At 69.1% G+C, this 57446-nt stretch carries 45 protein-coding genes, 3 tRNA genes and 1 riboswitch (2 of these 49 cut by a window edge); of the genes, 26 read left to right on the top strand and 22 right to left on the bottom strand.

Going from position 1 to position 57446, the window contains the following annotated elements:
* The 3 genes from B5X90_RS08740 to B5X90_RS08730 form a co-directional block, all read right to left on the bottom strand.
* Positions 1-275, bottom strand: the 5' end (the start) of a protein-coding gene (locus B5X90_RS08740; protein ID WP_079552021.1) for a carbon starvation CstA family protein. 2077 nt of this gene lie to the left of the window's left edge; only the first 275 of its 2352 coding nucleotides appear in the window; the start codon lies at positions 273-275; the stop codon falls past the left edge of the window.
* 134 nt (positions 276-409) lie between these two features.
* Positions 410-946 (bottom strand): PadR family transcriptional regulator, encoded by a 537-nt coding sequence (locus B5X90_RS08735; protein WP_079552019.1) that lies wholly within the window; start codon positions 944-946, stop codon positions 410-412.
* Between the two features lie 176 nt (positions 947-1122).
* Complete coding sequence (locus B5X90_RS08730) at positions 1123-2106, bottom strand: NAD(P)H-quinone oxidoreductase (protein WP_079552017.1); 984 nt, start codon at positions 2104-2106, stop codon at positions 1123-1125.
* A gap of 163 nt (positions 2107-2269) precedes the next feature.
* Here B5X90_RS08730 and B5X90_RS08725 point away from each other — a divergent pair.
* Positions 2270-2357 (top strand) — tRNA-Ser (locus B5X90_RS08725).
* Positions 2358-2995: 638 nt separating this feature from the next.
* Complete coding sequence (locus B5X90_RS08715) at positions 2996-3442, top strand: hypothetical protein (protein ID WP_179129087.1); 447 nt, start codon at positions 2996-2998, stop codon at positions 3440-3442.
* A 55-nt stretch (positions 3443-3497) separates the two neighbouring features.
* Here B5X90_RS08715 and B5X90_RS08710 read toward each other — a convergent pair whose 3' ends face one another.
* Positions 3498-4385, bottom strand: coding sequence for a helix-turn-helix transcriptional regulator (locus B5X90_RS08710; protein ID WP_079552010.1), 888 nt, complete (start codon positions 4383-4385; stop codon positions 3498-3500).
* A gap of 160 nt (positions 4386-4545) precedes the next feature.
* Here B5X90_RS08710 and B5X90_RS08705 point away from each other — a divergent pair, with 160 nt between their 5' ends.
* The 3 genes from B5X90_RS08705 (at position 4546) to B5X90_RS08695 (ending at position 11675) form a co-directional block, all read left to right on the top strand.
* Positions 4546-5790 carry an MFS transporter gene (locus B5X90_RS08705; protein ID WP_256860133.1) on the top strand — a complete coding sequence of 415 codons (1245 nt, stop codon included), beginning with the start codon at positions 4546-4548 and terminating at the stop codon, positions 5788-5790.
* A 125-nt stretch (positions 5791-5915) separates the two neighbouring features.
* Positions 5916-6719, top strand: a complete 804-nt coding sequence (locus B5X90_RS08700) for a VOC family protein (RefSeq protein ID WP_079552005.1) — start codon at positions 5916-5918, stop codon at positions 6717-6719.
* Between the two features lie 390 nt (positions 6720-7109).
* Positions 7110-11675, top strand: coding sequence for an ExeM/NucH family extracellular endonuclease (locus tag B5X90_RS08695; RefSeq protein WP_079552003.1), 4566 nt, complete (start codon positions 7110-7112; stop codon positions 11673-11675).
* A gap of 180 nt (positions 11676-11855) precedes the next feature.
* Here the strand turns inward: B5X90_RS08695 and B5X90_RS08690 are convergent, their stop codons facing one another.
* Complete coding sequence (locus tag B5X90_RS08690; protein WP_079552000.1) at positions 11856-14054, bottom strand: FAD/NAD(P)-binding protein; 2199 nt, start codon at positions 14052-14054, stop codon at positions 11856-11858.
* Between the two features lie 83 nt (positions 14055-14137).
* Between B5X90_RS08690 and B5X90_RS08685 the strand changes: the two genes are divergently transcribed.
* From B5X90_RS08685 to B5X90_RS08670, 4 genes are all read left to right on the top strand, one after another.
* Positions 14138-16417 (top strand): prolyl oligopeptidase family serine peptidase, encoded by a 2280-nt coding sequence (locus B5X90_RS08685; RefSeq protein ID WP_079551998.1) that lies wholly within the window; start codon positions 14138-14140, stop codon positions 16415-16417.
* 155 nt (positions 16418-16572) lie between these two features.
* Positions 16573-16660: transfer RNA gene (locus B5X90_RS08680), tRNA-Ser, on the top strand.
* A 176-nt stretch (positions 16661-16836) separates the two neighbouring features.
* Positions 16837-18468 (top strand): phytoene desaturase family protein, encoded by a 1632-nt coding sequence (locus B5X90_RS08675; protein ID WP_079551996.1) that lies wholly within the window; start codon positions 16837-16839, stop codon positions 18466-18468.
* Positions 18469-18490: 22 nt separating this feature from the next.
* On the top strand, positions 18491-19960 hold the full coding sequence (locus B5X90_RS08670) for an MFS transporter (RefSeq protein ID WP_079551993.1): 1470 nt from the start codon (positions 18491-18493) through the stop codon (positions 19958-19960).
* Here B5X90_RS08670 and B5X90_RS08665 read toward each other — a convergent pair.
* Positions 19905-22085, bottom strand: a complete 2181-nt coding sequence (locus B5X90_RS08665) for a RecQ family ATP-dependent DNA helicase (RefSeq protein ID WP_079551991.1) — start codon at positions 22083-22085, stop codon at positions 19905-19907. The genes B5X90_RS08670 and B5X90_RS08665 overlap by 56 nt on opposite strands.
* 112 nt (positions 22086-22197) lie before the next feature.
* Here B5X90_RS08665 and B5X90_RS08660 point away from each other — a divergent pair, with 112 nt between their 5' ends.
* The 4 genes from B5X90_RS08660 to B5X90_RS08645 all read left to right on the top strand — a co-directional run bounded on the left by B5X90_RS08660 (position 22198) and on the right by B5X90_RS08645 (position 26068).
* Complete coding sequence (locus B5X90_RS08660) at positions 22198-23616, top strand: phosphomannomutase/phosphoglucomutase (RefSeq protein ID WP_079551989.1); 1419 nt, start codon at positions 22198-22200, stop codon at positions 23614-23616.
* 2 nt (positions 23617-23618) lie between these two features.
* A complete protein-coding gene (locus tag B5X90_RS08655) occupies positions 23619-24104 on the top strand; it encodes a hypothetical protein (RefSeq protein ID WP_079551987.1) in 486 nt (161 codons plus the stop codon).
* Positions 24105-24124: 20 nt separating this feature from the next.
* Positions 24125-24574 carry an RrF2 family transcriptional regulator gene (locus B5X90_RS08650; RefSeq protein WP_079551985.1) on the top strand — a complete coding sequence of 150 codons (450 nt, stop codon included), beginning with the start codon at positions 24125-24127 and terminating at the stop codon, positions 24572-24574.
* A 333-nt stretch (positions 24575-24907) separates the two neighbouring features.
* Complete coding sequence (locus B5X90_RS08645; RefSeq protein ID WP_079551983.1) at positions 24908-26068, top strand: globin domain-containing protein; 1161 nt, start codon at positions 24908-24910, stop codon at positions 26066-26068.
* 95 nt (positions 26069-26163) lie between these two features.
* On the opposite strand, the gene B5X90_RS08640 is transcribed toward B5X90_RS08645, so the two are convergent.
* On the bottom strand, positions 26164-27561 hold the full coding sequence (locus tag B5X90_RS08640; RefSeq protein WP_079551981.1) for an FAD-binding oxidoreductase: 1398 nt from the start codon (positions 27559-27561) through the stop codon (positions 26164-26166).
* Between the two features lie 258 nt (positions 27562-27819).
* Complete coding sequence (locus tag B5X90_RS08635) at positions 27820-29655, bottom strand: phosphoenolpyruvate carboxykinase (GTP) (RefSeq protein ID WP_079551979.1); 1836 nt, start codon at positions 29653-29655, stop codon at positions 27820-27822.
* Between the two features lie 277 nt (positions 29656-29932).
* Here B5X90_RS08635 and B5X90_RS08630 point away from each other — a divergent pair.
* Positions 29933-30006 (top strand) — tRNA-Arg (locus B5X90_RS08630).
* Between the two features lie 126 nt (positions 30007-30132).
* Here B5X90_RS08630 and B5X90_RS08625 read toward each other — a convergent pair.
* Positions 30133-30861 (bottom strand): FadR/GntR family transcriptional regulator, encoded by a 729-nt coding sequence (locus B5X90_RS08625; protein WP_079552101.1) that lies wholly within the window; start codon positions 30859-30861, stop codon positions 30133-30135.
* A gap of 166 nt (positions 30862-31027) precedes the next feature.
* On the opposite strand from B5X90_RS08625, the gene B5X90_RS08620 reads away from it, so the two are divergent.
* The 5 genes from B5X90_RS08620 to B5X90_RS08600 all read left to right on the top strand — a co-directional run bounded on the left by B5X90_RS08620 (position 31028) and on the right by B5X90_RS08600 (position 36825).
* On the top strand, positions 31028-32551 hold the full coding sequence (locus tag B5X90_RS08620; RefSeq protein ID WP_079551976.1) for a dihydrolipoyl dehydrogenase family protein: 1524 nt from the start codon (positions 31028-31030) through the stop codon (positions 32549-32551).
* 194 nt (positions 32552-32745) lie between these two features.
* Positions 32746-33423 carry an ABC transporter ATP-binding protein gene (locus B5X90_RS08615; protein WP_079552099.1) on the top strand — a complete coding sequence of 226 codons (678 nt, stop codon included), beginning with the start codon at positions 32746-32748 and terminating at the stop codon, positions 33421-33423.
* Positions 33420-35516, top strand: a complete 2097-nt coding sequence (locus B5X90_RS08610) for a YhgE/Pip family protein (RefSeq protein ID WP_079551974.1) — start codon at positions 33420-33422, stop codon at positions 35514-35516. Before B5X90_RS08615 ends, B5X90_RS08610 begins: the two co-directional genes overlap by 4 nt.
* Positions 35513-36175 (top strand): TetR/AcrR family transcriptional regulator, encoded by a 663-nt coding sequence (locus B5X90_RS08605; RefSeq protein ID WP_079551972.1) that lies wholly within the window; start codon positions 35513-35515, stop codon positions 36173-36175. Before B5X90_RS08610 ends, B5X90_RS08605 begins: the two co-directional genes overlap by 4 nt.
* Positions 36176-36192: 17 nt before the next feature.
* Positions 36193-36825 carry a hypothetical protein gene (locus B5X90_RS08600; RefSeq protein ID WP_079551969.1) on the top strand — a complete coding sequence of 211 codons (633 nt, stop codon included), beginning with the start codon at positions 36193-36195 and terminating at the stop codon, positions 36823-36825.
* Between the two features lie 84 nt (positions 36826-36909).
* On the opposite strand, the gene B5X90_RS08595 is transcribed toward B5X90_RS08600, so the two are convergent.
* The 5 genes from B5X90_RS08595 to B5X90_RS08575 all read right to left on the bottom strand — a co-directional run bounded on the left by B5X90_RS08595 (position 36910) and on the right by B5X90_RS08575 (position 41015).
* Complete coding sequence (locus B5X90_RS08595) at positions 36910-37494, bottom strand: hypothetical protein (RefSeq protein ID WP_143264689.1); 585 nt, start codon at positions 37492-37494, stop codon at positions 36910-36912.
* Positions 37495-37631: 137 nt separating this feature from the next.
* Positions 37632-38159 carry a SixA phosphatase family protein gene (locus B5X90_RS08590; RefSeq protein ID WP_079551965.1) on the bottom strand — a complete coding sequence of 176 codons (528 nt, stop codon included), beginning with the start codon at positions 38157-38159 and terminating at the stop codon, positions 37632-37634.
* A 55-nt stretch (positions 38160-38214) separates the two neighbouring features.
* Positions 38215-38418: a dodecin family protein gene (locus B5X90_RS08585; protein ID WP_018774263.1), complete on the bottom strand. Its 204-nt coding sequence runs from the start codon at positions 38416-38418 to the stop codon at positions 38215-38217.
* Between the two features lie 230 nt (positions 38419-38648).
* On the bottom strand, positions 38649-39512 hold the full coding sequence (locus B5X90_RS08580) for a winged helix-turn-helix domain-containing protein (protein ID WP_018774264.1): 864 nt from the start codon (positions 39510-39512) through the stop codon (positions 38649-38651).
* A gap of 561 nt (positions 39513-40073) precedes the next feature.
* Positions 40074-41015 (bottom strand): hypothetical protein, encoded by a 942-nt coding sequence (locus tag B5X90_RS08575; RefSeq protein ID WP_256860132.1) that lies wholly within the window; start codon positions 41013-41015, stop codon positions 40074-40076.
* A 245-nt stretch (positions 41016-41260) separates the two neighbouring features.
* Here B5X90_RS08575 and B5X90_RS08570 point away from each other — a divergent pair, with 245 nt between their 5' ends.
* The 6 genes from B5X90_RS08570 to B5X90_RS08545 all read left to right on the top strand — a co-directional run bounded on the left by B5X90_RS08570 (position 41261) and on the right by B5X90_RS08545 (position 50607).
* Positions 41261-42001 (top strand): response regulator transcription factor, encoded by a 741-nt coding sequence (locus tag B5X90_RS08570; RefSeq protein ID WP_079551963.1) that lies wholly within the window; start codon positions 41261-41263, stop codon positions 41999-42001.
* Between the two features lie 21 nt (positions 42002-42022).
* On the top strand, positions 42023-43633 hold the full coding sequence (locus tag B5X90_RS08565) for a sensor histidine kinase (RefSeq protein ID WP_079551960.1): 1611 nt from the start codon (positions 42023-42025) through the stop codon (positions 43631-43633).
* Positions 43634-43817: 184 nt separating this feature from the next.
* A riboswitch (cyclic di-AMP (ydaO/yuaA leader) is annotated at positions 43818-43975 on the top strand.
* 1 nt (position 43976) lies between these two features.
* Complete coding sequence (locus tag B5X90_RS08560; RefSeq protein WP_079551958.1) at positions 43977-44822, top strand: aggregation-promoting factor C-terminal-like domain-containing protein; 846 nt, start codon at positions 43977-43979, stop codon at positions 44820-44822.
* Between the two features lie 157 nt (positions 44823-44979).
* Positions 44980-46413: a bifunctional glycosyltransferase family 2/GtrA family protein gene (locus tag B5X90_RS08555; RefSeq protein ID WP_079551956.1), complete on the top strand. Its 1434-nt coding sequence runs from the start codon at positions 44980-44982 to the stop codon at positions 46411-46413.
* Positions 46414-48468 (top strand): glycosyltransferase family 39 protein, encoded by a 2055-nt coding sequence (locus B5X90_RS08550; RefSeq protein WP_079551953.1) that lies wholly within the window; start codon positions 46414-46416, stop codon positions 48466-48468.
* A gap of 6 nt (positions 48469-48474) precedes the next feature.
* Positions 48475-50607 (top strand): ArnT family glycosyltransferase, encoded by a 2133-nt coding sequence (locus B5X90_RS08545; RefSeq protein WP_256860130.1) that lies wholly within the window; start codon positions 48475-48477, stop codon positions 50605-50607.
* A gap of 71 nt (positions 50608-50678) precedes the next feature.
* On the opposite strand, the gene B5X90_RS08540 is transcribed toward B5X90_RS08545, so the two are convergent.
* The 4 genes from B5X90_RS08540 to B5X90_RS08525 all read right to left on the bottom strand — a co-directional run bounded on the left by B5X90_RS08540 (position 50679) and on the right by B5X90_RS08525 (position 53380).
* Entirely contained in the window at positions 50679-51359 is a 681-nt protein-coding gene (locus B5X90_RS08540; protein WP_079551951.1) for an HAD-IA family hydrolase, read from the bottom strand.
* Positions 51360-51428: 69 nt separating this feature from the next.
* Positions 51429-51806: a glyoxalase superfamily protein gene (locus B5X90_RS08535; protein WP_079551949.1), complete on the bottom strand. Its 378-nt coding sequence runs from the start codon at positions 51804-51806 to the stop codon at positions 51429-51431.
* A 71-nt stretch (positions 51807-51877) separates the two neighbouring features.
* Complete coding sequence (gene upp, locus B5X90_RS08530; RefSeq protein WP_018774274.1) at positions 51878-52513, bottom strand: uracil phosphoribosyltransferase; 636 nt, start codon at positions 52511-52513, stop codon at positions 51878-51880.
* A gap of 12 nt (positions 52514-52525) precedes the next feature.
* On the bottom strand, positions 52526-53380 hold the full coding sequence (locus tag B5X90_RS08525; protein ID WP_079551946.1) for a phosphatase PAP2 family protein: 855 nt from the start codon (positions 53378-53380) through the stop codon (positions 52526-52528).
* 90 nt (positions 53381-53470) lie between these two features.
* Here B5X90_RS08525 and B5X90_RS08520 point away from each other — a divergent pair, with 90 nt between their 5' ends.
* A complete protein-coding gene (locus tag B5X90_RS08520; RefSeq protein ID WP_028277768.1) occupies positions 53471-53971 on the top strand; it encodes a nucleoside deaminase in 501 nt (166 codons plus the stop codon).
* A gap of 10 nt (positions 53972-53981) precedes the next feature.
* Here B5X90_RS08520 and B5X90_RS08515 read toward each other — a convergent pair whose 3' ends face one another.
* The 4 genes in view from B5X90_RS08515 to B5X90_RS08500 are tightly spaced (at most 39 nt apart) and all read right to left on the bottom strand, a layout consistent with a single transcriptional unit that may run on beyond the window.
* The gene (locus B5X90_RS08515) at positions 53982-55316 is read right to left on the bottom strand and encodes a DNA glycosylase AlkZ-like family protein (RefSeq protein WP_079551945.1); all 1335 of its coding nucleotides are present in this window, start codon (positions 55314-55316) and stop codon (positions 53982-53984) included.
* A 35-nt stretch (positions 55317-55351) separates the two neighbouring features.
* Complete coding sequence (locus tag B5X90_RS08510) at positions 55352-56542, bottom strand: glycosyltransferase family 4 protein (RefSeq protein WP_372702881.1); 1191 nt, start codon at positions 56540-56542, stop codon at positions 55352-55354.
* Between the two features lie 39 nt (positions 56543-56581).
* On the bottom strand, positions 56582-56980 hold the full coding sequence (locus B5X90_RS08505; RefSeq protein ID WP_028277767.1) for a 6-pyruvoyl trahydropterin synthase family protein: 399 nt from the start codon (positions 56978-56980) through the stop codon (positions 56582-56584).
* Positions 56981-56983: 3 nt separating this feature from the next.
* Positions 56984-57446, bottom strand: the 3' portion of a protein-coding gene (locus B5X90_RS08500; protein WP_079551943.1) for a dehydrogenase. Its footprint extends 599 nt past the window's final position; the window shows 463 of its 1062 coding nt (coding positions 600-1062); the start codon falls outside the window, past its right edge — the gene reads right to left on this strand; its stop codon occupies positions 56984-56986.

The raw sequence follows: 57446 nt of genomic DNA, 5'->3' as shown, positions 1-57446 counted from the left end.
CAGATGGCGTTGACGGTCTCGCCGCGGATGATGGCGAGCATGAACCAGGCGATCCCGCCCAGCAGCGCGATGGCTGCCCACAGCGCGATCTTGGCGGGCGTCCAGGTGCGGTCCGCGGCGTCGCGGACGGACTCATCCACCGACGTCGGCGGGAGGGACGGGTCCGGAACGACCCCGTCGTCGAGCTGCGCGGTGCCGCGTGCGCTGCCGTGCGTGAGGTTGTTTGTGCTGTCGTTAGTACTGTCGCGTTGTGTGCCATCTGGCATTGTGCCCATGTCTCCTCCTTGAGAAACCCAGCTGGGCAGTCCACCGGTACAGAACTGCCCTCCGGCACCCTACCAATGCGGGCGGCCCACGGCCGCGGCCCTGCGCCCGGCGGTGTGGATGGCGCGACGAGCGGTCAGCCCGGCTATGCCCGGAGGTTGCTGAGCTGCATGAGGCGGGCCTCGCAGAGGTCCAGCCAGCGCACCTCGGCTTCGGTTTGGAAGATGAGGGAATCCAGCACCAGGAGCCTGGCGGTGTCGGCCGGGCGCTGAAGCGCGGCCGTGTCGCGGCGGGACTTGGTGTAGTCCTGCAGCGCGCGAATGGAGACCGTCCGCTGGGCCTGGATGATGGCGCCGACGTCTGTCCCGGGAATCGTGAGGCCCAGGGCGAGCTTGATGGCCAGTTCATTCCGGGGCGGATTCGCGCGGGATACCGGGGCCTTGAACCACTCGCCGACTTCAGTCCGGCCGGCCGGGGTGATGCTGTAGATGACGTGCCCGTCGCCGTCGCCGCCGTCTTTGCGGACCAGCCCGTCGCGTTCCAGCCGGTCCAGGGTGGTGTAGACCTGTCCGATGTTCAGCGGCCAGGAGGACCCGGTGCGGTCCTCGAATTCGGTCCGGAGCTGGTACCCGTAGCGCGGGCGGTCCTGCAAGAGCGCGAGGAGACTGTGACGGATAGACATGGCGCCCCCGGAATCGCTAAGTCACGAAATCACACAGCATACACGCGCCCCAAGACGCGTGTATACCGCGTATGGCACCACGCTATCGTCTTTGGTGCCCCTGCCGCAAACAGCGCATGCCCCGCACGGAATAAGTCGGCTCCGACCTGCGGTTTTAGGCCGGATCCGGCGCCCCGCTACATGACCAGCAGGACCTTGCCCACGTGGTCGCCGGAGTCCAAGTAGGTGTGTGCGGCGGCGACCTGGTCCAAAGGAAAGCTCTTGGCCACGAGGGGACGGATCCTGCCGTCGGTCAGCATCGGCCACACGGCGTCGCGGACGGCGTTCATGATCACGGTCTTTTCCTCCACCGGGCGGGGACGCAGCGCGGTGGCGATGATGGCTGCCCGCTTCTGCAGCAGCTGGCCAAGGTCCAGTTCCGCCCTCGCGCCGCCCTGCAGCCCGATTACCACGAGGCGTCCGTAGTCGGCGAGCGCATCGATGTTCTGCTCGAGGTACTTGGCCCCGACGACGTCGAGGATGACATCCGCGCCTTTGCCGGCGTTTTGCGCGCGCAGGCTCGCCGGGAAGTTTTCCTCCGCGTAGTTGATGGCGATGTCCGCCCCGAGGAAGGCCTTGGCGGTGCCGACTTTTTCCGCGTTCCCGGCCGTCGTGGCCACGCGGGCGCCCATGGCCTTGGCCAGCTGGATGGCCATGGTGCCGATGCCGCCTGTGGCTCCGTGGATGAGGACAGTTTCGCCCGGCTGCAGCTGCGCCGTCATGATCAGGTTGGAATAGACCGTCGCCGCGACCTCAGGCAGCGAGGCCGCCGTGACCAGATCGACGCCGTCGGGGATTCTCAGGACCTGCCCCGCGGGTACGGCCACCTGCTGGGCGTAGCCGCCGCCGGCGAGCAGTGCCACCACCTTGTCCCCCACGGAAAACGCCTTGGTCACGCCCGGGCCGAACCCCGCGATCCGTCCGGAGACCTCCAGCCCGGGGACCTCGGAGGCGCCCGGGGGCGGCGGGTAGAAGCCCTTGCGCTGCTGGACATCGGCACGGTTAAGGCCCGCGGCCACGACGTCGATCAGCACCTCGCCGGGGCCGGCCACCGGGGCCTGAACCTCACGGACTTCCAGGACCTCGGGTCCGCCGGGCTCTGAGATATAGACAGCCTTCATGGAGCACTCCCGATTCCTAACTGGCTCCGCGCACGTTCGCCGCGATCGCCAGGTCCGATCAACATCACTCCCCAGAATATGGCGGGGAGCTGCACGCGTCCGCAAGCGCACCGTGTTTTTGGTTTTTGTGGCAGCCGACTGCCTATGAAAGACTACTCGTTAGGGAAGGTTGTCCGAGCGGCCGATGGAGCTGGTCTTGAAAACCAGTGTGCGGTGACCCCGTACCAAGAGTTCGAATCTCTTACCTTCCGCGGGAGCGCAGATTTTGCGCGGTTCAGGGGCCGGCCCGGGGCGATCGAAAGATCGTTCCGGCCGGCCTCACTCGTCTCCGCGCCCGAGTGAAACTCCTGACCGGCCCAAGAATCTTCTGCTGTGAATGTTGCCGGTGCTGGCGGCCAACTGGCAGCCCAACGTAACGGTTCTGCACCGTCTTTCAGACCCGAGAATAATTTCCGGCCGCGTACCTGATACTTACGCTCGAGCGGGATATTCACCCCGCGGTCGCAAATATTGGGGGAACAAAAAAGTGGGTCTCAACCGCACTGGGTTTTACACGCATGTCACAATGGCGGGCATTGCTCTCAGCCTCGTCCTTGCCGGATGTGCATCACAGCCAGGAGCTGATCCTGCCGCTGCCGCTTCGCGCTCGACCACCGGGTCCACGGCTGGGGCCGCGCCGGCCGTGACGGCCACACCAACCGCCACTCCGGCACCGGTGGCACCGACCGCCAGCGCGGCACCGGCGGCTCCGGCCGCCAGCGCGGCACCCCCGGTAGCGCCGTCTAAACCGTCAGCGCCGTCAGCGCCGTCAGCGAAGCCTGCAGCTGCTGCGCGGAAGACGTTCACTTTCCCCGATGGCCACATTTCCTTCACGTATCCGTCGACCTGGATGGTGCGCACGGTGCTCCCGCCTGCCGGAACCGTCCCCGGCGTTGAAGCGATCGTTTCCGACGGCGCCGGCAACGATCTGCTCTCACTACAAAATGGCTTTACAACTGGTTGCGCGGCTGCGCCTACCTCGCGCGAAGTGTTCGATAAGGTGCAGGCTCCCGGGATGACCGCACCGGACGGCACTAAACCCGTTTTTGGATTCGCTGTGGAATCCTCTTCGACCCGCGATTTTTACGGTATGGGTCTCCGCGATCCTCGATACCTGCAGCAGGGCAAAGGCGTCACATCGGGCTGCGGACTCCTGGCAACGGGGAACGGCGGGCTAACCACGAGTGTTCTTTTCAACGACCCCGCGTTCCCGACCCGGGGCGCCGCTAAGGCATGGATGGCAACCGACCAATACGCCCAGCTTAAGGCGCTGCTCATCAGCCTGAAGTACGCCTAAGGCAACCCTGGCGCCGGGTAACACGCTGTGGCGGGCACGGAACTTGCCCTCCCCGTCAGCTGGTTGCCCGGCGCCGTTCGATCGTGGCGTCTTCGCTTGCACTCCAGCTGGCGAGGAGGTGCAGCCGTTCCGCTGAGGGCGAGCCCGGCTCGGCGGTGTAGACCAGGAGGACCAGGCCCGGCTCCGCGGTGATCGCAAGTTCCTCGTAGGCCAGGGTGAGTTCGCCGGCCACGGGGTGGCGAAAGCGTTTCGTCCCGGACCCGTGGGTGCGAACATTATGGGCACCCCACAGTGTCCGAAACGTCTCACTGCGGGTCGACAGTTCGCCGACAAGGTCCTGCATGGTGCGGTCGTGGGGGTCGCGGCCGGCTTCAGCGCGCATGATGCCGACGCACATCTCAGCGAATAAGTCCCAGTCGGGGTAGAAGTCGCGCGAGGCCGGGTCGAGGAACTGGAACCGCGCCAAGTTCGGGGTTCGGCCGCCGTCCCCGATCACCGGGGAGTAGAACGCCCGGCCCAACGCGTTCGTCGCGAGCAGGTTCTGGTACGGGTCGCGAACGAATGCGACGCCCTCGGTGATCGCTTCCAGCGCCCACTGCAGGCTCAGACGCGCCCCGGACTGGGCGGTCGGGCGCTTGCGCGACCGTCCCGAGGTCGGGATGCCGTCTGCGGCGCGGGCCAGGTCGAACAAGTGGGCACGCTCGGTGTCGTCCAGCCGGAGGGCACTGGAGATGGATTCGAGCACGGACGAGGACGCACCGGCGATGGAACCGCGTTCCAGCTTGGCGTAATACTCCACGCTGACGTCGGCGAGGACCGCAACCTCGCTGCGCCTCAATCCGGCCACCCGTCGGTTCGAGCCTGCCGCGAGGCCCGCATCTTCCGGCGTAAGTCGTGCACGGCGCGACATCAGGAACTCACGCACTTCACCCCGGTTATCCATGCCTCAAGGGTAAATCGCTGCGGCCGAACAAGGGGTTCCCTCCCGGTACACGTCTCACCGGGGACTCCCCCGCCCGCGGAAATCGGGCTTGACTGGCTACGCAGCCACGCTTGGCCAACCCCAACGCTGAGGCATTACCGCCACGCACGAAAGGAACCGCATGACGACCGCCACCACGCGAACACCGGCACAGGCAGACAGTGCATTAGGCGACGGCACACCAGAGAACAGCGCACAGGCAGACAATGCACAGCAAAGACTGCCCCTGACCGCACTTGTGGTCCTGGCCGCCATGGGATTTATCCTCGTCGCCACCGAGACGATGCCCGCCGGCCTGCTTCCTGTCATTGCCGCCGGACTCCACACCGGCGAAGGTACGGTGGGTCTGCTGGTCAGCGCGTACGCCCTTGGAACGGTCGTCGTCACCATCCCCGCGATCATGCTGACGCGTGGCATGCGACGAAAGCCGCTGCTGCTCGGCGGTATCGCCGGTCTCGTGCTTGCCACCACGGTCACCGCAGTCTCACCCGATGTGACGTTGTCCCTCGTGTCACGATTCTTTGCGGGCGCGTTCTCGGGAATCATCTGGGGAATGCTCGCCGCTTACGGGCGCCGCATCAGCCCGCCCAGGTACGCAGGGTTGTCCTTGGCCATCGTGTCCACCGGGGCGCCCCTCGGATTCGCGTTCGGCACCCCACTCGGCGCCTGGATCGGAACAGCTGTCGATTGGCGCTGGTCATTCGGTGCCCTGTCCGTCCTCGGGGTCATCGTGGCTGCGCTGATCCTCGGATGCGTCCCCGACGCCGCCGGCCAGCCGCGAGCGTCACGGCTCCCCCTGGGCCGGGTGTTCAGAATCCCCGGCGTCGCCGTCATCCTGGCCGTCATCGTCGCCTGGATGCTCGCCCACAGCACCATCTACACCTACATCGCCCCCTACCTCCGGGCCACCGGCACCGGCCTCTCCGCCAGCCTCGTCCTGTTGGTCTACGGCATCGCGTCCGTCGCCGGGGTCGCCGTCACCGGCGCGCTGCTGGACCGCCACCCGAGGCCCCTCCTTCACCTGAGTGTCACCGTGTTCGTCGCTTCCGGACTCATTCTGCTGATCGGACATGCATCGGTTATGGCCGTCCTGATCGCCGCCGCGCTCTGGGGCCTTACCTTCGGCGGCGCATCAGCCCAAGTCCAGGGGCCACTCACCACCGCCGGAGGCGACAACGCCGACGTCGCCAATGCATTCCTCCCGGTCGCCTTCAACCTGGCTATCTTCGGCGCGGGCATTCTCGGCGCCCTCCTCCTGACGCCATTCGACGGGCTGGTGCTCCCGGTCGCCATGACCGCCCTCGGCATCGCCGCCCTGCTGCTCACCGTGTACGGCCGACGCTCGGCATTCCCGCGCCGGCTCTGACCGGCTATGCATTGAAACTGTCCGTGCCCCGTCATAGTCTCTCTGTGTCTCCACCACCCCATCTCCACACAAACCAGAGTCCGGCCGCCGCACGTCACCGGCCGGCACAGAGAGCAGGAGCTTCCATGCCCACACCCGAGCACTCCAACGGCGCACCATGTTGGATCGACCTCATGACATCCGATGCCGAGAAGGCCAAGTCGTTCTACGGTGCGCTGTTCGGTTGGACGTACCAGACCGGCGACGAAGCAAAATACGGCGGCTACATCACTGCCTGGAAGGACGGCAAGTCCGTCGCCGGCCTGATGCAGAAGCAGGAGGATCAGGCCGCGTGGCCGGACATGTGGTCCACGTACCTGCGCTCGGGGGACGCCGCCGCCACCGTCAAGGCTGCAACGGAACACGGCGGCCAGGTCTACATGCCGCCCATGGACGTCCCCGAACAGGGCAGCATGGCGATGATCGCCGACGCCACGGGCGCCTCGGTCGGCGTGTGGCAGCCGGCTGAGATGAAGGGCTATGAACTGGCGGCCGAGCCCGGTGCCCCGGCGTGGCACGAGCTCCACGCCAAGGACTACGCTGCCGCCGTCAAGTTCTACCAGGACGTGTTCGGCTGGGACACCGACGTCATGAGCGACACCCCGGAGTTCCGCTACACCACCCTGGGCGCAGGCCCGGCGGCCAAGGCCGGGATCATGGACGCGTCTGCCTACCTCCCCGCCGAGGTCCCGTCCAACTGGCAGGTCTACTTCGCCGTGGAAGACGCCGACGCCTCCATCGAGACGGCCGTGTCCCTCGGCGCCAAGGTCATCGACGGGCCGGACGATACCCCGTTCGGCAGGCTCGCCACACTGACCGACCCCACGGGCGCGATGTTCAAGATCGTGGCTGACACCGGACAGGGCGGGCAGTCCGCCACGGACGCCTAATCGGCAAGGACAGCAGAGCTCTTCTCACCTAATTACAAAAATTGTTGTAGGAAATACCGGCCAGACCCTTCCCCGAGGGCTACTGGCCGGTATTCTGCTGTGGAGCGTCCGGTGGAGGCACCCGGACACCGCTCACCCGAATCACCAGTCACCAGTGCCCGGGGCTCTCGAGCCGCTCCGGGAACGCTGCGGCGCGTCCCGCTGGGGGACGTCCCGCCGAATGCACGTTTAGTCCATACGTTGTTCATTCACCCCTGTTTGGATGGGCCCGGCACGACTTGACCAAAAGTTCTGGCCGGCCACTGTCCGCTGCACCAAGCGGACGCACTGCACCCTGCCTATTAACTGCACCGCCCTTTACCCGGGGCACCCTAATGAGAGTCAGAGCGGATGAAACAAACACCCTGGAAAACAGCGCTGGGCACAGCACTGTCGGCGGCGCTGATAGCAGCTCCACTGGCGGCGGCCATGCCGGCTGATGCCACCGAACCCTTGCCGGCAGCAACCGGAGCCTCGCCGGTGGTCATCAACGAGGCCTATCTCAGCGGCGGCAGCTCCGGCGCGGCCTTCAAGAACAAGTTTGTCGAGCTGTACAACGGCTCCGACGCGCCGGTCCCACTGGAGGGCTGGAGCCTCCAGTACCGCTCAGCCCCGGGCACCGGTGCGCCGAGCTCGGTGGCAGCCCTGGCCGGCAGCATTCCCGCCAAGGGCTACTACCTGCTCAAGGGCGGCAGCAACGGCACGGCCGGCGCCGACCTGCCGGCCGCCGACGCCACCGCCACCGGCTTCAACCCGGCCGGTGGGGGCGGGACGATCGTGCTGGCCAAACAGGCCACAGCACTCAACCCGCTGCCGACAGGCTCGGTCATCGAACCGGCCAACGTCGCGGACCTCCTCGGCTACGGCACTTCCAACACCTTCGAGGCCCAGGCGGCCGCGGCGCCGTCGGGAAACAGTGACGTCAAGAGCATGAACCGCAGCAACGGCGGCGCTGACACCAACAACAACGGCGCCGACTTCGCGCTGAACGCCGCCATCACGCCCGAGGCCGCCAACGGCACGGCTCCCGGCCCCGTGGAACCGCCCGTGGACCCGGGCCCCGGCACTCCCCCGGTCAGCAAGACCATCGCCGAAATCCAGGGCCCCGGCGCCGCGAGCCCGCTGGCAGGATCCTCGGTCACCACGCGCGGCCGCGTCACCGCGACGTTCCCCACCGGCGGCTTCGCCGGGTACTACGTCCAGACCCCCGGAACGGGCGGCGATCTCACCCCTGCCAACCACGCGGCGTCGGACGCGGTGTTCGTCTACTCCCCGTCCACGGTCGACTCCGTCAGGATCGGCGACTATGTCGAACTCACCGGCGCCGTCAGCGAATTCTTCGGCATGACCCAGCTGACCGTTGCCGCGGGAGCCGATCTGAAGAAGCTCACCGAGGCCGCCCCCGAGGTCAAGGCCACCGGGTTCGCGCTGCCCGCCGATGAGGCGTTCCGGGAATCCCTCGAAGGCATGCTGCTCGCCCCTCAGGGCCCCGTCACCGTGGCGGACAACTTCTCGCTGAACCAGTACGGCGAGATCGGTCTGGCCGGCGGCACCACCGCGCTGGAGCAGCCCACCGCCGTCGCACCCTTCGGCTCCGCGGAGTACACCGCCACGGTCGCGGCGAATGCCGCCCGGGGCATCAAGCTCGACGACGGCGCCACCACGAACTTCCTCAAGGACGCCGCCACCAAGGCCCAGGTGCTCACGTACCTGACCACGGCCGATCCCGTCCGGGTCGGCGCGCCGGTGACGTTCAAAACCAACGTGGTGCTCAGCTACGCGAACAGCGCCTGGAAGTTCCAGCCCCTGACCCAGCTGACGGCGGCCAACGCGGACACCGTGCAGCCGGCCAGCTTCGGCGCCACCCGGGCCGGGACCCCGGCCGCCGTGGGCGGCAATCTCAAGCTTGCCTCCTTCAACGTGCTGAACTACTTCCCCACCACCGGCGACCAGGTGGCCGGCTGCACCTTCTACCCGGACCGGGACGGCAACCCCATCACCGTCAAGGGCGGCTGCGATGTCCGCGGCGCCGCGAACGCGGAGAACTTCAAGCGGCAGCAGGACAAGATTGTCGCCGCCATTTCCAAGTCCGGAGCCGACGTCGTCACCCTCATGGAGGTCGAAAACTCGGCCCAGTTCGGCAAGACCCGGGATGACGCGCTCGCCAAACTGGTGGATGCGCTGAACATCGCCACGCCGGGGATCTGGGACTATGTCCGCACGCCGGCCAACGCACCCCCGCTGGCCGACGAGGACATGATTCGCACCGCGTTTATCTACAAGACGGCCGCCGCCGAACCGATCGGCGAGTCCATCATCCACAACGACACGGTTGCTTTCGCGAGCGCCCGCAAGCCGATGGCCCAGGTCTTCAAGCCCGTCGGCGCCGCCGATGACAAGAAGTTCATCGCGATCGCCAACCACTTCAAGTCCAAGGGTTCCGCTGCGACGCCGGACGACACCGACAAGGGCCAGGGCGCCTCGAACCTCGCCCGCACCGCCCAGGCCAAGTCGCTGCTGGCGTTCTCCGACGAGCTGCAGAAGGCCAAGGGCACCGACAAGGTCTTCCTGATTGGCGACTTCAACTCCTACGCCAAGGAGGACCCGATCAACGTCCTCACCGGCGCCGGGTACATCAACCAGGACGAGAAGGCGAAGAACGCCGACGGCTCCGCCAAGCATTCCTACCTGTTCGGCGGCCTCGTGGGCTCGTTGGACCACATCCTCGCCTCGCCGGCGGCCAACGCCGCGGTCACCGGCGCGGACATCTGGAACATCAACTCCGTGGAGTCCGTGGCGCTGGAGTACAGCCGCTACAACAACAACGTCACCGATTACTACGCTCCGGACCAGTTCCGCGCCAGCGACCACGATCCCGTGGTGGTGGGGCTGAACTTGCCCGTCACGCCGGCCAGCGTGGAGCTGAACTTCCTGGGCATCAACGACTTCCACGGCCGCATCGATTCGAACACCGTGTTCTTCGCGGGGACCATCGAGAAGCTTCGCGCCGCTGCCGCCCCCGGCGCCACGGCGTTCATCTCGGCCGGCGACAACATCGGCGCGTCGCTGTTCGCCTCGGCCATCGCCAAGGACCAGCCGACCATCGACGTGCTGAACGCCCTGGAGCTGCGCACCTCTGCGGTGGGCAACCACGAGTTCGACGGCGGCTGGGCTGACCTGCGCGACCGCGTCACCGCCGGCGGGACCAACGCCAAGTTCCCGTACCTGGGCGCCAACGTCTACGCCAAAGGCACCACCACCCCCGTCCTGCCGGAATACACGGTCCTGGACATGAACGGCGTCAAGGTCGCCGTGATCGGCACCGTCACGCAGGAGGTGCCGTCCCTGGTCACGCCGTCAGGCATCGCGGACCTTGAATTCGGTGACCCCGTCGACGCGATCAACCGGGTCGCGGCGAAGATCAGGGCGGACAAGCTCGCCGACGTCATCATCGTGGAGAACCACGACGGCGCCGGGTCGGGCGCGCCCGACGGCGCCACTTTGGAGCAGGAAATCGCCGCCGGCGGCCCCTTCGCCAAGATGGTCCAGAAAGTCACCCCGGATGTGGCGGCGATTTTCAACGGCCACACCCACAAGCAGTACGCCTGGGACGCCCCGGTCCTGGATGCGGCGGGCCAGCCCACGGGCAAGACCCGCCCGATTGTCCAGACGGGAAACTACGGCGAGTTCATCGGCCAGATCCAGCTGACCATCGACACCAAGACCATGTCGGTGACCGGGTACAAGGCCGGCAACGTCCAGCGCACCACCAGCGCCGCGCAGCCGGCAGCCGATCTCGTGGCGCAGTACCCGCGGGTCGCGGCCGTCAAGGCCATCGTGGACAAGGCCCTGGCCGACGCCGCGGTGGTCGGCAACCAGCCTGTCGGCAAGGTCACCGCGGATATCACGACGGCGTTCGCCGGTTCCCCGGCCGTGCGCGATGACCGGAGCAGCGAGTCCACGCTCGGGAACCTGGTGGCGGACTCCCTGGTGGATGCCCTCAAGGCGCCGGACCTCGGCGCCGCCGAAATCGGCGTCGTCAACCCGGGCGGCCTGCGCAACGAGCTGTACTACGCGCCCGACGGCACCATCACGTACGCCGAGGCCAACGCCGTGCTGCCGTTCGTGAACAATCTGTGGACCACGTCCCTCACGGGCGCGCAGTTCAAGACCCTGCTGGAGCAGCAATGGCAGACCAACCCTGACGGCACGGTTCCCAGCCGCGCCTACCAGCAGCTGGGCCTGTCCAAGAACGTGAACTACACCTACGACGCCGCCCGCGCCGCCGGTGACCGGATCACCTCGATCCGGGTCAACGGTGCCCTGATCGACCCGGCGAAGTCCTACCGGATCGGGACGTTCAACTTCCTGGCCACCGGCGGCGACAACTTCCGCATCTTCAAGGAAGGCGCGGGCACCAAGGACTCCGGGCTCGTAGACCGCGATGCCTGGATCAAGTACCTGCAGGCCCACAACCCGGTCTCGCCGGACTTCGCCCGCCGCTCCGTGGCGGTCGTGAACACGACGGCGGCCGAGGTCAAGGGCGGCGGACCCATCACCCTGGCGGTTTCGAAGCTGGACCTCACCTCGCTGGGCAGCCCGGTGAATGCCTCGCTGCGCGCCGAGTTCACGGACGCTGCAGGCACCGTGACGGCGCTGGGCACCGTGCCCGTGACCGCCGGCTCCGCCGCGGTGAACGTGTTGGTTCCCGGTGGCGCCGCCGCCGGCACGGGCACCCTGGTGCTCACCGCCGTCGAATCCGGCACTGTGGTGAAAACGGCGGTGACGGTCGCTGCCAGCGTCCCCGTCCCGCCGAAGTGCACACCGCCGGTCAAGCCGACCAGGCCCGGCGATGTCGTGGGCCAGGTGAACTACGGGACAGCCATGGCCGCCTACCGGAAGTGCCTCAAGGGCTGATGCCTTAACCCGGACTTCCCGGTCCCCCACCACGGCACATGCCCTCCCCTGGCCCGCAGCACTGGACATAAGCACCACGTGTCCACTGCCCGGCCCCACGGGAGGGCATGCCCATTCTTGGAGGCAGGCGAGCCGAAGGACATGCCCATTCCTGGCCGGCTCCCGACCGGTGTGCGGGTACTAGGGGGCCAGGATGTCGCGGGCGATCTCGTCGGCGTCGCGCAGGGTGCGCTGGCCGCTGCGGTAGACCGGACCCGACTTCGGCCGGGCCTCGGCGGCGATGGCCGTGCCCCATTGCGTGGCGGAGAGCTGAAGCCCGATTACGTAAAGCCCCGGCGTCACGGACCCGTTGGCACCCAGCGGCCGGTAAGGATGCGGGACGACGTCCAGCCCGGAGGTCTGTACGGGGGTCCCCTCCACGCTCATCATGAGGCGCGGCCGCACCAGCCCCTCGGCGAGCAACTGCTCCAACAGGGGCGAGGAGTTGACGGCCACCCGGTTGGCCGGTGCCAGCGCCTCGATCATCGCGGCCGCGGACACGGCGCCCGCCAGGGAACCGGACACAGCGTTCTCCGTCCGGTCCCTCACCGCACCCGTGTGCGCCGTCCCTGAGGCAGCACCGATCACGCCGGTACTGCCCACAAAGCCGCGGACCCCAGCACCGCCCGCGGCGGCGCCGCCGACGCCGGCAGGTTCCATCGCGGCACCTTCCGCCCCGCCGTCGGCGCTTTCAGCCATTCCGCCGCCCACCCACGGTGATGCCGCGGTGAACTTGCGGGCCCGCCGGTCCACGCCGAACTTGGGGTCAGGGCCCACGAAGCGCACGATTCCCGCCCGGGCCAGCGCCGCGAGCTGCGCGGAGCGCAGCGCCGGCGGGCCGCTCGCCAGGCCTTCCACGAACGATTCGAACCAGCCCCGGAGGCCCGCGACCCAGGATTCGTCCGTGATGCCGCTATCGGCCACAGCGGTCTTGAGCACCGCCCGGCCATGGTGCAGCGCGCCGATCGCCATCTTCACGGGGTCGTCCTCGCCAAGGGCGGAGCGCCGGGCGTCGTCGAGCAGGTAGTCGACGACGGCGTCGTCCAGTTCGGCTCTGGAGTCGAACGAGCGCCCGGCCAGGGGCGCCGCGAGGCCGAGCAGGTCCAGGCGGTGGGATGCCCGGACATGGACGGCAATCACCGATTCCGCCGTGTGCTCCCACTTGGCGGTCGAATGCGCGTGCGGCCGCAAAGACTCGTCCAGGGCGCGCAGGAACTCGGCCGGGCCGGTCAGGATGGCATCGGGCTGCGAGCGCGCGAGCGTCGAGTAGTACGCCCAGACTGCGTCCCGGTGCAGGAGCGGCCAGAGGTCGTAGTCGAAGGAGGGCCGGATCCCGGATTCGGCGAACTTCGCGATCGCGCCCTCGGTGCAGTAGCGCAGCCGGACGGTTCCGGGATAGTAGCCGGTGAGTGTCGCCTTGGCCCGGTAGGGGGTGCCGCGGCGTGAGGCGGCGATGATGAGCGGTTCGCGGCCGGAGGGCAGATACGTCAGTTCAGCGTTGCCCTCGCCGGCAACGAACCGGCCGCCCCGCCCTTCCGTCAGCTGTCCCATTACGTCAAAGAAGTTCAGGCCCATGCCGCGCACCAGGACAGTTTTGCCTGCCGGCACCCGGGACCAGTCGACGTCGGCGGGCGCCGCCGGCGGCACGTACAGGAGACCGAGCTCCTCCGCCGCGGACAGCAGCTCCCGCTGTTCAGGGTTCAACCGCGCGTCGAGGTGGCCGACGGCGAGCACCACGGAGTCGACGGTAAGTACGGTGCCGTCGTCGAGCACGACGTCGAACCGCACCGAAGTTTCCTCCGCGCCGGCCGGCCCGGAGGCGGCCAGGTCCGGGCCTAGCGTGGCGGCGGCGTCCGCGGCGGCGTGGCGGACGGACGTCGCCGTCGCCGCGTGGAAGTCCACGCTGACGCCGGCCGGCAGCACGGTGAGCAGTTCCTCGAGGGTGGACCGCAGGTAACGGCCGTAGAGGGCACGGCTGGGGAAGTCCGCCTCGCCGAGCCGGGAGAGCTCGGCACGTTCCTCGTCAGTGAGCGAAGGGTGCGGGTGGGCCTGCTGGCGTTCGCGCCACTGGTCGAACGTGCGCCCGGCAAGGGGCGGCACGAGTTCCGGGTCCTCGGGGACCACGGTGGGATAGAAGGACTGCGTGTTCATCAGGTACAGCCGCGACTGTCCGGGCTGCCAGACGTGCCCCGGGCCCGCCGGATAAGGGTCGACCACGTCGATGTGCAGGGTGCCCGCGGGGCCGGCGGAGGCCCAGTTGGCGAGGAGCCGCTCCAGCACGCTCGTGCCCCGGGGACCGGCGCCTATCACTGCCGTCCGGATGCTTCGAGATATGCCCACGGCATCCAGCGTATCGGCAACCGGCCGCCGGCTTGACCTCCGTGTGACTTGCCACTGCCGCACCGATGTTCTTGGATGGGAAAATGACCACCACAGAAGCTGACCACCCGTCCGCGTCCGGCGAGGCCACCGGCGCCCTCCCGGCTGGAGGGACTTCCCCCGAACCCGTCGACGAGAACATCTGGCTGGAGGACATCTACGGCCAGGAGCAGCTGGCGTGGGTGCATGAACAGAACGCCCGCACCGAGGAGCTCCTCGAGGACGCCGACTACGCCGATCTGGAAGGCCGGATCCTGGAGGTCCTCGACTCCACCGACCGGATCCCAATGGTGGGCAAGCACGGCGAGTGGTACTACAACTTCTGGAAGGACCGGGACAACCCCCGGGGCCTGTGGCGGCGCACCAGCTGGGACAGCTACCGGGCCGGGACCCCCGAGTGGGATGTCCTGCTGGACGTAGACGCTCTCGCCGCCGCCGAGGGCCAGGACTGGGTCTTCCACGGCGCCAATTTCCTCCGCCCTGCCCCGGGTAAACCCCACCGGCGGGCCCTGCTGGCCTTCTCCCCCGACGGTGGGGACGCCAACCGCCACCGGGAGTTCGACGTCGAGGCCCGCGGCTTCGTGGACCCGGCCGACGGCGGCTTCGACCTCCCGACCGGCAAGGGCAACGCCTCCTGGCTGGACGGGGACACCCTGCTGGTCGCCACCACCGCCCACGACCTGCCGCGGACCACCTCGTCCTATGCCCGCACCGGGGTAAAGCTGCGCCGCGGCGAGTCCCTGGCCCAGGCCGAGCAGCTGTTCGACATTCCCGAGGACCACATGATGGCAATCGTGGCCCACGACTCCACGCCGGGCTTCGAACGCACGTTCGCCGTCGACTGGATCAGCTTTTTCGAGAAGAACACGTCGGTGCTGCGCGATGGTGCATGGGTGCAGATCGACGTCCCGGCGGACGTGAACCTGAGCTCGCACCGTGAATGGCTGCTGTTCCGCCCGCAGCGTGACTGGACCGTCAACGGCACCACCCACCCGGCTGGCTCCCTCCTCGCGGCCGGCTTCGAGGACTTCCTCGCCGGCTCCCGGGACCTCGCCGTGCTCTTCACGCCCGATCCGCACACCTCCCTGCAGTCCTGGAGCTGGACGCGGGACTTCCTGCTGCTGAACCTGCTCCGGGACGTGTCCTCGGAGATCCACGTCCTGGATCCGCGGCGCCCCGGCACGGACGCCGCCTGGGCCGCCACCGTGCTGGATGCCTGCCCGCCGCTGCACGACGTCAATGCCTTCGCGGTGGATGACGAGGACGACGCCGAAGGCTCGGACGACGACGGTACCGGCGGCGCCGCCTCGGTCGCCGAAGGCGAGGCGCCCGGCGCAGGGAACGACTTCTGGCTGGTGGCCACCGGCTTCACGACGCCGACGACACTGACCCGCGGGACACTCACCCGCGACGGCGGATCGGTGACCAGCACGCACGAGGTGATCCGGACCTCGCCGTCGTTCTTCGACGAGGCCGGCTACGAAGTCCAGCAGCACTTCGCGGCCTCCAGCGACGGCACGAAGGTTCCGTACTTCCAGGTGGCCGCCAGGGACCTGGTGCTGGACGGCCAGAACCCTACCCAGCTTTCCGGCTACGGCGGCTTCGAAATTTCGCGGACGCCGGCGTACAGCGGCGCGATCGGCCGCGCGTGGCTGGAGCGGCGGACCGCGGAGTCCAGCGGCGCAGAGGGCGAAGGCGCGCACCGCCGCGGCGGCGTCTACGTGGTGGCGAACATCCGCGGCGGCGGCGAGTACGGGCCGGACTGGCACCGCGCCGCGCTGCAGGGCAACCGTCACCGGGCCTATGAGGACTTCGCCGCCGTCGCGAAGGACCTGATCTCCCGCGGCGTCACGTCCCGTCAGCGGCTCGGCTGCGTGGGCGGCTCCAACGGCGGACTGCTGGTGGGCAACATGCTCACCCAGTACCCGGAGCTGTTCGGCGCCGTGTCCTGCGGGGTCCCGCTCCTGGACATGCGCCGGTACACCAAGCTGTCCGCGGGCTATTCCTGGATCGGCGAATACGGCGACCCAGACGTGCCCGAGCAGTGGGAGTTCCTGAAGACGTTTTCGCCGTACCACCTGCTCAAGGACAGCGTGGACTACCCGGAGACGTTTATTTGGACGGCGACTTCGGATGACCGGGTGGGGCCGGCCCAGGCCCGGAAGATGGCGGCCCGCATGCAGGCCATGGGCATCCCCAATGTCTGGTTCCACGAGGCGCTCGAGGGCGGCCACGCGGGGGCCTCGGACAACCGGCAGGCTGCGGCCCTGCAAAGCCGCAGCCAGCATTTCCTGTGGCGGGCCCTCGCCGGCCAGGAGGCCTGATTCCGCACCCCTGCCGCCGACAGCAACGCGGGGTCATATCCGGCCCATCCGGCGCCCCGTCATGGACCGGAAGTGACCCCGTGTTGTTCTGGAGCGGCCGTTTTGCACTGCGTGGCACCTTCTGCGTATCCTTGGTTGGCTAGTTAATAGCAATTGGAGACGTGCCAGAGCGGCCGAATGGGCTTCACTGCTAATGAAGTGTGGGGCACAACTCCACCGGGGGTTCAAATCCCCCCGTCTCCGCGTTTGGCCCCGGTCCTCGGACCGGGGCCTTTTGCGTTCCCGGGCGGATCAGGGCGGATCGACGTCGTTCGTTTTGGCGCTGGTCTGCCCCCGCGCCTTCACGTCCCGCCGCCTCGGCCCGTCCGGTGGCCGGACGCCTCACGCCCGCCGGCGGATCCGGATGGCAGGATAGGGCCATGTCGAGCACCACGGAATTTGACGCCATCATCGTCGGCGGCGGCCACAACGGACTGGCCGCGGCCGCGTACCTGGCCAAGTCCGGGCGGGACGTCCTGGTCCTGGAAAAGCTGGAACACGCCGGCGGCGCCGCGGTGTCCGCCCACGCGTTCGACGGCGTCGACGCCCGCCTCTCGCGCTACTCATACCTCGTCAGCCTCCTGCCGCGGCAGATCATCGACGACCTCGGCCTGCGCATCACGCTGGCGCGGCGGCGCTATTCCTCCTACACCCCGGACCCCGCGGACGGCAGCCGGGCCCTGCTGGTGGACAACGGGGACGAGGCCGCCACGGCCGCGTCGTTCGCCGCCGTCGGCGCTCCCGACGGCGAGTTCGGCGCCTTCACCGCGTTCTACGCCGCGTGCCGGCAGCTCACGGAGGCGCTCTGGCCCACCATGACCGCGCCGCTGCTGGCGCGGTCCGACGCGCGGGCCCTCGCCGCCCGGGCCGGGGCCGACGCGGCGTGGGAGGCCATGATCGAACATCCCATCGGACAGGCGATCCGCCGGGAGCTGGGCAGCGACCTGGTCCGCGGCGTGGTCCTAACGGATGCGCTGATCGGTACCTTCGCCCGGGCTGACGATGCGGACCTGCAGCAGAACATCTGCTTCCTCTACCACCTGATCGGCGGCGGAACGGGGGACTGGGACGTGCCGGTCGGCGGCATGGGCGCGGTCTCCGGCGAGCTGGAGAGGGCCGCGCGCGACGCCGGCGCGACCATCCTGACCTCCGCGGACGTCACCGCCGTCCGGCCCGGCGGCACCGTGGACTACCGCCACGGCGGCCAGGACCACTCGGCTTCCGCCCGGTGGGTGCTGTCCAATGTGGCGCCGGTGGTCCTCGACCGGCTGCGCGGCCGGCCTGCCGCGGACCTGCCAGCCGGCGCCGCTGCCGGCGCCAACCCGAACCATCGCCGCGAGGGCGCGCAGGTCAAGGTCAACCTCCTGCTCAAACGCCTCCCCCGGCTGCTGGACGGATCCGTGAGCCCCGAGGCCGCGTTCGGCGGGACGTTCCACATCAACGAGACCTGGTCCCAGCTCGATGCCGCCTACAGCACCGCCGCCGCCGGATGCGTGCCCTCGCCGCTGCCGTGCGAAATCTACTGCCACTCGCTGACCGACCCCAGCATCCTGTCCCCGGAACTGCAGGCCGCCGGCGCCCAGACGCTGACCGTCTTTGGCCTGCACGTCCCGGACCGGCTGGTCACGGCGGAGAACAACGGGGACCGCCGCGCCGAACTGCAGGCCGCCGTCCTGGCCTCCCTGAACTCCGTCCTGGCCGAGCCCGTCGAGGATCTGCTCCTGACCGATCCGGACGGGCGGCCCTGCATCGAAACCAAGACCACTTTGGACATTGAACGCGCCGTGGGGATGCCCCGCGGCAATATCTTCCACGGCGGCCTCGACTGGCCGTTCGTGGAAGACGGCGAACCGCTGGACACCCCGGCGCGCCGCTGGGGCGTGGCGACGGACGATCCGCAGATCCTGCTCTGCGGCTCAGGTGCCCGCCGCGGCGGCGCCGTCAGTGCCATCGGTGGACACAACGCCGCCATGGCCGTGCTGGAATCGGAACCACCCCGGCGCCATGGGTGAACCGGGCCGTGGAGACACGCGCATGAATGCCGTCCCGCGCGGCGCGGACCCTGCCGGGGGCAGCTGGAGCCCGCGGCTGGCCCTGCTGGTGGCCGCGACGTTCTTCATGGAGTTCCTCGACGGGACCGTCCTGACGACCGCCATACCCAGTATCGGCGCGGATTTCGCGGTGCCGGCCGCCGACGTGAACATCACCATGACCGCCTACCTGATGACGGTGGCGATGGGCATCCCGCTCAGCGGCTGGCTCGCGGAGCGGCTCGGTGCCCGCCGGGTGTTCTGTCTCGCCATCGCCGTCTTCACGGCCGCGTCGCTGCTCTGCGCCCTCAGCCAGGACCTGACCATGCTGACGCTAAGCCGTGTCCTGCAGGGTGCCGGAGGCGCCATGATGGTCCCGGTGGGCACGCTGGTGGTGCTCCGCGGCACCCCGAAGAAGGACCTGCTGCGGGCGACGGCCTTCCTCGTGTGGCCCGGGCTGCTGGCCCCGGTCCTCGCCCCGCTGGTGGGCGGGGCGCTGACGACCTACCTGTCCTGGCACTGGATCTTCCTGGTCAACCTCCCCCTGGGCCTGGCAGCCTTCCTGGCCGCGCTGCGCCTGGTGCCCCCAGTCCGCGGCGACAGCATGCGGCGCCTGGACTGGCTCGGACTGGTCCTGACCACGCTCGGGGTGGGATCCCTGCTGGTCGGCCTGGAATTGATGGGCGGCCGGGACTCCGGACTGCTGGCGGCCGCGGGGATCGCGGCGGGCCTGCTGTTCCTGGCCGCCGCGGCGGCCTGGATGCGGCGGACCAGCACGCCGCTGTTCAATCTGTCCGTCTTCGGCGCGCGGACGTTCCGCGCGACGGCCACGGGAGGCTTCGTGTACCGCCTGACCATCAGCGCGGTGCCGTTCCTGCTGCCGCTGATGTTCCAGGTCGGTTTCGGCTGGGACCCGCTGCGCGCCGGGGCAATGGTGTCGGCCGTGTTCGTGGGGAACATCGGGATCAAGCCCGCCACGACGCCCCTGATCCGGCGTTTCGGGTTCAAGCCCGTCCTGGTGTTCGCGTCGCTGGCCTCCGCGGCCACTTTTGCGCTGTGCGCACTGCTCGACACCGGCACGCCGGAACCGCTGATTGTCGCGGTGCTGGTGGCCAGCGGGGCGTTCCGCTCCATCGGGTTCTCGGCGTACGCGTCCGTGCAGTACGCCGACGTCGTCCCGGCCCAGCTGCCGTCCGCCAACGCCGTCTCCGCAACTCTCGTGCAGCTCGCCACCGCGGCCGGGATCGCGGTCGGGGCGCTCCTGCTGCGGATCTTCGAGGCAGGCAGCCGCGCGGGATCCGCCGGGCTCGCCGGTGATCCGGCGGCGCCGTTCCGGGCGGCGTTCCTGGCCATCGCGGTCCTGATGCTCCTGAGCACCCTGGACAGCCTGGCCCTCCCCCGCCACGCCGGCGCGGAGGTCAGCCGGCCTGGCCCAGCACCAGCGGCAGAACGGCGCCGGCACCCGCGAGCCTGAGGGCCCGCCCGGAGACGGTCAGGGTCCAGCGGCTGTCCACGAGGTCGTCCACCAGCATGACGCTCTGGCCACGGATTCCAGCCAGGGCCTCCTCCAGCTCCGGTCCCACCACCAGGCGGTCCCAGACGCCGGCGAGCCGGTAGGCGCTGTTCCCGCCGCGGCCGCCGGCGGGTCCGCCGTGATTGAGCTGCAGCTGGCCCAGATACGGGATGCGGCCGATCTCCGAGATCCCGCGGGCCAGGGAATCCACCAGCAACGGCTTGCCGCGGGAGGGCAGGCTGATGATCGCGGCAGGGCGGCCGGCCCCGCTCCAGCCCGCGGTCCGGGCATCTCCGGCGCCCCACTCCCGGAGCACCTGGACGCAGGCCTGCAGCATGCCCGGGTCCACGGGCCGGTCGGGCGCACCGGCGGCGAAGGCCTCCCGCAGGGCCCCGCCCCAGCCAAGGTCCGTCAGGCGGGCCAGCACCCGGCCGTCCGCGAGAGCCTCCTCCGGCTTGATCTTGCCCTTGACCGGCACGCCCAGGCGGTCCATGCCGCTGGGCCACTGCAGCCGCGGTTCCAGGGCGACGCCGGCCCGGCGCAGGGTCTGCCCGGCGGTCTCCGTGGCGTCCTCGGCGATGTCGGCGCGGAACCAGCGGCCCGCGCAGTTGTCGCAGCGGCCGCAGGCGCGGGCTGTTTCATCGTCCAGCACCGAGGTGATGTATTCCATCCGGCAGCCGGCCGTGTCCTGGTAGATGACCATCGAGTCCTGTTCATCCACCCGGGCCTCGGCGATCCGGCCGTACCGCTCGGCGTCGTAGTTCCACGGCTGTCCCGTGGAGCGCCAGCCGCCGCCGACGCGTTCGACGGCGCCGTCCACGGCCAGGACTTTCAGCAGCAGCTCCAGCGGGGTGCGGCGCAGGTCCACCCGGGCCTCGAGAGCCACCGTGGACACCGCCGTGCCTGCCTCGGCGAGGGCCGTCAGGACCGCGGCAGCCTTCTCCTCGGACGGCATGGACGCCGTGGCGAAGTACTGCCAGATGTCGCGGTCCTCGGATCCTGGCAGCAGCAGGACGTCGGCGTTCGCCGCGCCACGACCGGCGCGGCCCACCTGCTGGTAGTACGCCACCGGCGACGACGGCGCGCCCAGGTGCACCACGAAGCCGAGGTCCGGCTTGTCGAAACCCATGCCAAGGGCGGAGGTGGCCACGAGCGCCTTGACCTGGTTGTCCTTCAGGAGCTGCTCGGCGCGTTCCCGGTCCGCGGGGTCCGTGCGGCCGGTGTAGGCGAGGACCTCGTGCCCCGCCTCGGCCAGGAGGCGGGCGGTGTCCTCGGCGGCCGAGACCGTGAGCGTGTAGACGATGCCGCTGCCCTGCAGATCCTGCAGGTGGGTCAGCAGCCAGCCGAGGCGTTCGCGGGAATCGGGCAGGGTCAGGACACCGAGCCGGAGCGAATCCCGGCCCAGCGCGCCACGGATGGTGAGCACGTCCTTGCCGAGCTGTTCCTCGATGTCATGCACCACCCGGGAGTTGGCCGTGGCGGTGGTGGCGAGCACCGGGACGGTGTCCGGGAGCTGCGTGATGAGGTCCGCGATGCGCCGGTAGTCGGGGCGGAAGTCGTGGCCCCAGTCCGAGATGCAGTGGGCCTCGTCAATCACCAGCAGCCCGGTCCGGCGGACGAGCTCGGGCAGCTGGTTTTCCCGGAAGGACGGGTTGGTGAGTCGTTCCGGCGAGACCAGCAGGACGTCCACTTCATCTGCGGCGAGCTGCTCGCGGACGGTGTCCCAGTCCAGCTGGTTTGCGGAGTTGATCGCCACCGCCCGCACCCCGGCCCGCGCCGCGGCCGCGACCTGGTCCCGCATGAGGGCCAGGAGCGGGGACACGATCAGGGTGGGCCCGGCGCCGCGGCGGCGCAGCAGCAGGGAGGCGACAAAGTACACGGCCGACTTCCCCCAGCCGGTGCGCTGAACCACCAGGGCCCGCCTGCCGCCGTCGACCAGGGCTTCAATGGCCTCGAACTGGCCGTCATGGAACTCGGCTTCAGGATGGCCCACGAGCTCCCGCAGTACGTTCTGCGCCTGTTCCCGGGTCGAGGATGTGGTGCCGGCTAGGGCCGTGCTGGAAAGGGCGTTCTGGTTACTGGCCATTGCTTCAGTATCCCAGCCCCCTCCGACAGCCACGAAGCCGGTACCCGCTATGTGCACAATTCCGGGGCGGGGACCGGCCGGCGCGTCAGGGCCGCAACGTAAGATAAGACGCGTGACTACGGACAAGACAAAGACTTTTGACCTCTCGACCTCGTTCAAGGCCTACGACGTGCGCGGAATCGTGGGGCAATCCATCACCGCGGAGATCGTCGAAGCCGTCGGTGCCGCCTTCGTCGACGTCCTGGAACTCACGGGGCAGACTGTGTTGGTGGGCGGGGACATGCGCCCCTCCTCCCCCGAGTTCGCCAAAGCCTTCGCGAACGGCGCAGCCACCCGCGGCGCCAACGTCCAGCTGCTGGACCTGATCTCCACCGACGAGCTCTACTACGCGTGCGGGGCCCTCAACGCCGCCGGCGCCACGTTCACCGCGAGCCACAACCCGGCCGAATACAACGGCATCAAGATGGCCAAGGCCGGCGCCGTGCCGATCTCCTCCGAAACCGGGCTCATGGAAATCCAGGCCCGCGCCGAGGAGTACCTCAACGCCGGCGCCATCCCCGCGGCCGGCAGCACTGGCCTGATTGGTGTGCAGGACGTCCTCAAGGGCTACGCGGAGTACCTGCGCAGCCTCGTGGACCTGCGCGGTTCCCGGCCGCTGAAGGTTGTGGTGGACGCCGGCAACGGCATGGCCGGCCTCACCACCCCTGCCGTGCTTGGCGATGCCCTGCTGCCCAAGCTTCCGCTGGAGATCGTGCCGCTGTACTTCGAGCTCGACGGATCCTTCCCGAACCACCCGGCCAACCCGCTGGAGCCGGAAAACCTGCGCGACCTGCAGGCCGCCGTCGTCGAACACGGCGCGGACATCGGCCTGGCCTTCGACGGCGACGCCGACCGCTGCTTCGTGATCGACGAGAAGGGCGAGCCTGTCTCGCCGTCGGCCATCACCGGCATGGTGGCCCGCCGCGAAATCGCCCGCGCCCAGGGCCTCGGTGAAGACACGCCCACGGTCATCCACAACCTGCTGACGTCCCGCGCGGTTCCCGAACTCGTCGAACGCCACGGCGGCCGGGCCGTCCGCACCCGCGTGGGGCACTCGTTCATCAAGGCCGTCATGGCCGCGGAAGGGGCCATCTTCGGCGGGGAACACTCGGCCCACTTCTACTTCCGCGACTTCTGGAATGCGGACACCGGGATGCTGGCCGCCATGCACGTCCTCGCCGCCCTGGGCGAACAGGAGGGCCCGCTCTCCGAACTCGGCCGCGAATACGAGCCGTACCGGTCATCCGGCGAGATCAACTCGGAAATCGAGGACAAGGCCGCCGCGGTCGAGCGGGTCCGCAAGGACTTCCACGACGAGGACGTCGAGGTCGACTACCTCGACGGCAGCACCTTCATCGCCACCGACGGCAGCTACTGGTTCAACCTGCGCCCGTCCAACACCGAACCGTTCCTGCGCCTCAACGTTGAAGCCACGGACGCCGCCACCATGGAACGCGTCCGCGACCGCGTCCTGGCGCTGGTCCGGGGCTAGCGGTGGCAGTACATCCGGAAGAATCCGCCAACACCGGTTCCTGGCGCGAGTCCGTGCCGGACGCCAGCGCCACGGATCTGGAGAACCTGCTCGGCACCGGCGTCGGTGCCGCGCAGGAGCAGCTGGAACGCAACGGCGGCTTCCTGCCCTTCGCCCTGGTGGTGCAGAACGACGGCGAAGTCCGGCTGGTGGCCGTGACACCCGCGGACGCGAGCGACGGATCGGATGCCGACTTCGACGCGGACGCCATGATCCGGGACCTCCACGAGTTGCTCCGGCAGCACCGGGAGGAGTTCCGGGCCGCCGCCGTCGTCTGCGACATCACGCTGCTCGAGGAAGACTCTGACGCCATCCACGTCGCGGCAGAGCACCAGGACGGCTCCCTGTTCGCCGCCGTGCTGCCCTACGCCGCGAACTCCGGGACGCACGAACTCGAGTTCGGCCAGCTGGCCGCCGATACCAACGAGCCCGCCGTCTGGGTGGACTAGACCGCCCTTAGGCTGGGGATATGAAGATCAATGCGTTCGCCGATGTGAGCCTTCGCGCTTTGCTGGTGCTCGCGGCCGCTCCGGACGGCGGGCTCCTGACCACCCAGAGCATCGCCGACGCCGTCGGCACGCCGTACAACCACGTCAGCAAGGCGATGGCGAAGCTGCGCGCATTGGGCCTGATCGACGTCGAACGCGGCCGCAACGGCGGGTCCCGGCTGAGCAGCGCCGGCCGGACCGCAACGGTGGGCCAGCTGCTGCGGCAACTGGACACCCGCCTGGACCCGGCCGACTGCATCGCCACGGGCGGGACGTGCCCGCTCATTACCGAATGCCGGCTCCGGGCCGCGCTGGCCCGGGCCCGCGAAGCCTTCTACGCCGAACTCGACGGGATCGTCATCGCGTCGCTGCCGACCTCCCGGCAGATGGCGCCCGTCTTTGCGGCGATTGGGCTGCGCCCGGGCCTTTGAGCGGCCCAGCAGATGTGGGCCGTTGTCCGGCGGAAATCCGGCCCAATCTGGGGAAAACCTTTGGTTTGGCGTCCAACGCCCTTCCTGGCGGCCTGGCAGTTCCTCACCCTTCCCGGCATGACATTTACGAACATGGGCACCACAGGTTCCTTCTCCGGCAGCGACATTTGCCACTGACACCCGCCTGCTCCCGCCGCCGCCACGCCCGGAATCCCGTCGATTTGGAATAGATTTCTACGCAGTGTAGAACTGAGGCATAGATATTTGTATTTGAAATGCAAGTATCGCCGCGGACCCGGCTGAAGACGCCGGGCCACTATCTCAGGAGTCAACATGCTCTCGGACAAGTCCTTCCCCGTCATCGAGGCCACCCTGCCGCTGGTCGGTTCCCGGATCGGGGCCATCACCCCCAAGTTCTACGCCCGCCTCTTCGCCGCCCACCCCGAACTGCTGGACGGCCTGTTCAGCCGCTCCAACCAGCGCTCGGGCAATCAGCAGCAGGCCCTGGCCGGGAGCATCGCCGCTTTCGCCAGCCATCTGGTGAACAACCCGGACACCCTGCCGGAGACCGTGCTGTCCCGGATCGCGCACCGCCATGCTTCCCTCGGCATCACCGAACCGCAGTACCAGGTGGTCTACGAGCACCTCTTCGCTGCCATCGCCGAGGACCTGGCCGAGGTCATCACCCCGGAAATCGCCGAGGCATGGACCGAGGTCTACTGGCTCATGGCGGACGCCCTCATCAAGCTCGAGAAGGGCCTCTACGCCGCACAGGCCAACGCCAAGATGTGGACCCCCTGGAAGGTTGCCGCCAAGACCCCTGCCGGCACCGGCTCCATGACCTTCACCCTGGAACCGGCCGACGACACCCCCATCACCGCGGCGCTGCCGGGCCAGTACGTCAGCGTCAAGGTCACGCTTCCGGACGGGCTCCGCCAGGTCCGCCAGTACTCCCTCTCCGGCGACGCCGGCACCAGCCGCAGCTTCACCACCAAGCTCGACGACGGCGGCGAGGTCTCCCCCGTGCTGCACAACAACGTTGCCGTGGGCGACGTCATCGAAATCTCCAACCCCTTCGGCGAAATCACGCTCAAGGAGGGCGACGGCCCCGTGGTCCTGGCCTCGGCCGGCATCGGCTGCACGCCCACGGCATCCATTCTGCGCTCCCTGGCCGAGTCCGGCTCGGACCGCCAGGTCCTGGTCCTGCACGCCGAAAGCACCCTGGACAGCTGGGCGCTCCGCTCCCAGATGACGGACGACGTCGAACGCTTGGACGGCGCCGACCTGCGGCTCTGGCTCGAGCAGCCCGAAGCCGGTTCCAACGCGGGCTTCATGACCCTGCGCGAGGTGGACCTCCCGGCCAACGCCTCGCTGTACCTGTGCGGCCCGCTGCCGTTCATGAAGAACATCCGCAACGAGGCCATCAACGCCGGCATCCCGGCCACGAAGATCCACTACGAGGTCTTCGGCCCGGATATCTGGCTCGCCAGCTAAAACACTCATCGGTTGCTCCGCAACGGCCCTTTTGAGAGGTCAAAAGGGCCGTTGCGGAGCAATCGGTTGGAGTTCGACGGTTCCCGGACGGGAAGTCAGCCCGCCGACGGCACTCCGGTGATCGCGTGGCCGAAGCGCAGGAGGTTGCCGGGGTCGTACGTGGACTTCGCCGACCGCATCCGCTCGTAGACCGCGGGCGTCCAGGCCCTGGCCCGGTCCGCCTCGTCGCCCGGTGCGCCATGGAAATTGACCAGCGTGTACCCGGTGGAGTGGGGAGCCATCGCGGCCAGGATCCCGCTGATGGAGGCCGCTACGGCCTCGGCAAGGGGCGGCACCTTGAACCCGACGAGGAACAGCAGGAACGCCGCGTCCCGCCCCGACACGGCGTCCGGCAACGCATCCGGCACTGCAGCGGTCCGGGCCAGCGCGCCACCGAGCGGCCGGACCTCCACCAGCAGCAGCGGGCAGTCCGAGCCGTCCCCGGTGAGCTCAAGCAGGTCAGCCACCGTCTCTTCGCCGAAATCCTTCAGGAGCGCGCCGCCGTCCATGAAGGGCAGCGGGTCCGCCGGGTCCATGTGGATCTGGTCGACGTCGAGGTAGCTCATGGGCCCGGCCGTGTCCATCAAGGGGGTCGAGACCGCCCGCATCGGGGCAAGCAGCGCGTCTCCGGCCTCGCGCTTGCCCAGGAACGCAAAACGCAGGTGCACGACGAACTGGTTCCGCAGCGGCTCGGGAACGAAGTCCATGTCCGGAAGCCGCAGCAGGGAGATCGAGGGTGAGGCATCCTCGGGCAGCGTGGGCAGCCAGTGACGGAAGGCAGCCAGGACGGTGGCCGCATCAGCCCCGGGATAGATGATGCCGCCGCCGTAGAAATCACTGAACGGAAAGAGATTGAACTCGAGGGCGGTCACGATCCCCAGGTTGCCCTTGCCGCCGCGCATCAGTGCAAACAGCTCGGCCTCGGCGTCGGCGTCGATCCGCCGCAACGCGCCGTCGGGTGTGACAATCTCCATGCTGCGGACATGGTCCGCCGCGAAGCCGTGGGCGCGGCCGAGCACGGGCAGCCCGCCGCCCAGCGTGTAGCCAACGACGCCGACGTCCGTGCTGGAGCCGTGCAATCCGAGGAGCCCGTGCGGCACGCTGGCCTCCAGGAGGGTGCGCCACTTCACCCCGGCGCCGACGCGTGCGGTGCGTTCCTCCGGATCGATCTCCAGGTCCTGCAGCCGGCGCGTGTTGATGAGCAGGCCGCCATCGATCGCCGATTCGGCGCCGTGCCCGGTTGACTGGACGGACACGGGAAGCCTGCGCTCGGCCGCCCATTTCACCGCGGCCACGACGTCCCGGGCATCTGCGGCCCCCAGAACGACGTCGGGCCGGTGCACCGTTGCGACGTTGAAGGCGAACGTCTCCTCCGCGAATTCGGGGCTGTCCGGCAACGCGACCGGACCGCTGACAGTACTGGACAAGGCATCGATGTCGTCGTTGACAAGCATGAGGAACTCCTGAATCTCGCTTACGGCGAGCAGGTCGGGGGCGCGGCCGCACCCGCCCGGAATGCCCCCAGCGCACGCTCCAATCGGCGGCCGGCCCGGCTGATGGAATGCGGACAAGCCTAGGGATCCGGCCGGACGCGGCCTAGGGACCTAAGTCCCGGCGTCACGCACCCAACGAAAACGGCGGCCCCGCATCTTCAAGAAGATGCGGGGCCGCCGTCCCTATTGCACTGTTATTAGGTGCTGTTGAGCCGGCTGCTACTGCTCGGCAGCCATGCGCTCCTTCAGTCCTGCGAGTTCGGCGCGCAGGGCCTCGGGCAGCGAACTGCCGAAGTTGGCGAACCACTCCTCGATCGAGGCCAGCTCGGTGGTCCACTCCGCGGGGTCGACACGGACGGCCTCTTCGACCTGGGCCGGGGTCATGTCCAGGCCCTTGAGGTCGATCGCGTCAGCGGTGGGGACGAACCCGATGGGGGTCTCCACGGCGTCCGCCTTGCCTTCGAGGCGTTCGATGGCCCACTTCAGGACGCGAGCGTTGTCACCGAATCCGGGCCAGGCGAATCCGCCCTCGGAATTGCGGCGGAACCAGTTGACCAGGAAGATCTTGGGCAGCCGCTCCGGGTTAGCCTTCGCGGACAGGTTGACCCAGTGGTTCAGGTAATCGCCAGCGTCGTAGCCAATGAAGGGCAGCATGGCCATCGGATCCCGGCGGACAACGCCGACGGCACCGGCTGCCGCGGCTGTGGTCTCCGAAGACAGGGTGGAGCCCATGAAGATGCCGTTGGACCAGCTGCGCGCCTCGGTGACCAGCGGGATGGTGGTCTTGCGGCGGCCGCCGAACAGGATCGCGGAAAGCTCCACACCGTCCGGGTTGTAGTACTCCTCGGCAAGCATGTCGATCTGGTCAATCGGCGTGCAGAAGCGGGAGTTCGGGTGGGCTGCGGGCTTGTCCGAATCCGGGGTCCAGGAGTTACCCTGCCAGTCGGTCAGGTGCGCGGGCACCTCGTCGGTCATGCCCTCCCACCACACACCGCCGTCGTCCGTCAGGGCGACGTTGGTGAAGATGCTGTGGCCCTTGGCGATGGCGCGCATCGCATTGGGGTTGGTGCCCCAGCCGGTGCCCGGAGCCACGCCGAACAGGCCGGCTTCGGGGTTGACGGCGCGGAGCTCGCCTTCCTTGCCGAACCGCATCCAGGTGATGTCGTCCCCGAGGGTTTCGACTTTCCAGCCCTCGATGGTCGGATCCAGCAGGGCGAGGTTGGTCTTGCCGCAGGCCGACGGGAAGGCGGCGGAGATGTAGTAGTTCTTCTGCTCCGGCGAGGTCAGCTTGAGGATGAGCATGTGCTCGGCAAGCCAGCCTTCGTCGCGTGCCATCACCGAAGCGATGCGCAGGGCGTAGCACTTCTTGCCGAGCAGGGCGTTGCCGCCGTAGCCAGAGCCGAAGGACCAGATGGAGCGCTCCTCCGGGAAGTGGACAATCCACTTATCCGGGTTGCAGGGCCACGGGACATCGGCCTGGCCGGGGGCCAGCGGGGCGCCCAGGGAGTGCAGGGCGGGGACAAAGAACGCGTTGGTCGCGGTGATCTTGTCCAGGACCTCGGTGCCGATGGTGGCCATGATCCGCATGGACGCGACAACGTAGGCGCTGTCGGTGATCTCGACGCCGAACTTGGGGTCCTCGGCGTCGAGGTGGCCCATCACGAAGGGGATCACGTACATGGTCCGGCCGCGCATGGAGCCGGCGAACAGGCCGTGCAGCTTTTCCTTCATCTGCGCCGGGGCCATCCAGTTGTTGGTGAAGCCGGCATCGTGCTCCTTCTCGGAGCAGATGAAGGTCTGCTCTTCGACGCGGGCCACGTCGGCGGGGTCGGAGAAGGCCGCGAACGACTTGGGGAAGAGGTCCTCGTTGAGGCGGGTCAGGGTGCCGGCGGCAACGAGCTCGTCTGTCAGCCGGGTGTTTTCCGCTTCCGACCCGTCAACCCAGTAGATCCGGTCCGGCTGGGTCAGTTGAGCTACCTCTTCTACCCATGCCAGCAGACCGGCATGTGTGGTGGGTGCTTTTTCAAGCAACGGCAGTCGCGCCAGATCTCCCATTACGGTTCCCTTCCTCGGGTTCAGTGGTGTGTCCTAAATGCTAGGGCTCGGCAGGGGGCCCATTTCGGGCCCGGACGTGGGATGACCGGGGCGGAGTAAATCAAAAACCGCGGAAATACAAGGAACTGGCCCACCACTATCCTAACTTTTTGTGACTAAGGTCACGTAGACCGGTCTAGTCGGCTAAATTACACCCGCCTCGATTTGTAACTGGGCCCGGGCTCGCGTAAAGTAATTCGAGGTTCGGGGGAAGAGAAGTTCTCCAAGAGCCGAGAATGCGCCCATAGCTCAGCTGGATAGAGCGTCTGTCTACGGAACAGAAGGTCAGGGGTTCGAATCCCTTTGGGCGCACAGATGAAGATCCGCCCCGGTTCGCCGGGGCGGATCTTTTGCTTTAACGGCCGGGTGCCTTAGGCGCCAGGGTGCCGGATGTCTTAGGCGCCAGGGTGCCGGGCCGGAGCGGCCCGGCAGCAGGGCTCAGGCCGTGGTCCGGACGATGATGTTGCGGATGTCGTCGAAATGCGTGCTGAGCCGCTCGGAGGCGAGGGCCTTGTCCGCCGTTGCGACTGCCTCATAGATCCCCCGGTGCACTGCGGCCGTTGCCTGCAGATCGACGGCGTACGGTCCGCCGAGTTCGAGGTGGATCCGGCGGTAGACCTTCCAGAAGACGTCCATCAGGCTGATCAGCAGGTCGTTGTTCAGCGGCTCGAAAAGCCTGCGGTGGAACTCGGCGTCGGCCTCAATAAAGGGCTCCCCCGCGGCAGCCAGCGCTTCCATCCGGTTCACGGACTCCTCCACGGCGGCCAGCTGTTCGGCGCTGATCCGGTCCATGGCGGCGCCAACCAGACCGGATTCGAGTGCTTGCCGGACCTCCACGAGCTGCAGGGCTTCCTCACCTTGGTGGCGCAACGACAGCCGGGCGCGGAAGGTGAGCCCGTCGGTCAGGGCCTCGAAATTGCTCGGCGCCACGAACATGCCGAATCCGTGGCGGATCTCAATGACGCCCAGCGCCTGGAGCGCCTTCAAGGACTCCCGCAGGGTGTTGCGGCCGACGCCGAGTGCCGCGGTCAGCTCGTTCTCGGTCGGTAACGGGTCGCCGGGAACCAGGTCGCGCTCCAGAATCAGCTCCAGGATGTCCGACTGGAGCGCCCGGAGCCGGGCCTGGGCGCTGAACCTCGCCAGCCGTATGGCCGGTCCTGTTGTCATGTTGCGTGCGGCCATGGCCGCCTCCTCCCCCAAGTATGGTCCCAACAGTATCGACCGTCCCCCGTCCTGCAAAGGGTTCGGCCCGGCACATTACGCCGGAACCCCGCATCGCGGCAACCCGGAGCTCCCCCCGGATCCGGCCATGGCCCCGGCGTAGGCTGGTGCCATGACGGCACAGATTGAGCGGGAATTCGATGTCATTGTGATCGGCGCCGGGGCCGTGGGCGAGAATGTGGCGGACCGCGTGGTCCGCGGCGGCCTGACAGCAGTGCTCATCGAGGCGGAGCTGGTCGGCGGCGAGTGCTCGTACTGGGCGTGCATGCCTTCGAAGGCGCTCCTGCGGCCGGGCACTGCGCTGCATGGCGCGCAGACGGTTCCCGGCGCCCAGGAGGCGGTCACCCGCACCCTTGATCCGGCAGCCGTGCTGAAGCGCCGGGATTACTTCACCTCGAACTGGCAGGACGACAGCCAGGTCAAGTGGGTGGAGGACACAGGCATCGAACTGATCCGCGGCCACGGCTGGATCACCGCCCCGCGGCACGTCGAGGTGGCCGGGGCGGACGGCAACAGCTACGCGCTCACGGCCCGGCACGCCGTGGTGGTCGCCACAGGCTCCGCCCCAAACCAGCCGCCGGTTGAGGGGCTTCACGACGTCGAGTACTGGACCACCAGGGAGGCGACCTCAGCCCGCGCGGTTCCCGCGCGGCTTGCGGTCCTCGGCGGCGGCGTTGCCGGCGTCGAACTCGCGCAGGCCTATGCCCGGCTGGGTTCGTCCGTGACGCTCGTGGCCCGTAGCGGGCTGCTGGGTGTTTTCCCGGAGCAGGCCGCGGACCTGGTCGCTGCCGGCCTGCGCGCCGATGGCGTCGACCTCCGCCTGCACACTGGTACGCGGAGCGTGCATGAGAACGACGACGGCTCCCTCACCGTCGTGCTCGACGGCGGCCCCAAAAGCAGCCCCAAGGACGGCCCGGGCGCCGGGACCGCTGACGGCACGGCCCATGGCGCCACAATCACGGCGGACAAGCTGCTTGTCTCCACCGGCCGGCACCCCGCCCTTGAGGGACTCGGCCTGGACAGCGTCGGCCTCTCGGCACCCGAGGGCGGGACGCTGCGGCTCACCACCGATTCCACCGGACTAGTCCACCACGCCACCGAGAACGACGCGTCCGGCAACCCGTGGCTCTACGCCGCCGGCGACGCCGCCGGACGGGCCATGCTGACGCACCAGGGCAAGTACGGTGCCCGGGCCACCGGAGACGCCATTGCCGCCCGGGCCAGGGGTGAACTCCGCGGCGAGCCGGCACCGTGGAGCCGCTTTGCCCAGACGGCCTATGAGCACGCGGTGCCGAACGTGGTGTTTACCGATCCGGAACTGGCGAACGTCGGCCGGACCATGGCGCAGGCGGAGAAAGACGGCTTCCGGGCCTCCGCCGTGGAACTCCCCATCCAGGTGGCCGGTTCCTCCCTGCACGCCGAACACTACGAAGGGTGGGCGCAGCTGGTCATCGACGAGGACCGCAAGGTGCTGCTGGGCGCCACGTTCGCCGGCCCGGATGTCGCTGAACTCCTGCACGCGGCCACCATTGCGGTGGTGGGGGAAGTCCCGCTGGACCGGCTGTGGCACGCCGTGCCCTCTTATCCGACCATCAGCGAAGTCTGGCTCCGCCTGCTGGAGGTGTACGGCCTCTGACCGGCCGGGGACGGGCCACCGGCGCCACGGCACCGCCTGAAGACGTGGCCACCGGCCAAGGACGTGACCCCCGGCTAAGCCTGAAGCGGCCGGCGGCGGCACGTCTCGTTCATCACACCGCAGGCAGTCTATTTGAACTGACCGGTCAGTTTAGTTAGCCTTGAGTGGACATCGTTTTCTGCGAAAGGCCCGCTTTGCTCTGCGTACACCAGCTTTCCGTGACCGGCCGGCGGGATGACCTGCTGCCGCCCACCTCGCTGGAGGCCGCACGCGGTGGCCTCCTGCTCGTCGAGGGTGTCCGCCAGGACCAGCGCACCGCCCTGGCCCTGGCCCTGAGCGGGCGCATGAAGCCATCCGCCGGCACCGTGGGCTGGGACGGAAGTGCCCGGATCAAGGACCTCCGGCAGGCCAGCAGCGTGGTCGACTCCCCGGGCGTCAACGAACCCGAACAGCACCTGAGCGTCCGCGACCTCGTCACCGAGGATCTGGCCCTGGTGCCGCGCCGCCACCGCAGTGCCGCACGCAGTACACCCTGGCTCAGGCTCAACGGGTTCGAAGACATCGCGGGGCTGTGGACCGAGCAGCTGCCGGCGGGACGGCGGATCGAGCTCCTCACGGCGCTTGCCCTCGCCAACCCGGACACCGGCCTCCTCGTGGTGGACTCCCCCGATCGGCACAGCGGCGACCCTGCCGACTGGCTGCCGCGGCTGCAGGAACTGGCGCACGACGCCGGGCGGCCGCTCGCCGTCGTCGCCACCGTCACCCGCATCCCGGAGGGCTGGTCCGGACCCTCCGCCGTAATCGGCAATGCGCTCGCATCCGAAACCCTCCCGACAGAACCCCTCTCCCCCGAAACCGAGGACGCAAAGTGACTGTGCTGCGGCTGGCCCGCTCCGAGCTCAAACGAATGACCGGCGGGCTGCTGCCCAAGCTGACCATCCTGGCCCTGGCCCTGGTCCCGCTGCTTTACGGCGCCGTGTACCTCTACGCCAACTGGGATCCGTACGGCAAGCTGAACCAGATCGACGCAGCGCTGGTGGTCCAGGACTCCGGTGCCACAGCCGCCGACGGCACGCGGCTGGAGGCCGGCCGGAAGGTCGCCGAGTCCTTGGTGGACGGCCACGTCTTCAACTGGAAGACGGTCGCCAGCACCGAGGAGGCCGACCAGGGCGTCAGCAACGGCACCTACGCGTTCGCCCTGAAAATCCCGCAGGACTTCTCCGCGAACCTGGTCTCCCCCGGCAGCTTCGACGCCGCCAACCAGGCCATGCTCAATGTCACCACCAACGATGCCAACAACTATCTCCTGAGCACCATCGTGGACAAGCTGACCACCGCGGTGCACACCACGGTCGCCAAGGAGGTGGGCGAGGAGACCGCCAACCAGCTCCTCACCGGATTCGGCACCATCCACACGCAGATGCTCAAGGCCTCCGACGGTGCGGGCCAGCTCGCCGACGGCGTCGCACGGCTCCACGAGGGCACCGTGACCCTGCACCAGGGCACCGGCGAGCTCAAAACCGGCGCCACCGAGCTCTACAACGGCGAGCTCAAGCTCCGCGACGGCGCCGCTTCGCTCAGCGCCGGGGCCGGCCAGCTCAGCAGCGGCCTCACGCAACTCAAGGACAAGACCGCAGCCCTGCCCGCCAACGCACAGCAACTGGCCGACGGCGCCGCGCAGGTGGCGGCCGGCAACGCCGCGCTCAACACCGCGTTTAACAACACAGTGCAGGCGATCCCCGGGCAGCTTGCCGCCGCGCAACAGGCCGCGCAGCAAGCCGCCGCGCAGGCTCAACAGAGCAGGGTCGTGGCGTCCACCGGCCGCCTGGTCGCCGCCGGCGTTCTCACCCAGGAGCAGGCCGACAAGGTGGTGGCCGACGTCGACGCCACCCCCGTGCCGCCCACGGCTTCCGCGGCCGCTTCCTCTGCAGCTGCCGCCTCCGGCGCCAAACTGCAGGCCGCCGCGGCGCAGGTCCAGAAGCTGTCCGACGGTTCCGCCGCCGTCAGCGCCGGCGCCTCGCAGCTGGCGGGCGCCGCACCCGCCCTCAGTGACGCCGTCGCCAAGGCCTCCGCGGGGGCGGACCAGCTCGCCGGTGGTTCGGCAGCCCTCGCCGCCGGCCAGCAGAACGCCGTCGACGGCGCCGGCAGGCTCGTACAGGGTGCGCAGAAACTCGACGACGGCGCGGCGCAGCTGGAGAGCGGTGCGGCGACGGCATCCGACGGCGCGGGAACGCTCGCCGCGGAACTCGCCAAGGGCGCCGGCAAGGTCCCCAACCCCGACGACGCCCAGAAAAACAGCCTCTCCAAGGTCATGGCCGATCCGGTGGCCGTCAGCAATGTCTCGCAGGCCAAGGCCGGGTCCTACGGCGCCGGGCTGGCACCGTTCTTCCTGACGCTGGCCCTGTGGATCGGCATCTTCATGCTGGTGCAGGCGATGCGCCCGGTCACCCAGCGGGCGCTGGCCTCCAATGCACCGGCCTGGAAGATTGCCGCCGGCGGCTGGCTTCCGTTCCTGGCGGTCTCTGCCGTGCAGGCGAGCCTGCTGACCCTGGTGGTGGACGTGGGACTCGGGCTGGACCCCGCCCACCCGGTCCTCATGTGGTTCCTCATGCTGGCGGCCGCGATGGCGTTCAGCGCAATCATCCAGGGCGTGGTGGCGCTGCTGGGCTCGCCCGGCAAACTCGTGGTGCTTATCCTGCTGGTGCTGCAGCTGGTGTCCTCCGGCGGCACTTTCCCGTGGCAGACCACGCCCGAACCGCTGCACGTGGTGCACCAGATCCTGCCGATGGGCTACGTGGTCAGCGGCATGCGGCACCTGATTTACGGTGCTGACCTGGCACTTATCCTGCCCACCATGCTGGGCCTGGTTGGCTACACTTTGCTGGGACTGGCAATGTCGACCGTTGCCGTCCGGAAGAACAAATACTGGACTCTCAAGACCCTGAAACCGGAGATCGCCGTATGACCACCAGCCCCAGCGGCGGCAGCCGGGCAGGCTCCGGGGACGCCGGGAAGAAGCTCCGTCCCGCCCGCACGAACGCCACGAAGCAGAAACTGTTCGAGGCGTCCATGGAACTGATCGGCGAGCGCGGCGCGGCGGGCGTGACGGTGGACGAGATCGCCACGGCAGCCGGGGTGTCCAAGGGCACGGTGTATTACAACTTTGGCAGCAAGTCGGACCTGATCGCCCAGCTGCTGCGCCACGGCGTGGACATCCTCCTGGCGCGGCTGCTGAGTGTCCGCGACGGCTCCGCCGACCCCCTCGCCGCCATGGAGGAGATGATCGGCCAGGCCATGGACTTCATGGCCGAGTACCCGTCCTTCGCCCGGCTTTGGGTCAGCGAAAGCTGGCGCACCCCGAGCGAATGGCAGGACACCTTCGCCGAGCTCCGCGGGCGCCTGCTCGCGGTGATCGGCTCTGCCATCGACAGCGTCGCCGCCGTCTATCCCGTGGATTCCGCAGTTTCCCGGGGCAGCCTGGAAACGGCAATCTTTGGGGCCTGCTTCGTGGTCGGACTGGACCGCCAGACGTACAACCCGGAGCGGACGAGGGAGCAGAGTGTGGCCGCAATCATGGCCTCCATGCGCGGCTACGTCGTGAAGCAGCCGCCTGCTCAGGCATGATTGTTCACATGCGTCACATGGGTACCAACGGGAAAGTCGCCATCGGCGCGTTTCTCACTGCCCTGGCACTTCTGGTCCTGACCGGAATTACCCTGCAGGAGTGGGTGCTGGTGTGGTTTGTCGGGGCGGCCGCGACGGCCTATGTGGCCTGCGTGGCGGAGGTGGTGGTCCGGCGCCGGCACAAGACTTTGGCCGCGAGCGGGATAGGCAGCATCCTCTTTATCGCGTTCGGGGTCGCTTTCCTGCGCCAGTGGGGGCTGGCCTTCAACCCCGATCCCGACGCCCTGTCCACACGTGTCGATTCCGAGCATCCGGATTTGTACTTCTACCTGGCCGCGGCCGCGGGAGCCGTCACTTTGCTGTTGCTGTTCGCTGGCACCGTTCTGCCCGGCAGGAGCCGCGGCCGGCGTTCCCCGGGCCGGGCTCCGCGCCGCCGCCCGGCGCCCGCCGCACGGGGCGCAGGGGCCAGGCCTGCGATTCCGCGGCCTGCCGCACCGCGGCCGACGCCGAGAGGAACCGCCGCGCGCCCGGCGGCTCCGCGTACGGCTGCTCCGCGGGCCACTGCCCGGCCCGCGGCCAAGTCACCGGCGAAGACACCGGCCAAGTCGCCTGCCCCCAAATCACCAGCCCGGGCCACAACCCGCCGCTGAGTCCCGCGCATCACCACCCGGCGGAGGTTCAGCACAGGATTTTCCGCCTGGAGCCAGCTCAGGAGTTCAGCCCCGGAGTTCAGTTCAGAGGTTTCGAGGCTTCTCTTCCCGCGGGGTGGCATCCGGGCCCGGGGCGGTGTCGGTCCGGGTTACGTCCTCGCGGCTGCGCTGGTCGGCTGACACTTGCTGGCCGGACGCTTGCTCGCCGGAAGTCACTTGCTGGCCGGGCGTTTGCTGGCCGGGGACGTGGCTGCCCGTTGCGGGCTCGGCGGCGGCCCTTTCGGCGCGCAAATCCCCTCGGGTCGGCATCTGCCCGCTGTCGCCGCCGCGTTCAGATGTGACTACGTCAGGGTCCACTTCGTCGGCTTTGCGCAGTTGCTCCTGCGCGCCGGAGCGGACGCTTTCGGCCTCTTCCTGGCGCTTGCGGGCTTCCTGCCGCAACCGCTCGGCCTCGAGGTCGGCCTCCTGCGCGTCGGCCTCGGCACGGACCGCCTTGGCGTCGCGTTCCCGCGCAGCGAATTCGTCGGCCTTGGCCTGTTCACGCATCTCGGCCGCACGGTTCCGGTCCGCGGCCACCTTGCGTTTGCGGCTGACCATGACCGCCACCGCTACGATCGCGAGCACCACGACGATGCCGACGATAATTCCTATGAGCTGCCCTGAATCCACGTTGATCACCTTTTCTCCGGGTTGCAACAGATGCCCCAAAACCACTGGAAAAAACCACATGACTAGACAGCATCAGTAAACCGCAGATCGGCCTCGGTTGCTATGGATTCCGCAGCCCTCCCCGGGCGGACCTGCGGTTATTTGGCGCGGGGGACCTTGAAATGGGTCAGCTTGGCGTCCTGTCCGTCCAGTTCGGCCCAGGGCTTTTCCGTTTCCAGGATGGTCAGTCCGCTGGTCGGATAGCGCGTGGCGGCATCCATGTAGGCATCATGGTCGGAGTCACGCGACGCCAGATGCATGGCCAGGTCCTGCACCCCGGGCATGTGGGAAATCACCATGAGGGTGGTGACGGTGTCCGGGACGTGGTTGATGACGGCCAGCATGCGCAAGGCGGAGGCGGCGTACAGCCCATCCTCGAGCTTGGGCGTCGGCGCCTTGTCTCCGAGGGCGTGGCACACCCACGTGCAGGTCTGGCGGGTCCGCAGGGCGCTGGAGCAGAGGATGAAATCAGGGACCACGCCGTGCTTGAGCAGCCACTTCCCGGCGACTGGGGCGTCCTTGTGGCCGCGTTCTTCGAGCGGCCTTTCGTGGTCGGCAACCCCGCCGGGCCAATCGGACTTGGCGTGCCGCATGATCACCAGCCGTTTGATGTGATGCGCGCTCATGCCCCAATCCTAGTGCGGCGGCTGGCCCACGGGCGCGCATCCCACCAGCGTCCGCTCAGTCTTCAAGGACAAAAGTCACTTCCAGCACGACGTGCCAGGCAACGACGGCGCCGTCGCTGATTTCGACCTTTTGTTCCTTCACCCACGCCCCCGTGACATTGCGAAGGGTCTTATTGGCCCGGTCGATGCCCTCCTTGATGGCGGCATCAAACGAGGTCTTGGAGTTCGCGCTCAGGGTAGTAATCCGTGCAACAGACATGTTTTCCTCCCAATTGTCGGCTCAACGGTCACACCCTACGCCGCACCCCCAAAAGGCAACAGAGTCCACCCAAATCCACCCCCGGCGGCGGCTTCGCCGGATTTGGGGCCGAGCTTGCGAGGTTAGGGGGACGGCGGGAAGGGGCGAGCGCAGGCGCCGAGGGATCGTGCCGCGAAAGCGAAAGCGCCCGCTCCCTAAGCAGGGGACGGACGCTTTGCGTGAAGCTAAGGCTAGATCGAGTATTCCGGAGCGGCCCAGACAACCACTTCGGGGTGCTCGTAGAACCGGTAGCCCTGGCCGCGCACGGTGCGCACGGTGTTGGCGAGGCGGCCGAGCTTGGAACGCAGGCGGCGGATGTGGACGTCGATGGTCCGCTCGTTCGGGACCTCTTCGGCATTCCGCCACAGGCCTTCGAGGAGCTCGTCGCGGCCCACGGTGCGGGTGCCGTTCTCCACGAGGTAGTTCAGGAGCTCGAATTCCTTGAACGTGAGGTTCAGGGATTCGCCGTCGAGGTGCACCTCACGGCGGGCGAGGTCGATCAGCACCCCGGAAGGCCGCGGATCCTGCGGCTGCTGCAGGCGGGCGGTCTCGGTGCGCTGGCGGGCCCCCGCGGTGGGGTCACCGAAGGTCGAGCGGACGACGTCGAGGGCGGAACCCGGGGCACTGGCAGGCGCGACGGCGACGGCGGCATAGCTTTCGGCGCCGGCCACGAGCGACTGTGCGTAGGCCCGGATCTCCTGGGCAAGCTTGGCGATGGATGTGCCGGCTGCAGCCGCGGTTTCCTCGTCGATGCCCATGTACAGCACGAAACCGCGGGCGACGTTGTCGCTCGGGGCCGGACGGACCGGGCTGCCGGCACCCGGGGCGATCACCGGGGTGGGCGCCGTGGCGGGGGCGGGGGGAACGGCACGGAGCTGGCCGTAGGAGTCAGGGTTGTAGCCCTGCGCTGCATATCCGGGGGCCGGGAAGCTGCCCGTGGATCCGGCGGGGGCGAACGCGGAGCGTCCGCCGAAGCCCTGGCGGATCCCAGAGGCCTGGCCGGCCTTGCTGGCGTTACGGACGGAGATGTGGACGTATCCGGATGCAACTGACATGGAATGCTTACCTCAATGTGAATGGCCGTCATCGCGGCTCGAATGCTTCTTTCCCCGCAATGAAATTGGGGAGGGGCGCCCGACTCTGGGCTGGGGGGCGAATGCCTAGAAACCTTTAGGGGTGCAAAAGTTAGGCGTGCATTCGACAACAGCGCATCTCGGTACCAGCGGGTGTGCTGATCCAGGAAGCTGCGGCTGCAGGTGCTGTTGAGTTCTTGTTCACAATTGAAGTGTGCAACGTAACAATGTAAACGTGCAAGTAACAATGGACCCCAGGTTCCACATAGTGAGACAGATCGAGGATTTGTAGCGCAAGTCACAATTCTGTAGCGGCAATAAAATAACAAGTGTTTTACTGACTGGAAGGTCAGCGAGGGCATTATCGCGAATATTATTCGGAATTTGCCGCCGAGTTCAGGCAAATCATTCACAGCTTGGCAAGTTGGGCCAAACCGGGTCAGCCTAGTGTTGCCCGCGAGGCGGTCCACGGAGTGGGCAGCCGGCAATGCCGCCGGGCGGGCAGCCGGCAGTGCCGCCGGCGGCGATGCCGGCTGCGGCGGTTCAGTTCGTCTGGCCGGTGGCCGTCGCAGCCACCACCATGACGGAGGCCGCCGTATAGCCGGAACCGTCCTTGGCCGCCACAATCCGCACCGTCCCGCCCGCGACGATGTCCGCCACGCTCAGCTGGGTGCCCGTGCCGCCGGCCTGCTGGCGCCGCTGTTGCAGATTACTCACCACGACGTCGCTGCCCAGCGCATAGCTGCGCGTGAAACCGTCGCTGCTCTTGACCGTCACGGAGGACGAACTGACCTCGCTCACAGTGCCCAGCTGCTCGGCCATCGTGGTGTACGCGCTTCCCTGCAGCACCACGTACTCGGCGTGCACTGCCGCGGAAAGCCCGCTGCCCATCCCACCGGCAGCGAAGTCGCCGGGACCGCCCTGCCCCGGCATACCGCCGCCCGCGAATCCACCTTGCGCGGAACCGTCTTGCCCTGAACCCGGCATGCCCGGGGCGACACCCTGTCCGCCGGGGCCGCCGGCTGCCGCCCCGCCGGCGGCACCGCTGGCTGCCGTTGCGCTTGAGGTAAGGGCATAGACGCCCGCCCCGGCGCCGACGGCCAGGACTGCGGCGGCCCCGGCGACGGTGAGCCCCCGCTTGAGGGTCCAGGGCTTTGCCGGCGAGGCCGTCTTGGCGGAAGTTCCCGGCGCGCCCCAGCCTGTGGCTGCGGCGGGCACAGGTTCCTGCCGGGGCATGCCCCAGGCCGGTTCCGATGCCGGAACCGTCCAAACCGGGGGCGCGACCCAGCCGGCGGCAGCGCCTGCTTCCGGCCGCACGGCGTCGGCGTTTCCGGCGTCAGTGCATCCGGCGTCGTGCTGCCAGGCAGTACGGGGCGTGGTTTCGGGCGCGGGCGCCGCTGGGGCGCCGGTCACGGGCGTGGGGGCGGGTACGGGGGCTGGCTCGGGGGCTGGTCCGGAACCGGCTCCGGGATGCTGACCGCTCATGGTGTTTCTCCTTTTAGGGTGCGGATCGGTGTTCACCCCAGAGTGGTGAGCGATCCTGTGCCTGGGCTGTGCGGGCCGACAGCCCGGCCTGTGACGTTGGCGCCGGACGGGAAAGGGCGGATCGACCATGCCCATTGCGGCCCGCACGGTCCCGCAACGGCATCCAGCTCGCTAGGCTGGGATTCACAGGTGCCGCACAGGGTCCCCAAAGCCCCGCCTAACCGGCAGATCGGAGAGTTGTCCCCATGGCCACTTCGCACTCCATGACCAACAACCTTCCCCAGCTCACGCATCCGGACGGCTCCCCCATCCGCGCCCTCGTGGTGGATGACGAGCCCAGCCTCTCCGAGCTCATGAGCATGGGGCTTCGGATGGCCGGCTGGTCCGTGGCCGTGGCCGAGGACGGGCCCGGAGCCGTCCGGCTAGCCAAGGAGTTCCGCCCCGACGTGCTGGTGCTGGACGTGATGTTGCCCGGGTTCGACGGCGTCGAACTGCTGAACAGGATCCGCGCGTTCGCGCCGGAGGTGCCGGCGCTGTTCCTCACCGCCAAGGATGCCGTCCAGGACCGCATCACCGGGCTGGCGGCCGGCGGCGACGACTACGTCACCAAGCCGTTCAGCATGGAAGAGGTGCTGCTGCGCCTGCACCGGCTGGTCCAGCGCTCGGGGGTGGCCGCCATGGACACCGCCGAACTCGTGGTGGGAGACCTCGTGCTCAACGTCGACACCCGCGAAGTCACCCGGGCCGGTGAGGAAATGCACCTGACCGCCACGCAGTTCGAACTGCTGCGCTACCTCATGGAAAACCCGAAACGGGTCATCAGCAAGGCCCAGATCCTGGACCGCGTCTGGGACTACGACTTCGGCGGGCAGGCGAACATCGTGGAACTGTACATTTCCTACCTCCGCAAGAAGGTCGACGCCAACCACGCTCCCATGATCCACACGGTGCGCGGAGCCGGGTACGTCCTGAAACCGGCGGACTGATCCGTGCCCTCACTTTCCGGCATGACCCGCGTCCCCGGACGCGACTGGCGCAACCCGTCGACGTGGCATTTGCGTACCAGGCTGGTCCTGGTCGCCATGGCGCTGCTCGTGGCCATCTGCGGCGCTGTGGGCTTGTTCAGCTACGCCTCCATGGACCTCTTCCTTACCCGGCAACTCGACACCCAGCTGGACCAGGCCTCCCACCGTTCGAGCGAGTTCGGCCGGCCCTCCTCGGACGATTCGGGCAGGCGCCCCGACCCCCTCGAAGCCCGGGGACAGGGCGTCGGAACACTTAACGCCCGGATAGTGGACGGCGAAGTCAGCAGGGCCGGTTTCCTGGCCGGGGACGGCGCGGTCAAGAGCCTCTCCCCCGACGACAACAAGGTCCTCCTGGCCCTCACGCCGAGCGGCGTGCCCGTGGACCGCAGCCTGTCGGCCGGCGGCTACCGGCTCACGGCCGCGCGTACACCGTACGGCGACGTGATTGTGACCGGACTCCCGCTGGCAGAAAAACAAAACACCCTGGCCTCCCTGGTCTGGACCATGGTGGTGGTGTCCGCAGGCGGGCTGGTGCTGATCGGGCTCGCCGGCACGGCCCTGATCCGGCGGACCATGAAGCCGCTGGAACAGCTCTCCGAGGTCGCCACCAAGGTCTCCCGTCTCCCGCTGGACGCCGGCGAGGTGGCGCTCGGGGTCCGCGTCCCGACGTCGGCGGCCCATCCCGGAACGGAAGTGGGCAGCGTGGGCTACGCGCTGAACAAGATGCTGGACAACGTCTCCAACGCTCTCGAGGCGCGGCAGGAGAGCGAGATGAAGGTCCGTCAGTTCGTCGCCGACGCCTCGCACGAACTCCGCACCCCGCTGACGGCCATCCGCGGCTACACGGAGCTGATGCGGATGACCGAGCACTTCACCCCCGACGGCGAGAGGTCCCTCGCCCGTGTGCAAAGCCAGTCCGAGCGGATGACCACGCTCGTCGAGGACCTGCTGCTGCTGGCGCGCCTGGACGAGGGGCAGCCGCTCAAAATCTCCGACGTCGACCTCACCCAACTGGCCATCGAGACGGTCAGCGATGAGAAAGTCATGGCCCCGGACCGCATCTGGCAGCTGGAACTTCCGGACGAGCCCGTGGTGGTGCGCGGTGATGCGACCCAGCTTCACCAGGTCCTCGCCAACCTGCTGTCCAATGCGCGCAAGCACACCGAACCCGGGACCAAGGTGGTCACGGGCATTATGCGCTCGGCTGACGGCAGTGCCGTGGTCACCGTGACAGACAATGGCAGCGGCATCGCCCCGGAATTTATCGGCCGGGTCTTCGCCCGCTTCGCCCGGGCCGACGCCTCCCGCACCAATCCGGCGTCGAACCCCGCAGCCGTCCCCGCCGGTTCTGCCGTCGCGACGGCGAGGGTCGGGTCCGGGGCCGCCGCACGCTCGTCTTCCGGCGCCGTTTCCGGCAGCCGCGGAGGTCACGGCACGGCGACCGCCGCGCCGACGTCCGAGGGCACCAGCGGGTTGGGCCTGTCCATTGTCCAGTCGATCGTGGAGGCCCACGGAGGAACAGTCGAGGTCACGTCCCGGCCGGGCCGCACGGAGTTCGCCGTGCGGCTGCCCGCCGCGCCGCCGCCGGCGTAACCAGAACGGCCGCCGCCGGCGCAACCAGCCCGGACCGGCCGACCGGTGAACCCGGCGCAACCCGACACCCCGGCACTGTGACTCCTGTTACCAAAATGTGACTTAAGCGGCCGGGTCCTGTAGCGTCGTTAGCGTGCGCCGCCATCGGTGCCGCATATCCGGACGGACGCCAAACTCTGCCGCTTCCCGGATTCCGCTGGACCAGGCAGAGGCGGGGGACCCAGAGTTCCCGGGCATTCTGCTTTCATGCGCCCTCGGGGTGAAGCCGACACGTGATGTTCCGTGCGGCCGGATGACCTCATCCGAACCCGACAGCTAACTCCGCCGGCGTTGAGAGGCCACCATGACTGAATTCCAGGTACAAACACGCCCTGACGGTGATTCGCGTTCCCGCTCAGTTGGCGCAGCTAAGTCGCGCCACCGCGCCGAACCGGTCAAGCAGGCATCCGCCCTGTCGCGGTTCGCCGCCGGGCTCGGAGTAAGCGGCCGCCGTGCCGCCGTCGTCACCGCCGCGTGCGCGCTGCTGCTCGGGGGCGGCGCCGCCGGCCAGGCGGCAGAGCCGGGCGCCCACACGTCGAACGTTGCGAGCCAGAGGGCCACGATCGCCGACCCGCTGGCCAAGCTCAACTTCGAGCGGGTCCAGGTTGCTGGGCCGACCGCTCCCGCGGAAAAGAACGTGGCTCCCCAGATCTCGGAGGTTAAGGCAGCCGAAGCGCTGATCCCCGCCCCCGCTGTGGCCGCGCCTGCACCCGCGGCGGCACCTGCCCCGGCCCCCGCGGCAGCCCCCGCACCCGCTCCGGCCCCCGCGGCAGCCCCCGCGCCCGCTCCGGCACCGGCACCGGCTCCGGCAGCCGCTCCGGCCCCCGCGCCGGTCGCAATCGACGACCCCGCCGGGGCGCAGGCCTACGCCGCGTCCCAGCTGGGAAGCTATGGCTGGGCACCCGGCCAGATGCAGTGCCTGCACAAGCTGTGGACCAAGGAATCCGACTGGAAGACCACCGCCACGAACGCCAGCAGCGGCGCCTACGGCGTGGTCCAGTCCCTGCCCGCCTCGAAGATGGCGAGCGCCGGCGCCGATTACATGACCAACTACCGGACCCAGATCAACTGGGGCCTGAACTACGTCAAATCGCGCTACGGCTCCCCCTGCGGCGCCCTGAACTTCCACTACGCACACAACTGGTACTAAACCGGCACTAGCCGCCCCGCCAAAGAGGCCCCGGATCCGCATGGATCCGGGGCCTTCTTGCACCTCCACGGCCGGACCGGCCCGGCGGCCAGACTTCCACAGCCCCCGCACAGCTCGACCCTAAAGCCCTCATATGGGCCGCCGGGAAAGTTGAGCCATGACATTCACAGACCAGGCCACAGGAACCCTGCCCCGCTCCACGGCAACGCCGGCCGGCCCGGCGGCCCCCGAGTCATCCTCGGGGCTTGCGCTGGCCGACGCACCGGTCCCGGGCCCGATCGCCGGAGCGCTGACCGGCCCCAGCGGCCGGCGCACGGCCATTGATACGCGCGCCAGCACGCCCCTGCTGGACGTCACCATCCCGGTTTTCAACGAGGAACGGGACCTCGAGGCCTGCCTGCGCCGGCTCCACGCGTACCTGCTCGGCGCCTTCCCGCATTCCTTCCGGATCACCGTGGCGGACAACGCCAGCACCGACGGAACGCTCAAGGCCGCGGAACGGGTAGCCCGCGAGCTGCGCGAAGTGACGGTGGTCCACATGGCGGAAAAGGGCCGCGGAAACGCACTTCGCAGGGTGTGGCTGGCTTCGCCGTCGCCGGTCCTGGCGTACATGGATGTGGATCTTTCCACTGATCTGGCGGCCCTCGGCCCGCTCCTTGCCCCGCTCATTTCGGGGCATTCCGACCTGGCGATCGGGACGCGGCTGACCCGCAATTCCCGCGTGGTCCGCGGACCCAAGCGGGAATTCATCTCGCGCAGCTACAACTTTCTGCTCCAGGCCCTCATGGGCGCCCACTTCAGTGACGCGCAGTGCGGCTTCAAGGCAATCCGGGCGGACGTGGCCCGGCAACTGCTCCCCCACACGCTGGACAACGCCTGGTTCTTCGACACCGAACTGCTGGTCCTGGCGGAAAAGTGCGGCCTGCGCGTCCACGAAGTCCCGGTGGACTGGACCGACGATCCGGATTCCAGCGTGGACATCGTCCAGACGGCCCTCGCGGACTTGCGTGGCATGGCACGGTTGAGCCGGGACCTGGTCTCGGGCCGGATCCCGGTTCCCGACCTGCGCGCGGCCCTGGCCCGCGGACCGCTGCCGGCCGCCTCGCGGGCCCAGGAACAAAGCCCCGGCGAAAGCCTCTTCGGACAGCTCGTCCGCTTCGGCAGCATCGGGGTGGCCTCCACCCTGGCCTACCTGGCGATTTTCCTGCTGTGCCGCGGGTTCATGGACCCGCAGCTGGCAAACTTCCTCGCGTTGCTCACCACCGCCGTGGCCAACACCGCGGCCAACCGGCGCTTCACGTTCGGCATCCAGGGCAGCAGCCAGGCGGCTCGCCACCATTTCGAGGGCCTCCTGGTCTTCGGCATCGGGCTGGCCCTGACCTCGGGCGCACTCGCCCTCGTTCACGCCGTGTCGGGAGCGGCACCGGACCGCTGGCTTGAACTGCTCACGGTCACCGCCGCCAACCTGGCCGCCACGGCCGTGAAGTTCCTGCTCTTCCGGCTGGTGGTTTTCCGCCACAGGCCAGCCGCTGCCGTTCCGGCGTCCGGCGCCCCCGGTCCTTCCCTCCCCCGCACAGAAAAGGCCAAGTAAATGACGGCAACCATCAGCCCCACCGCCGGAGCCCAGGGCGGTTCCCCGGCCGGCAGGCCGCCCGCCGCCGAGGAACAGCCACACCCGGTTCCCAAAGACGGCGGGACGGCGACCCATCGGCCCGTGTCCCCGGCGCCGGCCGCCCAAGTCCGCCGGGACCGGCTGCTGTTCGGACCGCAGCCCCGCTGGGTGCGGCCCTCGGCAGCGCTGCTCCTGGTGGTCACCGCGGCGTTGTACCTCTGGAATCTTGAGGCCACCGGCTACGCCAACTCCTTCTATGCCGCGGCGATCCAGGCCGGGACCAAGGACTGGACCGCGCTGCTCTTCGGCTCCCTCGACGCCGGCAATGCCATCACGGTGGACAAACCCCCGGCCGCACTCTGGATCCCCGCCCTCGCGGGACGGATCTTTGGTTTCTCGGCCCTGAGCATGCTCATTCCCCAGGCCCTCATGGGAGTGGCCGCCGTCGGGCTTCTCTACCTGACCATCAAGCGGGTGTCCGGGCCGGCCGCGGGCCTGCTCGCCGGCGGCGCCCTGGCGCTGACCCCGGTAGCCGCGCTCATGTTCCGGTTCAACAACCCGGACGCGATGCTCACCCTGTGCCTGGTGCTGGCGGCCCACCTGACCACCCGCGCCATCGAGAAGGCCGGCTGGAAGTGGCTCGCCGCGGCCGGCGCGGTCATCGGCCTGGCCTTCCTGAGCAAGATGCTGCAGGGCTTCCTGATCGTTCCCGGGCTGGCCCTGGCCTACCTGTGGGCGGCGCCCACCACCCTTGGCCGCCGGCTCCTGCACCTCCTGGCCGCCGCCGCCGGGATCGCCGTCGTGGCCGGAAGCTACATTGTCCTGTTCCAGCTGACCCCGGCCTCGGTCCGGCCGTACATGGCAGGGTCGGAGACCAACAGCTTCCTGGAACTGACGTTCGGCTACAACGGCCTGGGCCGGATCACCGGATCCGGCGGCGGGATTCTGGCCGGAGGCAACGCGGGCAACGCCGGCGGCCCGGGCGGCAGCGGCAACGTCGGCTTCGGCGGCACCGCCGGGATCACCCGGATGTTCGGGACCAGCTTCGGCGGCGAGGTGTCCTGGCTGCTGTCGGCGGCCCTGATCCTGCTGGCCGCCGGGCTGTGGTTCACCCGGTGCGAGTCCCGGACCTCAAAAACCCGCGCTGCGCTCCTGCTGTGGGGCGGCTGGCTGGTGATCACGGCCGGAATCTTCAGCTTCATGAGCGGCACCGTGCATCCGTACTATGCCGTGGCGCTGGCCCCCGCCATCGCGGCGCTGGCCGGCATCGGTTCCCTGGAACTGTGGCGGGGCCGGGCCTACTGGCCGGCCCGGGTTGTTCTGGCCGTGACGGTGCTGGCCACCTCGGTCTGGTCCGCTGTGCTCCTGGGCCGCGACCCGGCCTGGCTTCCCGGGCTCCGGGTGGTCATCGTGGTCCTGGGCGTCCTCGCCGCCGCGGCCCTGCTCCTGCGGGCGGACGGCATGGCGGCTCTCCCGGCGCGGTTCCGCAAGGCTGCCACGGCCGGCGTCGTAATCCTCTGCCTCCTTGCCGGCGGGCTCGGAAGCACCGCGTGGACACTGGCGACCGCCGCCCAGCCGCATTCCGGTTCGATCCCCACGTCCGGCCCCACCGCGTCCGCGATGGGCGGCGGCTTCGGGGCAGCAGGCAGAACCGGCACTGACGGCGCGGGCAGTGCCGGCATGGGCGGCGGCCCCGGCGGGGAAACGTCCTCGGCAGAGTTGACCGCGCTGTTGAAGTCCTCCGGCGCCAAGTGGTCCGCGATCGTCTCCGGCGCCACCCAGGCCGCGGGCCTGGAACTCGCCACCGGCACCAGCGTGATCGCGCTCGGCGGCTGGAACGGCGGCGACCCTTACCCGACGCTGGCACAGTTCCAGGCCATGGTGGACCGCGGCGAGATCGGCTACTTCATTTCCGGCGGCATGGGCGGCATGGGCGGGGGCCGCGGAGACAACTCCGAGGTCGCCACCTGGGTCGCGGCCAACTACCCGGCCCAGACCGTGGGCAACGCCACCGTCTACAAACTGGGAGCGTAGACCGCCATGACTGACACCCTGAGCCCCCGCCCCGGCCCCGCCATGACTGACACCCTGAGCCCCCGCCCCGGCCCCGCCCCGGCCCGCACTCCGGGGCGGCCGCGGCTGCAAGTGCGGGAACGCCGTCGGCGACTGGAGCCCCCGGCTGCCGGCGGTGCGCGCGCCGTCCCTGGCGCCCGGGCCCTGCGGCAGCGGCTGGAACTGGCGGGGCTGCTGCTGGCCACGGCCGTGCTGTGCCTGTGGAACCTCGGCGCCTCCGGCTGGGCAAACGCGTTCTACTCCGCGGCGGCCCAGGCCGGGTCGCAGGATTGGGCGGCCTGGTTCTTTGGCTCGTCCGACGCCGCCAACGCCATCACCGTGGACAAGCCGCCGGCGTCGCTGTGGGTGATGGGCCTGTCGGTGCGGATCTTCGGGCTGAGCTCCTGGAGCGTCCTGGTGCCGCAGGCGCTCATGGGGATCGGCACGGTCTGGCTCCTCTACCTGGCCGTTCGGCGGGCCGCGGCCCCCGCCACGGCCGACGCCGGCCTGGCCCACCGCGCGGGGCTCCTCGCCGGTGCGGTCATGGCGCTGACACCGGTGGCCGTGCTGATGTTCCGGTTCAACAACCCCGACGCCCTGCTGGTGCTCTTGATGACCGCGGCCGCCTACGCCGTGTTGCGCTCCATCCAGGACACGCGCGTGCGCTGGCTGCTGTTCGCCGGGGTGCTGCTGGGCTTCGGGTTCCTCACAAAGCAGCTGCAGGTCCTGCTGGTGGTCCCCGGTTTCGCCGCTGCCTACCTGCTCGCGGCGCCGGCCGCGCCGGGGAGGCGCATTCTTCACCTGCTCGGCGCGGGGGCGGCGATGGCCGTCGCCGCCGGGTGGTGGCTGGCCGCGGTCGAACTCATTCCGGCAGCGGACCGCCCGTACATCGGCGGCTCGCAGAACAACTCCATCCTGGAGCTGACCCTGGGCTACAACGGCCTGGGCCGGCTGAACGGGGATGAAACCGGGAGTGTGGGCGGCAGTAACGGCTGGGGCACGCCCGGGCTGTTCCGGCTCTTCAACAGCGAGTTCGGCGGCCAGATCGCCTGGCTGCTCTCGGTGCTGCTGCTCGGAGCGGGGCTGCTCTGGCTGGGCCGCCGCGCGCCGCGCACCGACCCGGTACGGGCCTCGGTGATCATCTGGGGCTCCTGGGTTGTTGTCACCGGGCTGACGTTCAGCTTCATGGCCGGGATCATCCACCCGTACTACATGGTGGCGCTGGCGCCCGGGATCGCCGGGCTCGCCGGGCTCGGCGGCGTCCTGCTCTGGCAGCGGCGGAACCAGCCCGTGGCCGCCGCCGTCCTCGCGGTGGCGATCGTGGCGGCCGGGGCCATGGCCGCCGAACTCCTGGTCCGCACCGCGGCGTACGTGCCGTGGCTGCGCTGGGTGGCGCTTCTGGGCGCGCTCGCCGCGTCCGGCCTGGTGCTGGCCGCCGCGGTCCCGGGTGCCCAGGGAGCCGCGGGGGTGAAGGGGACGGGGATGATGGGGTCCAGGACCATGGCGCGGACGACGGCGGCGCTCGCCGTCGCCGCGGCCCTCGCCGGTCCGCTGGCTTACTCGCTGTCCACCGCGGCCACGGCCCACAGAGGCTCGATTGTCAGCGCCGGACCCGCCGTGTCCGGACGGGGCGGGGCCGGGATACCGCCGGCCCTCGGCGGCGCGGCAGGAGGCGGCTTCGGCGGTGCCACGACGGCGAACGGCAACGGCACTGGCGCAGGCGCTGGCGCTGGCACTGGCCGGGGACAAGTGGCGGGCGGAATGGGCGGCCTGCTCGGGGCCAGCACGCCGTCGGCGGCGCTCGTGGCCGCATTGCAGACAGATGCCGGGCCCTACACCTGGGCCGCCGCCGTCGTCGGATCCAACAACGCCGCCGGCTACCAATTGGCGACGCAGCTCCCGGTGATGGCCGTGGGCGGGTTCAACGGCACGGATCCCGCACCCACCCTGGCGCAGTTCCAGCAGTACGTGGCCGACGGCAAGATCCACTACTTCATCGCCGGGCGCATGATGCAGGGCGAAAGCGGAGCCAACGATGCCGCCCGGATTGCCGCCTGGGTGCAGGACAACTTCACCGCACAAACCGTGGGCGGGACCAGCGTTTACCTGCTGGCCGGCTAGGAAGGCGGCGCCGTCGGGACCAGGGCCGGGCGTCGCCGCCGTCGTCGGGCCCGGGGCCGGGCGGCGGTGGGCTAGAAGGTGAAGGACAGGGTGCGCAGGCCGGCGCCGGTGACGTGCGTGGTCACTGCCACCCCGGAGTAGTCGGGAATGTGCAGCACACCGTCCGGCAGTTCGCCGGCATTGGGCCCTACGGCCACGGTCCGGACGCCGGCGGCGATGCCCGCGGCAATGCCCGCCGGGGCGTCCTCGAACACCACCGCATCGGCGGGAGCGACACCCAGCAGGGAGGCCGCCCGGAGGTATCCCTCAGGGTGCGGCTTGCCCCGCATGACGTCCTCCGATGTGACCGAGACGGCCGGGACGCCGATCCCCGCGGCTGCCATCCGGACCCCGGCCAGGTCCCGTGACGCGCTCGTCACCAGCGCCACGGCATCCGGCGGCAGGCTCGCCAGCAGCTTCGGCGCGCCGGGCACCGGGACAATGCCCCGGGTCTCGGCCAGCTCCATCCGGCCGAGCTCGGCCGCGAGGGCCTGGATGTCGGAACCGGCCGGGGCAAACCTGCGGACCGTGTCCATGGCCTGGACGCCATGGGAGGAGCGCAGGATCTCGCCGATGTCCAGGCCGTAGCGGGCCGCAAACGTGGTCCAAACCTGCTCCACGATGCTGGTGGAATCCACCAGCGTGCCGTCCATGTCGAACAGGACGGCGCGGGCGGTCAGGGTGGTGGTGCCGGAACGGGATGGAGAGCTCATGCCTCCATCCTGCCGCATCGCCCCGCCCAACCCGTTGGCCGGCGGCCTGCCGCGTGCAGCCTGCCGGGATCAGCCGTTGGGCCGGTGCGGGATGTACTGCACGGCCCACTTGTTGCCGTCGGGGTCGGCGAAGTGGACAAAGTGCCCCCAGTCCTGGACGTCGACGTCGCTGACGTCCACGCCGTTGTCCTTGAGCTGCTTGTGCGCGGCCTGGATGTCGCTGACCACGAGCTGCAGGCTGGGCGCGGTACCGGGCGTGGCGTCGTTGAGGCCCTCGCCGATGGCGATCGAGCAGCCGGAGCCCGGTGGCGTCAGCTGGACGAACCGGAGGCCCTCCATGGGCCGTTCGTCGTAGTCGGCGTTGAAGCCCACCTTATTGACGTAGAAATCCTTGGCCCGGTCCACATCGGACACCGGCACAAACACGAGTTCAAGTTTCCAATCCATGGCGCACAGGCTAGCGCGGTCCGCGGCAAGGCGGAAGGGATCCTCCGTGTTGCGCCACGGCGGCGCCGCTCCTAGCCGGCGATGCCGTACAGGCGGTCTCCGGCGTCGCCGAGGCCGGGCACGATGTAGGACTTCTCGTTGAGCTTCTCGTCGATCGAGGCCAGGACGATCGTTACGTTGGCCTCTGACAGCTCTTCCTCCAGCTTGGCCAGGCCCTCCGGGGCGGCAAGCAGGCAGATGCAGGTAACGTCGGAGGCGCCGCGCTTGAAGAGGAACTTGATGGCCTCGCGCAGGGTCCCGCCGGTGGCCAGCATGGGATCGAGGACGAAGATCTGCCGGTCCGTGAGGTCCTCGGGGAGGCGTTCGGCGTAGGTGATGATGTCCAGGGTCTCTTCGTCGCGGGCCATGCCCAGGAAGCCGACCTCGGCCGTGGGGACCAGCTTGGTCATGCCCTCGAGCATGCCCAGCCCGGCCCGGAGGATCGGGACCACCAGCGGGGTCGGCTTGGTGAAGGCGGTGCCGACGGTGGTGCTGACGGGCGTCTCGATGGTCACCGGTTCGGTGCGCACATCACGCGTGGCCTCGTACGCCAGGAGCGTGACAAGCTCCTCGGTGAGCTGGCGGAAGACCGGGGACGGGGTGTTCTTGTCCCGCAGAACGGTGAGCTTATGGGCGACCAGCGGGTGGTCCACAACGAGAGTGCGCATGGGTCAAAACTATCACCCGGATGCTGAGGACCGTCCCGCGGTGCCCGGAGTATCGGCGTCGTTCGTGCCGGGTTGTGTAGTGCCTACGGCAGTGCCGTCGGCGGCGCCGTCATGAAGGTGGGCGGGGTGCTCAAAGGTCGGAGCGGCGCCGGCGTGTTCCCGGTGCCGGAGCACGTGGAAGAGCCGGTGGGCCAGGATCACGATCCCCACCCAGGCCAGCCCGATGACCCATCCGATGATCACATCGGTCATCCAGTGATGGCCCAGGTAGACCCGGCTGAGGCCCATCGCGACGATGAAGATGACACCCGCGGTGATCAGGCCGATCCGGGCGCTGGTCCGCTTGATCTGCAGGCAGGCCAGGTACACCACGAGTGCGATCACCACCGTGGTGTTCAGCGTGTGGCCGCTCGGGAAGGACGGAGAGTTCTCGTAGGGCGGCACGGCGTCGGCATGGTCGGGCCGGGTGCGGCCGATCAGCTTCTTGCCCAGGGACGTGGCCGTGACCGAGACGGCGGCGGCACCGCCGATCAGGATCAGCGGCCGCCAGGTCCGGGAGGTGTAGATGAGCACTGCCGTGAGGATGCTTGCCAGGATGGGCATCCCGACGCCGCCGCCGATGTTGGTGAACCCGGTGACAAAGGCGTCCAGGCCGGGACTGCGCAACTGCTCCATGAACGCCAGCGTCGGCCTATCCAGGTTCGCGAGGCCGGCGTCGTCCACCACGTTGTCGTAGACTTCGGCGCTCACCAATGCCAGGATCACCACCACCACGCCGCCGACCAACATGGTGATCCAGAGGGCCGCGTAGGGCACCACCCATTTGCCCCAGCGGTGCGCCAGCCAGTTCTCTGTTCCGGTGGTCACGGCCGTCTCCCGACTACTTGACAATATTTACTACATGGGCCGCACAGCCGAGCTGCACAGCATGCTTAGGGTCGAAACTATCATTGACCCATGACTGCCCCGGAGCCCCGCCATGCCCAATGGATGAGCCTTGCCCTGGCGGAGGCCCGGAATGCCCTGGCCACCGCGGACGTGCCGATCGGCGCCGTCGTGATCGGACCGGACGGTTCCGTGCTGGGCGCCGGGCGAAACGAACGTGAGGCCCTGGGGGACCCGACGGCCCACGCCGAGATGGTCGCCATCCGCGAGGCCGCCGCACGGTTGCGGGCGCACCGGGCTTTGGAAGGCAAGGGCGACGACGGCTGGCGGCTGGAGGACTGCACCCTGGTGGTGACCCTGGAACCCTGCGCGATGTGCGCTGGAGCGATCGTCCTCGCCAGGATTCCGCGGGTGGTGTTCGGTGCCTGGGACGAGAAGGCCGGCGCCGCTGGTTCCGTGTTCGACATCCTCCGCGAGCGCCGGCTCAACCACTGGGTGGAAGTGGTTGCAGGCGTCCGTGAGCAGGAGTGCGCAGCACTGCTGCGGGACTTCTTCGCCGGACACCGCGCCTGATCCGTTCCGGCTAGCCTGCGCCGCCGGCAGAAGAAGCGGCGGCCGGTGACGCTGCCGCGGAGGCTTTTGCAGATGCCGCGAGCCCATCGATCCGCTTCTGCCGGGAGGCCGGAGAGTCCAGGCTGAAGGCCCGGAAATCACCGAGATCCTCGCGGATCCAGGCTTCCACCTCGGCGATCCGCTGCGTCACCGCGGGCGTGGGGCCGTGGAACAGCCAGGGCACGATCCGCTCCTGGGCCGGATCGTACTGCCAGAGCCCGATGATCCGGCCGCGGTCCAGGATCGGGTGGTCCGGGAGATCCGCCTGCAGCGCGAGCGACCCCAGCGCCGGCTTCTGCAGGTCCTCCTCGGCCAGCAGGTCCGCCGCGTTGCGGCGCAGCAGGAACAGGGAATCCGTTCCGGCCAGCAGCTGGATCTGTTCGCCCGCCGGCTCCTCGAAGGCGGCGAGGCCGCCGAGGTCCTCGGGCAGCATCCACAGCGGGTCCCCGCCGGCGGCCTGTGACCCGGCCATTGCTGTGGACAGGGCGGTGGGCACCTCCACGGCGCCGACGGCGGCGAGCGCCGCCTTGCTTTGCGCCACGGTGAACCCCGTAAACCACTGCGACTGTTTGAAGGTGGCCCCGCCGGTCCAGCCCAGGTAGCGGCGGATCAGCTCGGTGCGCGCATCCTCGTCGTCAAGATCGCTGGGCGGCAGGCCCCAGGGCTGGTAGGCGTAGCGCTGCTGGTCCAGGCGCCCGTTCGCGGGGACCCGGCGGATCCGGCCGTCCGACTGCAGGATCCCCAGGGCGGTAGGCAGAGTGGTGGTGGCGCCCTTCTTCTTGCCTTCCTCCCCCAGATTGCGCACTGAGTCGCCGAGCTCGTCCTTGAGCTGCCGCGGGTCCATGGGCCCCTCCGCCTCGGCGAGGGTGTGCAGCACCTGTTCTTCCAGCAGCGTGATTTCGCCGCGGTCCACGCCGAGCCGGCCGACCACTTTGAACGCGGACTCGGCCGCGTCCCGGCCCAGCTGTAGCGCCCAGGCGAAGTCTTCCCGGCCTAGGACGTAGGTGCAGCCGCGGGCGACCGGAAGTTCCAGGATCCGGTGGGCGACGACGTCGGCATCCACCTGTTCGCGGCGGATCCCGGCGCGGGCGAAGAGCGTGAGGTAGGGGTTGGCGCCGCCCACGGACCGGGCCCAGCCTGCCCGGGCGAGAACCTGCTCCGCCGTGCAGCCGGCCAGCGAGCCGTCCAGGCCCTGCCGGTGCCAGGACCATGCCCGGAGCCGCTCCGCGGTCAGGCTCTGCGGCTCCGGCAGGTTGACGGGCTTTTCTACCGACGGCGATTGCGTGGCGACAGGGTGGGTGCTCATGGGCTCATTCTCCAACAGCTTCTCTGTCAGCGGTATCAAGAAGCCGTATCAACCCGCGCCGGATGGTTTCTGGGCGGCCCAGTTTCACCGGTTTTCACGGTTTCGGTGGTTTCCGTGGGTTCCGCGGACAGGAAGCCCAGAGCGGTCCGGGCGGTGGTGTCCCAGCCGGGCAGCCGGCCCCGGGCGGCCGCTGCCGCCTCCCGCCAGCGGTCCCTGAGACCGGGGTCGTCCAGCCAGCGGCGGAGGAGGTACGCCAGCGGGGCGGGGTCCGTTCCGAGCCCGACGGCGGCGCCCGGCAACCCGGGCCCCGGAGAGTCCGGCGCCGGCGAACCGGGCAGGGTGCCGGCGGCGAGCGCCTCGACGGCTCCGCTCCCCTCGCGCACCACCACGGGAATGCCGCGGGCCAGCGATTCGGTGACCACCAGGCCGTAGGTTTCGGCCCGGGAAATCAACAGGCTGAGATCGGCCGCATCCCACTCAGCATCCAGTGCCGGGCCCCCGAGCTCGCCCGGGATGCGGACCCTCCCGGCCAAACCTAGACGTTCCACGGAGGTCCGGAGCTGTGCTGCGTAGGCCGGATCGGCGGTGTCCGAGCCGATGAGGGACGCCGTCCAGGGCACATCCGTGAGCCGGGCGAGCGCGTCCAGCAAGAGCGACTGGTCCTTGTTCGGCAGCAGGGCCGCCACGGCGATGAGGTGCGGCACGCCGGTGGACAGGCTGCCGGCCGCGAGCGGTGCGGGCGCGGTCCCGGGCAGGGCCACGCGTAGGCCGTCGAGGCCGTGGCGGGCGCGGATGTCCGCCGCTGCCGAACCGCTCGTGCAGATCACGCCGGCAGCGGCCTGCAGGGCCCTGCGTTCGCGCTCCGGGTGGTCCGGCAGGGGCATGTGCAGCAAGATCCAGACCCGGTTTCCGGCGGCAGCGGCCGCTTCCAGTTCGTCGGGCGCGCCGCAGGCGAGGAGGCTGTCGACCACCGTCACGGTGCCCCGGGCTGCGGAACCGGCGGTTGCGGCGCCGGCAGTTGCGGGGCCACCGGCCCTGGCCTGGCCGCCGTCGGGCCCCGCATGCAGCAGCGTGGCCAGGCGCAGCCGGTCCCCCGCGCTGCCTCCCGGCCAGTCGCCGTCGAGCGGGCAGGTTTCCACCGCGGCACCGAGGGCCGCCAGTTCGGCGGCGAGCGCCGCGTTGTAGACGTTGCCGCCGGAGTTGTGCCGGACGTTGGCGGGCACCACAAGTCGGATGTGAGGGCTGGCCGGCGGCATCTGCGGGGCCTAGCGGGCGTCGAAGTCCAGCGAGTAGCTGGCCCAGGCATCGGGGGTCTCGCGCAGGGTGACGTCCAGCCCGGCGAGGTCGCGGCCGTCCGTGCCGACGCGGATCTGGGCGGCGACGGCGTCGGCGATGTACCGGGCAAGGGCCTCGGTGGTGCTCAGCTTGCCGGAGAAGTCCGGGTGCTCGTCGAGGTTCTTGTAGTTCAGCTCGTCCAGGATCTCGTCCACCGCGTCCCCTGCCGCGCCGATGTCCAGCACGATCGCGTCGTCGTTAAGCTCACGACGGCGGAAGGTCACTTCCGTGACGAACGTGGCCCCGTGCAGGCCTTGGGCCGGGCCGAAGACTTCGCGCGGAAGGCTGTGGGCGATCATGAAGTTGCGGCGGACGGTCAGACTAAACACGGGCTACCTCGTGGCTTCGGTGGGCTGGTCGGCGGATTTGAACTCGGCGGGCTGGTCGGCGGATTGAGCGTCCCGGGACGGATATTCGATGACGTGGCACAGGGCGTCCAGGGTCCCGTCGGCGAGCCGCTGGACGACGCCGGGGATCTGCGCGAACGGCGAGGATCCGGTGAGGAAGACGTCAAAGACCGGGTCCTGGAGCAGGGACACGGCGAGCGCGAGGCGCTCGGCGTTGGTGCGGCGGTGCCGCCGTGCGCGGGCCACCATTCCCACCTGGCTGGCCCGGATGGACAGGCGGCGGGCATGGAAGTCCTCCCCCAGCGGGAGGGTGACCATCCGGTCGGCGTACCAGGACATTTCGATGATGTCGCCTTCGTCGCCCACCAGCTGCAGGCTCCGCTGCAGGCCTTCCTGCGAGGCGGAGCAGTGGATCACGATGTCGCAGTCCGGGAGGGCATCATCGGGA

Origin of the sequence: Arthrobacter sp. 49Tsu3.1M3 (assembly GCF_900168135.1) — a bacterium.
Taxonomy (GTDB): Bacteria; Actinomycetota; Actinomycetes; order Actinomycetales; family Micrococcaceae; genus Arthrobacter.
This window is presented reverse-complemented; position numbering and strand designations above follow the sequence as displayed.

What these genes read in the sequence shown, in the direction of transcription:
- B5X90_RS08735 (WP_079552019.1), bottom strand. Translation starts at nt 946, where the DNA reads ATGTCTATCCGTCACAGTCTCCTCGCGCTCTTGCAGGACCGCCCGCGC.
- B5X90_RS08730 (WP_079552017.1), bottom strand. Translation starts at nt 2,106, where the DNA reads ATGAAGGCTGTCTATATCTCAGAGCCCGGCGGACCCGAGGTCCTGGAA.
- B5X90_RS08715 (WP_179129087.1), top strand. Translation starts at nt 2,996, where the DNA reads ATGGTGCGCACGGTGCTCCCGCCTGCCGGAACCGTCCCCGGCGTTGAA.
- B5X90_RS08710 (WP_079552010.1), bottom strand. Translation starts at nt 4,385, where the DNA reads ATGGATAACCGGGGTGAAGTGCGTGAGTTCCTGATGTCGCGCCGTGCA.
- B5X90_RS08705 (WP_256860133.1), top strand. Translation starts at nt 4,546, where the DNA reads ATGACGACCGCCACCACGCGAACACCGGCACAGGCAGACAGTGCATTA.
- B5X90_RS08700 (WP_079552005.1), top strand. Translation starts at nt 5,916, where the DNA reads ATGCCCACACCCGAGCACTCCAACGGCGCACCATGTTGGATCGACCTC.
- B5X90_RS08695 (WP_079552003.1), top strand. Translation starts at nt 7,110, where the DNA reads ATGAAACAAACACCCTGGAAAACAGCGCTGGGCACAGCACTGTCGGCG.
- B5X90_RS08685 (WP_079551998.1), top strand. Translation starts at nt 14,138, where the DNA reads ATGACCACCACAGAAGCTGACCACCCGTCCGCGTCCGGCGAGGCCACC.
- B5X90_RS08675 (WP_079551996.1), top strand. Translation starts at nt 16,837, where the DNA reads ATGTCGAGCACCACGGAATTTGACGCCATCATCGTCGGCGGCGGCCAC.
- B5X90_RS08670 (WP_079551993.1), top strand. Translation starts at nt 18,491, where the DNA reads ATGAATGCCGTCCCGCGCGGCGCGGACCCTGCCGGGGGCAGCTGGAGC.
- B5X90_RS08665 (WP_079551991.1), bottom strand. Translation starts at nt 22,085, where the DNA reads ATGGCCAGTAACCAGAACGCCCTTTCCAGCACGGCCCTAGCCGGCACC.
- B5X90_RS08650 (WP_079551985.1), top strand. Translation starts at nt 24,125, where the DNA reads ATGAAGATCAATGCGTTCGCCGATGTGAGCCTTCGCGCTTTGCTGGTG.
- B5X90_RS08645 (WP_079551983.1), top strand. Translation starts at nt 24,908, where the DNA reads ATGCTCTCGGACAAGTCCTTCCCCGTCATCGAGGCCACCCTGCCGCTG.
- B5X90_RS08640 (WP_079551981.1), bottom strand. Translation starts at nt 27,561, where the DNA reads ATGCTTGTCAACGACGACATCGATGCCTTGTCCAGTACTGTCAGCGGT.
- B5X90_RS08635 (WP_079551979.1), bottom strand. Translation starts at nt 29,655, where the DNA reads ATGGGAGATCTGGCGCGACTGCCGTTGCTTGAAAAAGCACCCACCACA.
- B5X90_RS08625 (WP_079552101.1), bottom strand. Translation starts at nt 30,861, where the DNA reads ATGACAACAGGACCGGCCATACGGCTGGCGAGGTTCAGCGCCCAGGCC.
- B5X90_RS08620 (WP_079551976.1), top strand. Translation starts at nt 31,028, where the DNA reads ATGACGGCACAGATTGAGCGGGAATTCGATGTCATTGTGATCGGCGCC.
- B5X90_RS08605 (WP_079551972.1), top strand. Translation starts at nt 35,513, where the DNA reads ATGACCACCAGCCCCAGCGGCGGCAGCCGGGCAGGCTCCGGGGACGCC.
- B5X90_RS08600 (WP_079551969.1), top strand. Translation starts at nt 36,193, where the DNA reads ATGGGTACCAACGGGAAAGTCGCCATCGGCGCGTTTCTCACTGCCCTG.
- B5X90_RS08590 (WP_079551965.1), bottom strand. Translation starts at nt 38,159, where the DNA reads ATGAGCGCGCATCACATCAAACGGCTGGTGATCATGCGGCACGCCAAG.
- B5X90_RS08585 (WP_018774263.1), bottom strand. Translation starts at nt 38,418, where the DNA reads ATGTCTGTTGCACGGATTACTACCCTGAGCGCGAACTCCAAGACCTCG.
- B5X90_RS08580 (WP_018774264.1), bottom strand. Translation starts at nt 39,512, where the DNA reads ATGTCAGTTGCATCCGGATACGTCCACATCTCCGTCCGTAACGCCAGC.
- B5X90_RS08575 (WP_256860132.1), bottom strand. Translation starts at nt 41,015, where the DNA reads ATGAGCGGTCAGCATCCCGGAGCCGGTTCCGGACCAGCCCCCGAGCCA.
- B5X90_RS08570 (WP_079551963.1), top strand. Translation starts at nt 41,261, where the DNA reads ATGGCCACTTCGCACTCCATGACCAACAACCTTCCCCAGCTCACGCAT.
- B5X90_RS08565 (WP_079551960.1), top strand. Translation starts at nt 42,023, where the DNA reads ATGACCCGCGTCCCCGGACGCGACTGGCGCAACCCGTCGACGTGGCAT.
- B5X90_RS08560 (WP_079551958.1), top strand. Translation starts at nt 43,977, where the DNA reads ATGACTGAATTCCAGGTACAAACACGCCCTGACGGTGATTCGCGTTCC.
- B5X90_RS08555 (WP_079551956.1), top strand. Translation starts at nt 44,980, where the DNA reads ATGACATTCACAGACCAGGCCACAGGAACCCTGCCCCGCTCCACGGCA.
- B5X90_RS08550 (WP_079551953.1), top strand. Translation starts at nt 46,414, where the DNA reads ATGACGGCAACCATCAGCCCCACCGCCGGAGCCCAGGGCGGTTCCCCG.
- B5X90_RS08545 (WP_256860130.1), top strand. Translation starts at nt 48,475, where the DNA reads ATGACTGACACCCTGAGCCCCCGCCCCGGCCCCGCCATGACTGACACC.
- B5X90_RS08540 (WP_079551951.1), bottom strand. Translation starts at nt 51,359, where the DNA reads ATGAGCTCTCCATCCCGTTCCGGCACCACCACCCTGACCGCCCGCGCC.
- B5X90_RS08535 (WP_079551949.1), bottom strand. Translation starts at nt 51,806, where the DNA reads ATGGATTGGAAACTTGAACTCGTGTTTGTGCCGGTGTCCGATGTGGAC.
- upp (WP_018774274.1), bottom strand. Translation starts at nt 52,513, where the DNA reads ATGCGCACTCTCGTTGTGGACCACCCGCTGGTCGCCCATAAGCTCACC.
- B5X90_RS08520 (WP_028277768.1), top strand. Translation starts at nt 53,471, where the DNA reads ATGACTGCCCCGGAGCCCCGCCATGCCCAATGGATGAGCCTTGCCCTG.
- B5X90_RS08515 (WP_079551945.1), bottom strand. Translation starts at nt 55,316, where the DNA reads ATGAGCACCCACCCTGTCGCCACGCAATCGCCGTCGGTAGAAAAGCCC.